This is a genomic window from Bacteroides zhangwenhongii (assembly GCF_009193325.2).
Taxonomy (GTDB): domain Bacteria; phylum Bacteroidota; class Bacteroidia; order Bacteroidales; family Bacteroidaceae; genus Bacteroides; species Bacteroides zhangwenhongii.
This window is the reverse complement of sequence record NZ_CP059856.1, coordinates 978,486-1,036,156: the sequence shown is the minus strand read 5'-3', so window position 1 is coordinate 1,036,156 and position 57,671 is coordinate 978,486. Positions and strand designations below refer to the sequence as shown.

The window sequence follows — 57,671 nt, the reverse complement described above, 5'->3', positions numbered from 1 at the left end:
TGGGTGAGCAAAGAAAAATAAGTTTGGTATGTTCATCGGTAGCCGCCAATAACTTATCAGCAGAGAACTGAAAGTTATTATCCAACAATACTTTCCGGTATTCGACATCATTCACATCGGCACACACCTGATACATTCCATAGGTAGGATCGATAGCCACTACATTATCTTTACCCGGTTCGCAGAATGCACGAAAAACCAAGTCGATGGCCTCATCGCTACCGTTTCCAAGAAAAATATGCTCGGGTGATACTTTCTTTATCTTCGACAACATTGCTTTCAATTCACACTGCATCGGATCCGGATAGCGATTGTGGGGCGTATTGTACGGATTCTCGTTAGCATCCAGAAAGACAGAAGCTGTAACTCCTTTATATTCATCACGAGCCGAAGAGTAGGGTTTCAGTTTCCAGATATTCGGCCGGGTTAGCTCTTGTAAGCGTTTCATATTCATTATTAAATTAGGGTTTTCAGACGGACAGTAACCGCATTTTTATGTGCATCCAAGTGCTCGTTAGCTGCCATTTCTTCAATAGCCGGACCAATTGTTCTTATTCCTTCAGGAAGAATCTCCTGAAATGTAATCTTTCGAATAAAACTGTCCAAACTTACACCGCTATATGCTTTGGCATATCCGTTGGTAGGCAACGTATGATTCGTTCCCGAAGCATAATCACCGGCACTTTCAGGAGTTAAGGAACCCAAGAATACAGAACCGGCATTCGTCACCCGCTCAGCCACTTCCATATAGTTTTCCGTTTCAATGATCAAATGTTCCGGTGCATAAGCATTGGTCAACTCTAATGCTTCATCAAGGTCCTTCATCAAAATAAGCTTACTGTTTTCCAATGATTTGGCTGCTATCTCACGACGGGGAAGTTTTGCCAACTGGCGTTCTACTTCCGCCATTACTTCCGTCTGAAGTTGCTCGGATGTTGTGATCAGCATAGACTGACTATCCACTCCATGTTCCGCCTGCGACAATAAGTCCGCTGCAACAAAAGTCGGATTGGCCGATGCATCAGCCAATACCTCCACTTCGGAAGGACCTGCAGGCATATCAATCGCTACATCACGCAGACTCACCAATTGTTTGGCAGCTGTCACATATTGATTGCCGGGACCGAAAATTTTATAAACCTTAGGCACGCTTTCCGTTCCGTACGCCATAGCGGCGATAGCCTGTACGCCTCCCGCCTTGAATATTTTGCTGACTCCTGCCAGTTGGGCTGCAAAAAGGATGGCGGGATGAATATTTCCATTCTTATCCGGAGGCGTACAAAGTACAATCTCCTTGCATCCTGCTATTTTAGCGGGAACGGCAAGCATTAGGACTGTTGAGAAAAGAGGCGCCGTTCCTCCCGGAATATAGAGACCTACCTTCTCGATACCTACTGACTTTTGCCAACAAGTTACTCCCTTCATTGTTTCTACCTTCTTGCCGACAAAACGTTGGGAAGAATGGAACGTTTCAATATTTTGTTTAGCTAAAGAGATGGCTGCTTTCAAGTCATCACTTACCAATGCTCCGGCTGCCTGTATCTCTTTCGGACTTACAGCAAGGGCAGACAAAGTAACTTTATCAAAAGCGGCTTCATACTCCAACACAGCTTTATCACCTTCCACCTTTACCTTATCTATAATAGAACGGACGGTATCAAAAAGGCTCTCGGTATTGAGCGCCGGACGTTTCAGAAGTTCCGCCCACTGCTCTTTTGAGGGATATTTAATCAATTTCATGGTTCACCACAGATTACACTGATTTACACAGATTATTTATTTCAATCACGTTATACGGTTTATCTTGATATATTACAGAATCATCTTTTCAATCGGTAACACCAAGATACCTTCAGCTCCCAGTCCTTTCAACTTTCCGATGATTTCCCAGAAACGTTTTTCATCAAGTACCGTATGCACAGAACACCAACCTTCTTGTGCCAACGGCATTACGGTAGGACTTTTCATACCGGGTAATACGGCAATAATTTCTTCCAATTTATCTTTGGGGGCATTCATCAACACGTATTTCTTGTCTTCAGCCGTTTTCACTGCGTTCATACGGAACAGAAGTTCTTTGAGTACTGCTTTTTTCTCGTCGCTCATGTTCTTATTGCCAATCAACAAGGCTTCCGATTTCATCACTACTTCCACTTCTTTCAGCCGGTTGCTAACCAAAGTAGAACCTGAACTTACAATATCAAAAATTGCATCGGCCAATCCAATACCCGGAGATACTTCAACCGAACCGGTAATCACGTGAATCTCAGCATTCACCCCACTCTTTTTCAAAAAGTTGCGAAGGATTACCGGATAAGAGGTGGCAATTTTCTTTCCTTCGAACCATGATAATCCCGGATATTCAATATCTTTCGGCATGGCCAATGACAAACGGCACTTGCTGAATCCCAGACGTTTAATGATTTCAGCATCTTCTTCTTTTTCCATAAACTCGTTCTCACCGACAATTCCCAAATCAGCTACACCCGTAGCCACTGTTTGCGGGATATCGTCATCACGGAGGAAAAGTACCTCGATAGGGAAATTGGAAGACTGCACCAATAAGGTACGTTTCGTTGTGCTCAACTTGATATCCGATTCTTCTAAAAGTGCCATTGTCTCTTCAAAAAGACGTCCTTTGGCTTGTACTGCAATTCTTAACATGACTTTATCAATTATTATTTTATTAATTACAATTCGTTTTAAGTAAAATAAAAAAGGCTTACCGTATTCGGCAAGCCTTCGTTATCGTTATATAGAGACATATACAATATCATCCACGCCCACCGAGTTATTCGTTAGGAAAATGATGATGATGATGTATAGCTGTATATTTCATATTTCTTTTATTAACTGCGACAAAAGTAAAGTATTTGTTTGATACCGCCAAACATTTATCACAAAAAAATGAATTTTCATTTCAAATTAAAGGTAATATTTCTTCCGGCTCTACATCACATTGAAGAAAATGCATCTCTTTTCTCGCTTTTTCCTGCGGGAATGTGAAATAGGTACAAACAGCTTCCGTACATACTTCGCCATCCTTATTATATAGCTTCGCTTCAATGATAACAATGTTCCGCTTTATTTCTTTGATGGATGCACGCAACACGACATGGGAGTCTTTCGTATCAATTGACTTCCGGTAACGCGTCTCCATTTTTGAAGTTACTCCTGTTGTCTGCAATTTACGGAGTACGACCCAAGCACAAATTTCATCCAGCAAAACGGCCTGAATACCACCATGCAATGTATCAATCCAACCTTGATACTCCGGACGAGGTTTCCAAATACTTACGATTTCCTCGCCGTCCTCGTAAAATTCCATTCTTACTCCGGCTTCATTATTGGGAGCACAACCGAAACAATTGTATCCCTCCAACCCTTTCCAGGGATTTATTATCTTCTTCATGGTTCTCTTTTATTAGTTTCACTTCCCAAATATAATCAAAATATGAAAAAGAAGGATGAATCTCATCTATTTACTTGCGAATACAACGGATAGCCAGCGCTTTTTTATCAGTACCTGCTTTAGAAGATTCTATTAGGTTCGTATCACTTTTCAGATAAAATACAGTTTCGGCTATCTCTGAATTTGTTTCATCCAAAGTCCAGTATGCTAAATACTTACCTTCATAGTTTGACTGAAAGGTTCCTACATACATTCCCACAGGAATTCCATCAAAACCAGACCAATTAGTCGCAGGCTCTGCTGTATCTCCGGTATTCAAGGGTAACCATGTACCGGACTTTAATAAGGAAGCATCTTCTTTCAAGTAAGTTTTTAGTATATTCCAATCCTCCCAATTCGGGACACTCCAATGATTCGGCAGAATATTACCGGATAATGCGACACTAGCAGTATAGAAATAATATGTTGCATTCGCTTCGGATTGTAGGTATCCGACTGCACCATCTGTCACTGCATCCAATTTAGGGATTTCATTACCATCTATATAGAAAGAGGCTTTCAAATTGTCACGCATCCAATATTGGGTTCCGATTTTCACCAACGGATAATTATGGATCATCCCTCCACGTACATCACGAGCGACATCCTCCAATGCCAAGACTTGTAATACATCATCCCCCATAGCTACCGATAAAGAGACTTCGCCATTCGCCATCACATAAATATTATTTCGAGCCGGTAAGGTGCCCGGTGTATAATTCAAGGAGTGGTTTTCCGTATCCCATACAACATTTCCGCCATGCACTTTACCGGTTTTTCCTAACAATTGTGCAACAAGCCCTCGAGATAAATCAGCCGTTCCATCTTCTTTCATCGGATAAACTACGATTGCTTGCGAAGAAAAATCCGGAGTTACCAGATACTCCTTACAAATCTCAGCCACTTGTTTTCCTTTATTCAGCACTTTACAAATGTTTGAGTTCTCGAAAGTTAACTTTGACACATCTATATATTTATGAAGAGTCTCTGATCCTGTATGATCTACTTCAGTTCCCTCCCAATCATTGATTTCTCCATTGAGCTTGCTCATGAGGATATCTTCTGCTGCTACAAAAGTTATTTCCAGTTCTCTTTGTTTGCCTTCCTGAAGTTTCAAAGTAGAGGGCAACAAGCAAGTGTATGGTTTTCCGTTAGCCTCCAATGTTATATATTGGTATCCTACTGTCGCTTCCTGAGGTATCAAAATCAGGTCTTTACCTACTAGCCTTTCATCGACTATCTCCCACTCACCGGTAGGAATGATATCTTTCTCATCTGTAAAGGAGGAATAAGATTTCTTCTGAAAGTCATAAATGCTTTTTGTGTAAAAGCCGGAAACAGAAAGTTTAGGATTGGCCGTCAACATACTTTCCACGTCTTCTCCCTCTCCAGGTACTAAAGCTATCTTTAAGCGGAAAAATTTATGATTGTAAGTCAAGGCTACAGCCTCTTGAGTCGCCAGTACATCTTCTTTAGTAGCAACCAAAAAATCAGAATGAGAATAGTTCACCGGAATATTTTGCTCTGTTTCAATAGATACCGGCATCTTGCTTTCTCCCATAGCTACTCCTTCTTCCCGATATGGATAATAACTGATTAAATTCAGCGTCACACCATCATCCGGATAATACACCGATTCATCAGCTATAAACTCTCCATCGGCCGAACGAACAAAATGAAGATTGTCCGCATAACGTTCTTCCTGTATGGTAGTAGAACCGGCTAATGCGAACAGTCCCACTTCATCTCCTTTCTCAAAGGTGTTATTTGCCACACGCGTATTGGCAATTTCATGAATATCAGCTATAATTTTCAATGGAATATTTCCATCATTAACTACCACACCAGCTTCTTCCTCCTCCGAAATGTGATTTACACAAGCTGCAAGCAAAATAGAGAAAAGAACGAGAAAACCTACACATCTCTGCAGGTTATAAAATACTTTCATCTTAATATCTTTATTTATTTCCCAATAGAAATCTTTGATTGGACAGAAGAATAGCATAAAAGGAAGTGTTCGCTTTCAGTTATGGGATACCAAACAACACGTCTGTTGCACTGAGGAATCATCAATTTCAACACACCATTTTGATGTATTGGCGGCAAATGTATATAATAAAAAGGACGTGAAGTATTGTTTTACTAGTATTTTTTCACATTTATATGTAATACACCAATAATCAAGCTGTTATAAATCAGTTGTTAAAATCATAGAAATCCATCCCCACATTATTATATTAGAGACTCACTAGTTTATGATAGTAGAGCTAGCAATTTCAGAAAGAATAGCCTACTTCTATTCCGGCAATAACCTATCATTTTATAAATTTCAATAGAAAAATAAGTAACTTACGCTATATTTCAGTGATTTTGATTATTTTTGTTTTCAAGACCAATTAAAATGACAGGTATGAATAAAGATAAAGTAGATTTCATCTCCTACAGTATAGGAAATTTGGCGAGACGGCTGCACCTTAGTCAGAAAGAAGTATACAACAAACTAAAATCATCGGGAATCTTGTATGATTATATCATACCTTCATACGATGTACTCCACACATTCAGTAAAGAGTATCTAATAGAAGACCTTACCTCGTACATGAAAGAGAAAGGAGTGCTTGACACATGAAAGTATATCATTCATCAACAGTAAAAGTAGAATACCCAGATACCGCTCACTCGCGTTCATACCTTGATTTTGGTCGTGGTTTCTATCTGACGACTATCAGGGAACAGGCTGTGAAATATGCGGAGCGTTTTCTGCGTAGAGGTAGCGAGGCATGGCTTAATACGTATGAAATGACCGATGATTTACAATCATGGAAAGTATTGCGTTTTGACCATTATGATGGGGCATGGCTTGATTTTGTGGTAAGTTGCAGAAGAGGAGAAAATATCGGCAACTACGACTTGATCATAGGAGGTATTGCTAATGATAAGGTATTTCGTACCATCGACTTATATTTTGCAGGTGATATTACAAAGCAACAGGCACTGAACAAATTGGTTTATGAAAAGCCTAACATTCAATTGTGCATTCGTTCTGAGCAGATGTTGCGCCAATGTTTAACCCTTATAAATAGTGAAAAGCTATGACGGATGAAGCAAGACAGAATATACTTGATGAAAAATTCTCACACATCATTGTAGCACTAAGCGAACAACATAATATTTCCATTGAACAAGCTATGGATATATTCTATAATTCTACTACTTCCCAACTTATTGAAGAGGGAGTTGCCGACCTGCATTGCCGTAGCAGCAAATATCTTGCTGATGTGATTTGGGATGAGTATATGGCAAATGAAACCAATCAAAACAAAAATAATAAAGAATTTTGATTGGATAGATTTTAAAAAGAATAGCCTACTTCTATTCCGGCAATATGTTTTCCTTTTGAAGATTCATACTGATAACAATAAAAAGCATCCAACGACCAGCGTTTAGCCAAATTTAGTTCTATTCCCGGACGATAACGCATACGAGCCGCTCTCCAAAAAGGTGCATCATCCAGACTTTGGTAAAGTTCAACAGAAAAGTAAGGGGAAACAATTCCTTTTGTAGGTGCATAAGATAACTTCAAACGAGAGCGTAAACGAGTTTCTGCATCACCACTATCAAAAGTCTGTTGAAATCTTTCCCGTAAAGAAACTTTCAACCACTGATAGCGAAAACTTGCCGTAGCACTTAAATGATAGCGATGTCTGAATTTCCAGCCCGAATCCCCTAAATCACAAAGATGAGTTTCATAAGCAACTCCCAATTTCAAAAAGGAATATGCCCGATAGTCGCCTCCAACAGTAAGCCCCCAACGATCCCACTTATTCATATCATCCTTTGTACGCAGTTCCACATCACCGGAAACAGAAAACCGGGAATCAATCTTATGATTTACTTTAAATTTCGTCCAAGTTGTGAAATCATCATCTTGTGCATAAACAGAAGAAACGATACCAAACAATAGCATTAATAGCCAAATCCTTGTATTTAATAATATTCTACTCATTGATTATCGGGTTAAAGTAGCAAAGATAGTAATTTATTCTACGCAAAGAAAAAACATGATACTGAAAACATTCTGAAAAGACACGGCTTTTTCATTTAAGAAATATTGTTCATCGCTTGTTATTGCAGTAAAATTCCTTATATTCGTGCGCAGCGATGCGGAAGCACCGCCTTAGGTGTTTCTTCTTATCGTTCATTTTTATTTTTTTTGTAGGCGGAATTCAATAAGATATGGTGTTAATATTGTCTTCCGCCTTTGTTTTTGCGATAGCAAAAATACGATTTATTTTATTGATATACAAGTTTTTATGTACAATACTACTAAAGAAGAAACACCTTGACTGTCTTCGTGGCAGCATCATGACTCATTTGAGAAAATTTGTATCCTCAGTCCCTGAATACCGCAGAACAAGCAGGGGAAACTTCAAACACAAACTTGAAGACATACTCATGCTTGTCATATTGGGGAGGCTCAGCAAGTGTATTACCAGAGCTGAAATACTTCAATTTGGCAAACGCCACTTGAAACGCCTGCAGGCGAAAGGGCTATTTCCATATGGTTTGCCGTCAGAATCTACGCTTTGCCGTGTGTTTCAAAGCATAGACGATGAAAAGATGGCTGACCGAATGTCTGCTTTTGCAGACGTTTTCCGCAAGGAAATATCCTCTTCGGCAACTAATATCATTTGTATTGATGGCAAGGCCATGCGAGGTACCTTGTACGAGAACGGACGTAACCCTGATATCGTATCTGCATACTCACTTGGTTCGGGCTTTACTCTGGCTACTGATGTTTGCAAGGAGAAAAGTAATGAAATCAAATCCGTGCCCCGGTTATTGGACAAACTAGACGTGTCAGGATGTGTAGTCACAGCAGATGCCATGTCATTCCAAAAGGTAATAATAGACAAGATTAGAGATAAAGGAGCAGACTTCGTGATCGAACTCAAGGCGAATCAAAGATCTTTGCGTTATGGCCTTGAAGACTCTATAAAGACCGCCACCTCCACTGATGTCTACAAGGAAGGTCCATACTTGGAACATGGTAGGATTGAGTCAAGGATATGCCGTATATACCGTGGGGAAGAACTTATTGTCAACAGAGAAAAATGGAATGGCAATTTGACAGTTATAGAAATACTCACATCTACCGAGAAAAAGTCTGATGGCAAGACTACATCTGAACAGCGACTGTACATTTCAAGCCTGGATAGCAGTGCAGAGCGGCTTAGTCAGATAACCAAACAGCATTGGGCTATTGAAAGCATGCACTGGGATCTTGACCGAAACCTTCGGCAGGACAGTATAAAGCGTAAGGCTGAACGGGCGGCTAGAAACCTCGACACAGTTCAAAGGATGGTATTGGCACTGATTGCTGTTTGGAAGAACAGAAGGAAAAAAATATCAGATAAGCGAAAAGGTACAGCTGAGATAACAAGGGAATTATCGGTAAGCTTCACTAAGGTGTTACATTTTCTGGCTCAAAAATGAGAAAAATTTAGATTTGATATATTTGTAAATTATTGATTATCAACAACAAGATTACCTTCCATGCCGCACTGGCATGGGTAGGGAGATTATATCCCTAAATCAAAGCTTAAATGAAAAAGCCGTGCTGAAAAGATTATCCTTGTTCCGTTTTACACTCCAATGAAGAACAACGATCAGGGATTTTATATCGGAAAGAATGACCAGACCGAACGTCACTATCAGGTTATTTTCTATCTTGTATTCAAACTGATGGAACGCCAAAATCGGTGTGGAATTTAGTGCGGAAACTCGCAATATCAATCGTTGGTTGGTAGAGACGAGGTAAATAGGATAAAACATTTCGGGAAGAATCGTAGCTACAAACTTCCCGAAATAAAAACCGATACCATTGAAAAAACACTTGTTATCCTCTTCGGGAAACAAGTGTTTTTCAATCTAACCTAATATACCTGAAACTAATCTGCCTCTTTTGACTTTGCATTCCAAACCAATAAGGCAAAGAGTACGGACAACAAAGCCGCCCCAATCCAGAACCAATTGATATAGGTAAAGTCGTAAACCTCCACTCCATTCTGAACTGTCTTCTGCCCCTCTATCAGAACACCACTCATTACATCCTGTAATCCGGCTCCAACATAACTGGCAATGCCGACTACCCCCAATGCTGCTCCCGACGCATTGCGGGGAGCAATATCGACTGCCATCAGACCACCCAAAAAACAAATGAGAACTCCGATACCCAGCCCGAAAAGAACCATGGCAAGCACATCTACCCAGAAGTGTACACCAGGAACCAACAGGAACAGGCAAAGTGCAAGAACATTCATCAATCCGAAAATCAGGGCGGGAACATTTCGACGACCGCCAAACAGTTTATCAGAAATGACTCCCGAAAACATGGTACCGATAATTCCACAGACCGGACAGATGGAAATAATGAAGCTGGCATCCAACGTGGAATATCCCTTTTGCGCTTCCAGATAAAAAACACCCCAGCTATTGATAGCATAGCGACTGATATACATAAAAGCACTCGAAAGAGCCAGTATCCAGATGGCAGGCATCATCAATACCTGGCGTTGGGCTTTATTAAAGTCCGTCGTTTCCGCCATACTCATCTCCTCTTTCTGTTTGGGAGCATTCACAGGAGGAAAGCCCTGACTCTCGGGAGTGTCATGGAAGAACTTCCACACAATTAAAGCACCAAGCAAACCAACAATACCGGCACCAAAGAAACCGTATCTCCACCCCAATACACTAACGATAGACGCAACAATTAGGAAGGTCAACGCCTCACCGATATTGTGGCTGGCAGACCAAAATCCGTAATAGGAACCCCGTTCTTTGTCCGTGAACCAACGGGAAAGTCCCACTACACAAGAAGCAGCACCCATAGACTGAAACCAGCCGCTAATCCCCCAAAGGAGAGCGAACAGTATAAAAGAATGGGTAAAGCCCAGACATAGGTTCACTAAAGCAGTTACCAGTAAACCAGTAGTCATAAAGCGGTTGATATTGCTACGGTCAGCCAGAAAACCATTCGTAAATTTTCCAAGGGCGTAAGTAAAGAACAATACCGAACCGATAATTCCCAGTTCCGTTTCGGAGAAAATTCCTTCATCTACGATGGGCTTCTTCACGACATTCAGGCTAAGACGACAAACATAGTACATGCCGTAACCGAAAGTGGCTGAAAGGAAAGTAGACCATTTCAGGTATTTCAGACGACGGGCATCGGAATGAAGATGTTGTGAGCCGGATGAAGACAAAGCTTCCCCGTTACAAGGTCTCGGTGAAGAGACCTTGTAAAAGTTTATAAGTTGTTTCAACATGAAAAAGTCTATTTAGTCGTGAAGTTTCTTTTTGCGCAGATACTCCAATAAGAGGGCAGGACGGTCAGTTTGAATTAATTTGGCTCCCTGATTAATGATCCATCCCCAGCTTTCATCCGGTTGATGAAGTTCTACTGCACGGTCGTCATCATGACCACCGCATAATTCGGGCCAAAGAGAGTTTATAAACAACTTAGAACCTGTATCACGCACTTTTTTTATCAGGTTAAGCACCTCCGGACTATCATTATCAAACACTAACTCATAAGCAGCAGGCTTCATGTGAGTCTGATAACTGTCAATAATAGCTTCGGCTCCTTTTTTATGCAACTGTACAATAGGCATAAAAATCACTTTATCCAATACAGCACCGTTTTCGGCTTTCACTTGTTCATAAGGAAGACCGGCTTTGATAACACACTGGTCAACCGTTCCCGTCTTTTCGAGTACAATATAAGCTTCCTGAAAATAATCATACCCCTTATCAATATTTACCATAATCTTACCTTTGCAGAGCAACATCACTTCTTCCAATGTAGGAATCTGATGTCGTGTCTTACAAGCTACTCCATTTTTAAGACGCATTGCTTTCAATTCGGCCAATGTATAATCTTCCACCAGTCCTTTTCCGGACATGGTACGATTGATTGTTTTATCATGCATCACTACTAAATGTCCGTCTTTGGTTCGTTTCAAATCGATCTCCACCATATCGACACCCATATCAATGCAATTCTGTATACCTTGCAATGAGTTTTCCGGGGCATTACGCCAGTCAGCCCGGTGGGATACAACCAATATTTTATCCGGATGATTTCCCAGCAGATTTTCTCTGATTTCAGCTATTCTATTTTGGGCAACAGCCAGTTGCACCAAACACAGAAGAAGTATGAAGTTACATATCCGTTTCATAAGTTCAAGCATTAAGAATTTTAATTCAGTTTATTGTTTTTCCAGACTAGTTTTTCTCCCCACATTGGTACATAAGTCTGTTCACAGTTAATCTTCGAAGCCCGTTCGAGTGCCATATCCAATGACCATCTTGATTCATCAACACCTGCATGAGCCAGTTCCAAGATATGTGATAACAAGACATAATCGGGCTCCACCTGTCCCGCACCTGAACCCAGAATATTATTTTCGGTCAGAGCATTGGGAGCATAACGCGGTATCAAGACATTCACATGAGAAGCCAAATTCGTATATTGTTCCGGTTTATAGTTGGAGTCTCCTACATGCATAAAGACGAAATTACCGGTATCTTCCCCACAATCGATCGAAAACACAGTCACAAAATTAGATAACCCGGCATTGTTATGGTCAGTGATACAGGTTTTAATCTTGAATTTTCCAATTTCATAATCTTTATCCCCCTTTGCAGTATAAGGATATGTCGTATCTTTCAAATAGTTGGATAACACCGGTTTACCTAAATCAAACATAGCCTGGATAAGATCATTATCATAATGATCGGAGTGCTTGTGTGTAACACAGAGAAAATCAATATAAGGTGCCAGCTCTTTCGCCCAACGATGAGAAATGTCAATAGCAAAACATCCTGACGGAGTTTTTACCACATACCCCATATTATAGAGTAACCAGATCGCTGCCGTACCATTTTCTACTTTTGAGTTTTTAATTCCATCCATCACACGATCAAATGCACTCCGATAAAAATAGATAATCGGATCACACTTTTCCATACTCGTACTTGCCTGATCGAAGCCATTCAGATAACTGATGAAATAATCATCTTTACACTTATCCGCATATCCCTGGATCTTGGTCAAAGTAGTGGTACGTCCGGTATTGACAATCAAAGGAGAAGAACTCCACAACTGTTGTGCAGTGGCATCTACTTCCTCTGCCAATTGCGTAAGAATTCCTTCATGACCTGTTTCGGTACTGTTGTTGTCATCATCATCACAAGCAACAAAACCTATTGCCAAAAGACAAAACAGTAAATATTGTATTTTTCTTATTATATCCATCTTATTTCTGATTTTTATAGTCATTAATTATTTTATTGAAAGTCTCAACCACCCGTTCCGGTGTCGGACGTGTGTTGTCGTTTTCATGGTCTTTGGTAGCTTCATACATGAAAACCCCTTCATAGCCGATTCCTTCGAGTGCATGCATTAACTTTCCCCATTGAATGTCACCTTGTGTAGGAAGCCAGTGACACTCGTTGACAAAGTCAAAGTCCGAGGCATGTATAGTACCTATACGTTCACCAACAGTTTCTACAAAATGCTCTGTCGTCCCTTTAGTATAATGATTGGTATCAAAACAAACCTTCACACCCGGAATATCTTTGATTATCTCCAAAAGCTCTTCAGGAGTATTACCCAGACAAGTTCTCGGCAGATTTTCGATGCACAACTGTGCTCCTATTTGATCTGCATATTTTTTCAGATAAGCGATAGACCTGGAAGCGTTAGTTATTCTTTGTGCCCGAATACTGTCAGCAATAGGCTCGGAACTAGGATGCAGCACTAAACATTTCGGCTGAAATTGAGCGCACTGTTCAATCATCTCCGCCATAAAATCTACATTTTCTTTCCTTTTCTTTTCATCCAGCACCGATATGTCCAACGTGCGTGAGAAAGGAAGATGTATAGACCAGACCTTGATACCAGCACTATCAATTTTTGCTTTCATATCCCGGATACGAGGAACAACTTCATCTGCCGGAACTCCTCTATAACACTGGTTAAATGCTACTTCCACATACTCTACCCCCACAGACCGGGCTTGAGAAAAGTCTGTGGAAGCAGGTACTTTCCACAAAGCTGTAGTCGTACCTACTTTATATTTCTGTGCATATAAACCCATTGTCATCGCCATAAATAAGATAAAAACAGGAACTCTCATTATCGCTTACTTTTGACGGTTTGTACCTTGAACATCACCACCACGAATACTCCAGGAGTCCGACTCCAACGTCTTATTGATAGCAAATGCCTTTATCGAACCGATATTATCAGATCCGATCGTTCCGCAATAAAGCCGTTTATCGGGGCCAATAGTAACAGCTGCCATTACTTGTTGTCCCACAGTTTCTTCAAAAACAATGTTACCATTAGTAATATCAAGTCCCAGCACTTTGTTATTCGATTGGGTACCTATATAAAGAATACCATCCGTACTCAAAGCACCTCCACTGTAGTTCAAATTGTTACCCACATTTTTCTCCCAGATTTTAGATCCGCCGGCATTTACTGCATGAACAGTCTGTGATCCTTTTTCAGTAAAATAGACATTGCCATTTTTATCAACAATCGGAAAATAAGCATCTCCTTTCGTGGTCGGATACGTCCATTTCTTCATTCCGTTTGTCATATCCACAGCCACAAGTCCACCTCCCTTCAATGTTGCATAAAGCATATTACCATTCAACGCAAAAGCTCCTCGTTCTGTCACTTTATTATCTCCTTCCAATGTCCAAAGCGATTCACCTTTTGAGTTGAAGGCATAAATTGTTGCATTCGTACCGGCATAGACATTGCCTTTCTTATCAAGGACAACAGCACCTCCCGTGTCACCATCTAACTTTTTCTGCCACTTGATACTACCCTGATTAACTACATCAAGTGCATACAATATGCTTTTATTAGTCAAACAATAAAGGACACCATCTTCAGACAATGCAGGGAAAGCTCCTATTGCACCATCCAATTTAACCGCCCATTTCTGTTTACCATTAGTAGGAGCTATTGCATATACATTATTTACAGAAGCATCACTCACACACTGATAAATAGTGCCATCAGAACCGACTAACGCTCCCCCGCCATAAGTCACCTTATCAATAGCAAACACCCACTTGAATTCACCGCTCACTACGTCAATAGCAAACAAATGACCCGCAGGAGTAGATGTCGGGATATACATTGTTTTTCCATCCGGAGAGAACACCGGATTGGAGGTCTTTACATATCCGGTAAGTCCACCGAAGTTCAAATCGACAGAATTCCATTTATAATTGCCGACCGTGACAGTCAGACTGCCCGACTCGGTGGTATTATTAACATAAGTCACCGTTACGGCCACTGTATAAGTACCGGTAGTAGCAAAAGCATGCACCGGATTGTTTTCTCCCGATGTCGTACCATCACCAAAATCCCAACTTACCGATTTCACTTCACCAGCCATGAAATACATATCGTTATAAGCAAAGGTAGAAGGCTCCCACACAACCAGTTCCGTACTAGCAAGAATAGGATAGATCAATCCGGGAGTAGCAGAAGTTTCCACCGCAATAGAATTGCCTGTAGGATAAACACAGACTACATTAAATGTATATTCCTGATCGTTAGTCAAACCATCGACGATGTATTCTTCCAATGAAGTATCATCCAGATTGATAATCTGATTACCGGGATTCACGGTAACCTGATAGCGAGTGAAACGTTCACTTGCAGGTTTCGTCCATCTCAAACGCACTCTTTCATTGCCGGCTGCTGCCGTCAGATCAGAAATCGGATATCTTGCATTCTTCGGTGTACAGGCAGCAGTAGTTTTACTGGCCAATCCTCCCCCATAACGAGGTTGCACAGAAAAAGTGTAAGCAACATCATTCACCAGATTATTGATAGTGGTAGTCATTGTTTTTGCATCCACAGTCATCTCGCCTCCTTCCGCTTCTGATGATCCGGAAGTCCAAAGAATCAAATATTCATTCGGACGGGCGTTCTCGTATGCTTCCCAGGAAAGAGTCACATTCATATCTCCGGCTGTTGCCGTTAGTGACTTCAGTTCATATAAATCGAAACTTGCCTTTGGCAGATCTTCTTCACAAGCAGTAAAGACTACCGTGAAAATGAACAACAAGCTATATATTATTTTTTTCATCGTTTGATTTCTTTTAGTTTAATCCTATTAATATCCCGTATTCTGCCACAGCAGTTCTGTGTTGTTTATTCTTTCCAACTCCGTTTTAGGAATAGGATACAGGAATTGATAGTCCTGAATAATATGTCCTTCTGCTTTCATAGCCTCCTTAGCACCTCCCATACGTACCAAATCGAACCAACGCTGTCCCTCATAAGGAAACTCCTGTTGACGTTCCAACATAATCGCTTTACGGAAGCTATCCTGGTCGGGAAGTTCTGTTATCTGAAGCGGAGACAATCCGGCACGAGTATGCACAGCATTCAAAGCAACCATAGCTTCTGAATTCTGCAAATTACTATAACTGATTTCATTCAAAGCTTCGGCGTACATCAACAGCACATCGGCATAACGGAGAATAATCTGGTCATTACCGACTGTATTATAGGTCGCACTTTTGACATCTTTAAATTTATTCATCACGCATACTTTATCTTCCACCTTTACATAGGTAATCAGATTCTTGCGCTTATCCCCATCTTTGTAGCACTCTTTCAGAGACTTTGTCTGATTGGTATCATCAGTCAGATTAATAATAGAGAACCAATATCCATGTCCTTCTCCTTCGACATCTTTATTAAAGCGAACAGCAAAAATAATCTCATCGTTCATTTTATTGTTCACGTCAAACACCTGTTCGGGAGTAGTCATTAAAGAATACCGACCCACTAGTTGAGATAGCACATTGCGAGCCTCCGTCCATTTATGGAAAGTCAGGTAAATCTTGCCGAGCAATGCCATTGCAGCACCGGAAGTCACTCGTCCCATATCGGCACTTGTATAAGAAGACGGCAACATATTTTCATTAACAACCTGATTCAAATCACCGACAAGAAAATCATAAACCTGTTGATCGGAACTGCGCCCGATTTTAAGAGCTTCAGCCACCGTCACCACTTTATTAGTCATCGGTATCCCTCCCCATAAACGATACATATTAAAATAAGTAAGGGCACGGATGAAAAGAGCTTCGCCTTTATATTGTTTTTTCAGAGTCGCATCGAAGTTGGCCTCATCAATTCTATCTAATACAAGATTGCAACGATAGACTCCATTATTAAAGTTCGCCCAGGCGGCTTCCAAAATTCCGTTAGAAGCTTTATCTGCAAACTGATCGATATCATAACGGTCTTGTGTTCCGGCAGTGGGCGCACTCAATGTCAAATTATCACTCCGATATTCGCAACACTCTGTAAAATAGGAAACTTGTGTCTGCAATTTGGAGTAACATCCTATCACGGCTACATTAAAATCTTCCGCTGTCTTATATACCTTGTCGGTAGGCACACTGCTACTCGGTTCCAAATCGAAGAAACTATCTGTACAAGCAACTGATAACAAGGCAGTTGATAGGAATAGTATTAGTTTATATTTTTTCATATAACGTGTATTTTAAAGGATGATTAAAGTGTTATGTTTAGCCCAAACAAGAATGTTTTAGCCAATGGATAAGTTCCATAATCCTCACCCGGTGAAAGAGAATTACTCGGACGTGCATTTACTTCCGGATTATATCCGCTATAATTAGTCGAAGTCCATAAGTTTTGTCCGGAAACGTAAACTCTTAATTTTTCCACGAAAAAGCGTTGAGTCAGGTTCTTCGGCAAGGTATATCCTAGTGTCACATTCTGCAATCGCAGATAAGAGCCATCTTCCAGATGCCAGGTTGAAGTACGACCATTATACCCCTTTGACTTACGGTTGGCACGGTTCACCTGACCGTTTCCCGGATCTTCCGGACTTTTCCAACGATTCAAGGCTATAGTGGTGCCATTGGTATTACCTTCCAGATTATCAATGTAACGACGATTCAGATTCAGAATCTCATTACCATATACTCCTTGAAAATTAAAATCAAGGTCAAATCCCTTAAACCAGACTTTACCACCAAACCCATAGGTAAAATCGGGCATATAGTTACCCACGATTGTACGATCTTTATCCAAGTCCATCACTCCATCCCCGTCTACATCCACAAAGCGGAAATCTCCCGGCTGGGTATTGCTGAAATGAGGATACTTTTTTAATTCTTCTTCATTAGAGAAAATTCCATCCTGCACCAACAGATAATAACATCCGATAGGTTCACCGACTTTCGTTATGTAATAAGCATGATCTACGCTACCGGTAGATATGATAGGAGCATTACCTGGACCAAGTGCCTTCACCTCGTTCGTATTAGTGGCATAATTAGCATTGAACGAATAACCGAAATCTTTAGTTACATTCTTCTGTGAGGTCAAGGCAACTTCCCATCCCCTATTATTCACTTTACCGATATTCATCAATGCAGTGCTATATCCGGTCAGGTGGGGAACTGGTACATTCAACAACATATTAGAGGTATTGGTATTATAATAATCCACAGTCAATCCCAGCAATCCTTTGAACATCTGCAAATCAACACCCACATTCACCATCGCATTCTTTTCCCAACTCAAATCTTCATTCTTTATGGTACTTGGCTTATAACCATTCACCAATTGTCCGTTACCTGTGCCAAGCACATAATTATCCAAAGCCATCAGAGACAAATGATCATAATTGCCAATCTGGAAGTTACCGGTCACTCCATAACTCGCTCTTAACTTCAAATCATCAACAAACGACAGACACTTAGCCTTCATAAAGAAGTCTTCTCCGCTTATTCTCCACGCCAAAGAAGCTGAAGGAAAATATCCCCACCGGTTATTCTTGCCAAAACGGGAAGAACCGTCTGCACGAATAGCTGCCGAAGCCATATATTTACCTTTATAACTGTACTGCATACGTGCCAGATAAGAAGCAATCGTCCATTGGGTTTTATCAGATGCACCTTTCGTCACCGTACCTCCGGAAATTGTTTGTATATAGTCGTTCGGGAAATCGGTTGCCGTCACATTATCTCCTTTATATGTCTCTTTTTGAGCCGACTGTACTAAGACCACATTGATAGAATGAGCATCCTTAATCGTTGTGTTATAATTGATTTTATTCTCCACCAACCAGTTGAAATAAAAACCTGATGAACTGTAGGCTGTCGGATTTGACTTTACATCATAATACTTCTGTCCCAATAAAGGAAGTTCCGAAGAACGATATTGGTCATTATGCGAACCATAATAATCGCCACCAAAAGAAATGTTATAAGTAAGCCCCTTATACAACTCCAATTCAGCAAAAACTTTTCCGACAATCGCCATACGGTCTACGACATCCGATTGTAAGTTTGCCATGGCTACCGGGTTCAATACGGCATTATGCTGATAGTCATTTCCAATTCTCCAATAGCCGTTTCCCTGATAATTATAGCTGCCATCCGCATTATACACCGGCCATACCGGAGGCATCATCAATGCCGATTGCACAATACCATTAGATCCGGAAGCATCTACCCGATTGGAAGTAGAATAGGAAGGAGAGAAATTCAAACCGAATTTCAGTCTTTTATATTTCCCGTCCAAATTCATACGCATACTATATTTCTTAAAGTCGGAATTAATTATAATACCCTCTTTATCATAATAGTTGGCAGAAATGAAATAGCCGACTGTTTTTCCTCTGCCGGAAATAGAAACATTGTGGCTGGTAGTAGCAGCAGTACGAAAAATAGCATCTTGCCAATCCGTATCCGTCAACCCCTTATCACCATTCAGATAGGGAAAGAGTTCCGTAGGAATACGCTCCCATGAATTCGGACGCATTCCGTTCGGGTCATCCGGTGAACCTCCGGGATTAGCATCCAGATAAGCGTTGTCATGACCATCCTTTGCAAATTCGGCAAACTGATATGCATTCATCATTGAAAGTTTCTTCGAAACACTCTGGATACCATAATATCCATCATACTGCACTTTCATCTTTTCCGACTGTCCCTGCTTGGTCGTGATAATAATTACACCGTTGGAACCGCGACTACCATAAATAGCTGCCGACGAAGCATCTTTCAAAACCTCCACAGATTCGACATCATTATTATTCAGATTGGCAAATCCACGTTCCACCGGCACGCCATCAATAATATAAAGAGGATCACTACCAGCATTAACCGTACTGATACCACGAACACGGATACTTACACTTCCCTCCGGATCACCACTTGGTTGTGTAACCTGTACCCCCGGCATCTTACCTGCCAACGCCTGACGAAAGTCTGAAGCAGAAACATCCGCAATTTGTTCAGCTTTCACGGAAGAAATAGAAGTAGAGACGTCTCTTTTTCTCTGAACTCCATATCCCACCACTACTACCTCATCAATCATCTTACTATCTTCTACCAACGTGATTTTCGCCGTATTTTTATCCTTTGCAGAGATATTTACCGTTTTATATCCAATATAAGAGATGGTCAACGTTGCAGACTCCGGTACATTCATTAATGAATAACGTCCGTCGATATCGGTAATCGTACCACTGCCTTCTCCCTTAATCTGCACACTGGCACCAATCACCGGTTCTCCTTTATCATCGGCAACTATTCCCTGGATAGTGCGTGCACGTTGAGCAGTTTCTTCTTTCTTAAGCGGCTGTTTGCTGACAGCAATTGTATGATCGGTCCTATTGAAATAAAGCTTGGCCTGGGAAGTAATTTCTCCCAGAATCTGTTTTAATGAAGCATTTTTAATGTCGAAAGAAACTCTCGGAGCCTTGTTCACCGTCTCCTGATCATAGAGAAACTTAAAATTAGTCTGTTTGCTGATTTTATTGAAAACACTCTCTACCGGCTCGTTTTGCACACGAAGCGTAATATCATGCTCTTTCAATGTCTGAGCAGCAGCCGGAGCTATTAAAATGAAGGTGAATAGTAAAAAAGCTAAAAACGAACAGCTATTTTTACTTATCCCTTTACAAATAAGAAGATTATTCATAAATTTGTGCGTTTTAGTAATTGACTAAAGTTATTAAAAACAAGCAATGCGCGATACGTTATTCATTTGGGTCGAAGCTTATGAATATCCGTCCGGATTGCGGATAGAGGCATTCCTTTGGAGTGCTTCTATCATTTTGGGGAGGTTCATGAAGGAGCTGTTTTCATCTATTATTTTTTAAAAGGTTGAACATTATCTATTATTCATCTCATTCTTTGTAAAGAAGTACATTGATGCCCTCTTTCTTATATTTGATATCACCGCTGATAAATTCAATGGATTTAAGTACCGCTTCCAGACTCTTGTTATCATGTTCGCCGGTAATCAAGTTGTTGAAATCCTGACCGGGAGCAAAAGTAATCCGGCAATTATATACCCGTTCCAGTTCCTTTGCCACATCGCGGATAGGTGTACTGTAAAAGCGTAACCCACCTTTCATCCAGACAGCCACTCCCCTATCCTCTGTTTTCTTACTATATTCTCCGGAAACAGTATTGATAAGCACCTGTTCCTTAGCAGTCAACCTCATCATCGCTTCCGGCAAATCGACCTGTACCTTACCACTCTCCACACTCACAGACACTATTTCATCTGTTGAATAGGATTTTACATCAAACCGGGTACCTAACACCTGAACATCCAGTCGCTTCGTCCTCACAACAAATGGCATCTTTTCATTACGGGCAACACGGAAATATCCCTCTCCTTCAAGTTCCACTTCACGGAGATCTCCAACAAAACGATCCGGATAACGCACTTGCGAACAAGAGTTCAGAACCAAAAGAGTCCCGTCCGGCAAAGTCACTTGTCTTTTCTCACCAAAGGAAGTGGTGATTTCAGCCAGTGTGACCTGTTGTGCATTCATATACCGGAAAAAGTTGACACTCCCTATGATAATGGCTATTACAGCCGCTGTACTGACTGCCACCACAGAAGCCCGGCGGAACCATGTACGTTTTTTGTGTTCAATACGCTTCAGTAATTGGCGTGCCTCTCTCTTATATTTTTCCCGCTCCAAATCATTACCAGGTTGCAGATTCCCGGATTCTTCCCAAACCTCTGCTGCCAGTTCGTCCAATATATCTTGGTTTTCTGAATCCTTAATACTTTGCAACAACTGTGAAGCATCATCCCGGGTATAAAGATCATCCAGGTAGCGATGCAATTTATCTTTTTCTGTTTTAGTATCTTTCATCATATATTCAAAATAAGGATATTACTTTCCTTCCCTTTGTATAAGTAATACACAAAAGTAAGAAAGAGCTAGGGTATGATTAACATTTATTATAAATTCAAGCACAATAGAATCAAAAGTACATCGGCTGATGTACTTGAATATTTAGTCAAATAAGAACGAATCACTTTTAGAGAAAGAGAAATATGTTCTTGCACCGTATGAACAGAAACACCCAATGCTTCGGCTATTTCTTTATGAGACATCTGTAGTTCACGGCTCATTTTGAATACCTCACGCTGGCGGGGCGTTAATTGCTCCAACGCATGAGCAATAATCTCTTTCAAATCATTGAGCAGAATATGATTATTCGTTTCGTTCGTTGAATCGATCGCTTGAGAAAGAATCTGCTCTTTCAGCTGATCTTCATTAGCCATATCCCGCAACTGATTCAAAATACGATTACGCACAATAGTATAAAGATAGGAAGAGAAAGAGGCTTCGGGATTGATGAAACGACGAGTTTGCCAAACTACCGTAAACGCATCCTGGAATATATCCTCCGCAAATTCACGCGACTTGACGAATTTCAGGGCGAAGTAGAGCAAACGATTCTTATAAGCGGCATAAAGTTCGCAAAAGGCCTCTTCATCTCCGTCTATCAGACGGAGAACCAGTTCCCGTTCATCCATTAGAGTGTCTGTTGCGTACATACTTTCTTTATTTTTGGCCACAAAGGTATTGTTATGATGTTACAAACGTATGTATTTTTTCTGAAATAAAAAAATAAAAGGCGACTTCATCCAAGAATGAAGCCGCCTTTTCTCAATCCATCGCCAGAGAAGTCATTACTTCTCCTTCCTATAATTTTCCAGTCCTACTTGCAGGAAGTCAATATATTTAGCTATATCTTCATCATAAGCATACGACTTGTTCAACGGTTTTCCCTGACCATCCAGCAATACATAGAAAGGCTGGGCGTTGGCACCGAATTTCACACGTTGCAGATAACTCCATTTGTCGCCTACAGTACGCAATGTACGTTCTGTGCCATTCTCTACTACTTTCACCGGTTCCGAAAGCGGAGTTTTATCATCTACATATAAAGAGATGAGCACATAATCCTTATTAATAATATCACTCACCTTTGAATCTGTCCACACAGCAGCTTCCATCTTACGGCAATTCACACAACCATGTCCGGTAAAGTCAATCATAACCGGCTTACCTTGCTGGCGGGCATACTCCATTCCCAGCTCGTAATCCTTGAATTTTGGATGCACCTCATTCTCATACAAGTTAAAATCCTGCGTATGCATAGGCGGAGCGAATGCACTTACCGCCTTCAACGGTGCTCCCCACAAACCGGGAACCATATATACCGCAAACGCCAAAGAAATAAGCGCCATAAAGAAACGGGTAACTCCTACCTTATTATCATCATCGTCGTGCGGGAATTTAACCTTACCCAACAAATAGAATCCAAGCAAAGCAAAAATCACGATCCACAAAGCAAGGAACGTTTCACGGTCGAGCAGTCTCCATCCGTATGCCAAATCGGCTACCGACAAGAACTTAAGTGCGAATGCCAATTCAAGAAAGCCCAACGTCACCTTTATCACATTCATCCATCCACCGGACTTCGGCATAGATTTCAGCCATGACGGGAACAGAGCGAACAGAGTAAACGGCAGAGCCAATGCAATGGCAAATCCTAACATACCAATTGCCGGAGCAACCACACTTCCCGTAGTAGACACCTGTACCAGCAAAAATCCGATAATCGGACCTGTGCAAGAGAAAGACACCAAAGATAGAGTGAAAGCCATCAGGAAGATACTCAACAGACCGGTCGTTGATTCAGCCTTACTATCTACCGCATTTCCCCACTTCGACGGAAGTCTGATCTCGAAAGCTCCAAAGAATGAAGCTGCAAAAACCACCAACATCAGGAAGAAGAGAATATTAAAGATAGCATTGGTAGACAAAGCATTCAGCGCACTGGCACCGAAAATCAGTGTAATAGCCAAGCCCAACGCAACATAAATCACTACGATAGACGCACCGTACGTCCATGCGTCACGAATACCTTTCTTCTTATCCTTGCTGCGTTTCAGAAAGAAACTGACGGTCATCGGAATAATCGGCCATACACAAGGAGTAAACAATGCCAATAATCCACCCAGAAAACCTGTTATGAATATATATATCCAAGACATATCTTTCTGTCCATGCTCCTCTCCCAGCGCTTGCAGTTCACTAATGACCGGCTTCCAAAGCTCACTGGATGCAACAGCAGGCTGGATACCTGTAGACGCATCCACCGGAGTAGCGGAAAGCAGTTCGGTCATGGCAACCGTATCTTTTGAAACAGCTAAATCTGTCTCCGTCTTGTCTGCGTTATCTTTCTTCTCTGCTTTATCCTCTTTAGCCGATTTGTCCTCTTTAGCCGCCACCGTATTACCCTTAGCTTCTCCGGCAAACTTGAACGGAACCTGTGTCGGAGGCAGGCAACTTTCATCATTACAAGCTCCATATTCCAGATACCCTTCTATCGCATAAGCCCCTCCTGTGAACTTCACCTTTTGGATAAACTTAGCCGTGTTCTCGAAATAGCGTACTTTCATCTCGAACAACTTGTCGAAAGTAGCTATCTCCTTACCTACCGGTTTCAACTTTCCTACCGGTTCAATCCCCGATTTGCTATCGACGTTGAATGTGGCGGAAATAGGTCCTCCGTCTCCAAGCTCAGTAGAATATACATGCCACCCCTTATCAATGGTTGCAGTAAATACAATCTCCGCTTCCGTATCGGAAAGAGATTTCAACTCCGTTTTAAATTTCACAGGATCCTGTATCTGCGCTTGCAACACATAGGCCACAAAGCTTAAGAGCAGAAAAGAAAATAGTTTTTTCATTCTTTTATTATTGGGGGTTATAACTCATAATCCACGCACGCACGGCTCTCCTTTGTCTCAGCCAGAATCTTACCGGCCGCAACATGTTCCGGATGCGTTGCATAGTATCTCACATCTTCTAAAGTATCAAACTCACTGTAAAGCGCGATGTTCCAAGTCTCACCCGGATTTATATTCAATCCGACCTCTACCTTACGGATTACAGAGATTTTAGCGGGAAGTGCTTCTATCGCTTCCTTAAATTTAGTCATGACTGCCAGCTTCTCTTCAGCAGGAACATCGTCTTTTAACTTAAATAATACAATGTGTTTTACCATTACCGTTGCTATTTTAATGAATTGTTTCTATATTTGTCTTCTTATATACTGTATAAACAATGCAAATTTACTCCATTTAGTTTAAATATATACTTAAAGAGATGTTAATAATAGGCATAGCAGGCGGAACAGGTTCCGGAAAGACCACCGTTGTACGGAAAATCATAGAAAGTCTCCCCGTAGGAGAAGTGGTGTTACTACCTCAGGACTCATACTACAAAGACAGTAGCCACGTCCCGGTGGAAGAACGTCAAAATATCAATTTCGACCATCCGGACGCTTTCGAATGGAGTTTGCTATCCAAGCATGTCATGCAGTTGAAAGAAGGGAAAAGCATTGAACAGCCTACCTATTCTTATCTTACCTGTACACGGCAGCCCGAAACGATTCACATTGAACCTCGCGAAGTGGTTATCATTGAGGGAATCCTTGCTTTATGTGATAAAAAATTGCGCAACATGATGGACCTCAAAATATTTGTAGACGCTGATCCTGACGAACGACTGATACGCGTTATCCAAAGAGACGTGATTGAACGCGGACGTACTGCCGAAGCGGTCATGGAACGTTATACGCGGGTTCTGAAACCAATGCATCTGCAATTCATCGAACCTTGCAAGCGTTATGCCGATCTTATTGTACCGGAAGGTGGAAACAATAAGGTAGCTATTGATATTCTGACAATGTATATCAAGAAGCACCTCAAGAATTAAAAATTGAAAATTAAAAATTAAAGAATGGGCGTTAGGACACTGATTATTCCTTTATTCCTTGTATTATTCTGTTGCGTGTTCGGATGTAAGAACACGCGACCCAATCCTGTAAGCGAGAACGCATACGACCTTCCGCAGATAAAAGACAGCGGCGAACTGGTCGTATTGACACTATACAGTTCTACTTCCTACTTCATTTATCGGGGACAGGAAATGGGATTTCAATACGAACTTAGCGATCAGTTCGCCAAAAGTCTGGGATTAAAACTTAGGATCGAAGTAGCTAACAGTGTCGACGAACTGATCCGGAAATTACTGGCAGGCGAAGGAGACATGATTGCCTACAATCTGCCCGTAACAAAGGAATGGAAAGACAGCCTTATCTATTGCGGTGAGGATATCATCACCCATCAGGTTATTGTGCAACAGGGAAAAGGAAAACAGAAACCCTTGAAAGATGTAACGGAGCTGATTGGGAAAGATATCTATGTAAAGCCCGGAAAGTATTACGACCGTCTTGTCAACCTGAACGACGAATTGGGAGGCGGCATTCAAATCCATGAGGTAACCAATGACAGTATTACTACCGAAGACCTGATCACACAAGTAGCGCAAGGCAAGATTCCATACACGGTAGCCGACAACGATTTGGCCAAGCTTAATAAAACGTATTATCCCAACTTAAATATTGATTTGTCCATCAGTTTTGACCAACGTTCATCATGGGCTGTGAGAAAAGACTGTCCCGAGCTGGCGGCAGCAGCCACCAAATGGCATGAGGAAAATATGACCTCTCCTGCCTATACAGCCAGTATGAAACGCTACTTCGAGAATAGCAAAATGATGCCCCATTCTCCTATCCTTTCACTAAGAGAGGGGAAGATATCGCACTATGATGATTTATTCAAGAAGTACTCCAAAGATATCGGTTGGGATTGGCGTATGCTTGCTTCATTGGCTTACACGGAATCCAATTTCGATACCACAGCCGTGTCTTGGGCCGGAGCAAAAGGGCTGATGCAATTAATGCCCGCTACTGCACGGGCTATGGGAGTTCCGCCCGGAAAGGAACAGAATCCGGAAGAAAGCGTCAAAGCGGCAGTCAAATATATCGCAGCTACCGACCGTAGTCTCAGCATGATTCCCGATAAGCAGGAACGTCTCAGTTTTATCCTGGCTTCCTACAATGCCGGATTAGGACATATTTATGATGCGATGGCACTGGCCGAGAAATACGGTAAGAACAAACTGGTATGGAAAGACAATGTAGAAAACTTCATCTTGCTCAAAAGCAATGAAGAGTACTTCACCGACCCGGTCTGTAAAAACGGATATTTTCGTGGCATAGAAACTTATAATTTTGTCCGTGACATCCTGTCACGCTATGAATCCTACAAAAAGAAAATCAAAGTGTAATACTTATTTCTTATAGGTCATCATGCTGACTCCGATAATAGCCAACACAGACAGAGGCAACGCAAACAATATCGGATCTATGACCGGAAAAGGGTAGGTGGAGATCAGCACATCCCTGCCAAACAACGCCTTACAGATACCCAATGCGGCAGATTCTTTCTGATGAAGGAATACGAGAGCGAACAAACTGCCGATGGTTCCTACCCACAGACTTGCCATCACTCCCTGCTTGGTGGCTTTCTTCCAATACAACGCACAGAAATAGGCGGGCAGGAAAGCAGCGGCACAGATTCCCATGAAGATAGAAGTGCCACGTGCTATGATGTCATGCGGAAGCATATAACAAATAATATAACTGACCAAGATAGAAAACAGTACCCCAAGACGAATAACGTTAGTCAACTTGTCACGCGAACGGGGTTTGTACGTTCCATAAATATCGGAACCGACGGAAGCCCCCATCGTATGGAATTGTGAACTGAGCGTAGACATACTTGCCGAAAGGATGCACAGCATAAAGAGTGCCGCAAACCAATCGGGCATTGCCTTATTTATAAAATAGGGAATAATCTTATCAATATCCTGTACTACCTCCGTTGCTACCGCACCCTCTGTCTTCAAAAAGAAAAGATTGCTCAATGCACCGGCATGATAGATAGCTCCTACGGTTATTATCAAGAAAAAACAACCGATGAACACCCCGCGATTCAACTGCTTGCTGCTCTCCACAGTCATAAAACGAACCACCAGCTGGGGTTGTGCAAGACAGCCGATTCCCACTCCCAGAATAAGGGAAGTGACCAATGAATACCATTGCGGAGAACCGGTCACTGGCATTGCCGTCCACCCTTGATGTCCCAATGCCTTGAATTTTTCCGGAACTAACGGAGCAATTGCCGTCAATTCCTTATTGGCTTCGGTAAAATTCATATCAAGCACCTGATACAAAGAGAACAGCAGGAAAAGCATACAGCCGAACATGATAACCGCCTGCAACGCATCCGTATACATCACTCCTTTCATTCCTCCCGCTATCACATAAGCGGCAATCACTAAAGTGAATATCAACAAAGAGATATTGAAGTCTATCTGAAAAATCTGTTCGATAAAGACCGCACCGCCTTTCATTACGACTGCCGCATATAGTGGCATTCCGATAAAAATGACGGCAGCAATGAATACTTGTATATTGCGCGAACGGAAATGACGTCCTAATAATTGCGGGAAAGTACTCACGTTCAGTTTTGCCCCCATACGTCGGGTACGCAAACCGAAAAAGATAAAAGCAATGACAACTCCGATAAACATATTGAGGAAACACAGCCATTGGATTCCCATTCCGAAAGCGGCAGCCACTCCCCCGAAACCAACGATAGCGGACGCCGAAATGAAAGTAGCCCCATAGGAAAGTGCCATAACGATAGGGTTCATCTGACGGCCACCTACCAGATAATCGCTGGCGGACGTCGTTTTCTTATATCCCAGAAAGCCTAAATAAGCGAGTGACAGCAGATAGGCTACCACAATCAGTCCAAGTGTAAATGTATTCATCGTGTTTCGTCTTTTTCGTCGTCCTTATTCCAATATTTCAGCCCGAACCAGGCCGCAAACACCACGCATACCACTGAAAGCAGGTATGGCAAAATGATAAAAGGGTCGTCTATTCCAAACATTTGCGTATTAGATATGAATTAATTAGAACGCAAATGTAAGGAATTTATTGAAAAGACAAAACTTTTGCTTACTAATACTGATTATAACGTATCTTTTTTCTTATATAGAATGCTAAAACAGATTCAACCGGTTCTTCTGGGCTTCTTCCAATGACACGGTTTCACGACGCAGCAAACCACTCTTTTCACGAAGCGCTCTATATTCCGTTTCCAACTCATTTACCAGTTCGGCTTTCGCCTGCGGATTCAACAATCTGGCGGCAACGCCCGCATTCTGGGAAGCGTCTTTCAAATGCACTACCGGAGCATGATAGACAGGAGCTATTTTTAATGCCGTATGCATCTTCGACGTGGTGGCTCCACCAATCAAAAGAGGAATATCCAATCCCGCTTTCTCTAGTTCACCTGCCACATGAGCCATTTCTTCGAGAGACGGTGTAATCAGCCCACTCAATCCGATCATATCCACTTTCTCTTCAATAGCCCGCTGCACAATGGTTTCGGCAGGGACCATCACTCCTAAATCAACAATATCGTAACCGTTGCAAGCCATTACTACGGCAACGATATTCTTTCCAATATCATGCACGTCACCTTTCACGGTTGCCAATAATATCTTTCCGGCAGAGGTCGTTCCCTCCGTCTTTTCCGATTCGATGATGGGTTGCAAGATGGCAACGGCTTTTTTCATGGTACGCGCAGTCTTTACAACCTGAGGAAGAAACATTTTACCCGCCCCGAAAAGTTCACCGACATAATTCATTCCATCCATCAACGGACCTTCAATCACATCGACCGCTTTATTATAGAGTGGCAAAGCCTCCGCCAGATCCTGTTCGAGATAATCACCGATACCTTTCATCAAAGCATACTTCAAACGTTCTTGAACAGAATCTTCCCTCCATGCATCCTGCTTGACAGCCGTCTGTCCGTTTGTTCCGTTCATGGTCGCTTTCAAAGATTCCGCCAACTCAATAAGACGTTCGGCTGCATCCGGACGACGGTTCAACACGACATCCTCAATCTTCTCCAATACGTCCGTTGGAATGTCGCTATACAGAACAGAGGTTCCCGGATTCACGATACCCATATCCATTCCCTGCTGAATGGCATGATAAAGGAATACGGCGTGCATCGCTTCACGAATATAATTATTGCCGCGAAACGAGAAAGAAAGATTACTTACTCCCCCGCTGATATGGGCACCGGGAAGATTCCGTTTTATCCACCCGGTAGCTTCGATAAAATCTACCGCGTAATTATTGTGCTCTTCAATCCCTGTAGCTACGGCAAGCACGTTGGGGTCAAAGATAATATCATGCGGATTGAACCCCACTTTATCTACTAAAAGGTGGTAAGCACGTTGGCAAACCTCTATCTTACGGGCGGCAGTATCCGCCTGTCCTTTCTCATCGAAAGCCATTACTACGGCAGCAGCGCCATACTGTTTGACAATCCGGGCATGTTCAAGAAAGACTTCTTCCCCTTCTTTCAAAGAAATAGAGTTGACAACCGATTTACCTTGAAGGCATTTCAATCCGGCTTCTATTACCTCCCACTTAGAAGAGTCGATCATCACCGGAACACGGGCTATCTCCGGTTCGGACATGATGAGATTCAAAAAAGTTGTCATTTCCGACTTTGCGTCCAACAGTCCGTCGTCCATATTCACATCAATCACCAAAGCTCCGTCCTCCACTTGTTGGCGGGCTATGGAAAGGGCCTCATCATATTTCTTCTCATTAATGAGCCGGAGGAATTTGCGTGAGCCTGCCACGTTACAACGCTCGCCGACGTTCACAAAATTGATTTCCGGTTTCACTTCCAGCAGTTCAAGTCCGGAGAGCCACATACAATCCGGCTTGGCAACAGGAATATGAGGTTTCGCACCTTCCACCAGAGCCGGATACTCGGCTATGTAAGCATCGGTTGTTCCACAACAGCCACCGATAATATTGACCAATCCTTCGTGAATATATTCTTTCACCTCATGGGCCATGTCCGCAGGAGTCTGATCATACTTGCCCAGACTATTCGGCAGACCGGCATTCGGATAAGCACTTATATAATAAGGTGCACGTGCCGCCAATTGTTCCAGAAAAGGTTTCAGCTGGCGGGCACCGAACGAACAGTTCAAACCTACGGAAAAGATGTCGGCATGTTGAACGGAAGCAAGAAACGCATCCAACGTCTGTCCGGATAAGGTTCTTCCACCGATATCGGATACGGTCACCGACAACATAACGGGTACTTTGACACCTGTTGTTTTCATTGCTTGTCCGGCAGCAAAAATAGCCGCTTTAGCATTCAACGTATCAAATATGGTTTCAATCAGGATAGCGTCTACTCCACCCTCAAGCATAGCCTCCATCTGTTGCTGATAGGATGCAGCCAATTCGTCATAGCTTAAAGCGCGATAAGCCGGATTGTTGACATCCGGACTCATGGAACAGGTTTTATTCGTAGGTCCGACAGAGCCCGCTACAAAACGCGGTTTTCCGGGATTCTTCGCTGTATACTCGTCGGCTAGTTCACGGGCAAGTTTTACTGCGGCAAGGTTCATTTCACGCACGTATTCCTCCACGTGATAATCAGCCATAGAAACAGTGGTCGAACTGAATGTATTCGTTTCGATGATATCCGCACCGGCTTCAAGATATTTACGGTGAATATCCTGAACCACATCCGGGCGTGTCAGACACAACAGGTCATTGTTTCCTTTCAATTGTCCGGGAATATGTGCAAACCGCTCACCACGAAAATCTTCTTCCTTGAGGTTATATTGTTGAATCATTGTCCCCATTGCTCCATCCAGGATAAGGATGCGTTCGGATACAATCTGAGAAATTGTCTTTTTCATTTATCCTATCATGTCATCGTTTGAACATTCTTGCCATATCCCTGCGGTCGTCTTTCTCTTTGATCGATTCCCGTTTATCGTATTCTTTCTTACCCTTCGCTAAGGCAACTACGAGTTTCGCCAACCCTTTCTCATTGATAAACAAACGCACGGGAACAATCGTAAAGCCGGGATTCTTCATTTCCCTTTGGAGTTTCTCCAATTCTTTTTTGTTGAGCAACAACTTCCTCTCTCTACGTGCCGTATGATTATTATACGAACCGTAGAAGTACTCGGCGACGTGCATATTCTTCACCCATAATTCGCCTTTCGCAAAATAACAAAACGTATCTACCAGGCTTGCCTTTCCCAGACGAATGGATTTGATTTCCGTACCTGTCAACACAATACCTGCCGTATAGGTATCTATCAGTTCGTAATCAAACGTAGCCCGTTTATTTTTTATATTTACAGAGGGTTGTTTCATCTTCACATATTTAATTAAGTATGGCTGTCAGTTTATTGAAAACAATCTGAATCACCGTCGGACATAGTATTAACAACGCAGATGAGAAAAGGGTGTATCTCAATCTCAGTTTTTCTTCTACGCCCATCAATACGGGAACCCCTTCCCATACCACATATACGATGTAGAATTGCAGCAGCCAAGCAATAATTCTAAAATCAGGTAATAGTCCGGTTACAATCTGGAGCAGGAATGGTACAACAAGCGCATATCCTGCAAACTGTTGCGCCAATGGTATATCACTGCGCATACCAAACATTCGCGTCCCCATCTCATTTATGGCGTATGCTGCCAGAAAATAGCCTCCGAACAGGGCTACAGCTACGGCACAACAATTGGTCATAGCTATCTGGAAACTTTGCGGACCTCCCCATCCATTGGTCAGTAACGAACCAATGAATACGGACAAACCGCATAAACCAATCATAGGATAGACAAAAGCCATATATACTTTTCGCCTATCCTCTTCCATAGAAATTTCCTCCCAAGCCTTAGCCGGAGAGGAAATCAATTTCATTGCTATGTTAAATAGTTCTTTGTAGTTCAATGTTATTCAGTAGTATAAGTTACCTCGTTCGTACCATCTATCGCCCCTTCCAAAGAGCCGCCAGTAGATGTATTAAGTTTCGTCTTTATTTTTATAGTAGTAGGTACTGTTCCCGATTTTTCACTAAAAGCTGTTATAGCTGTAGTCAAATCGTACACTTTATAGCCTTCCGCCCACCTGTCACGAGTAACTTTCTCACCTTCTGCGTCACTAATTTTATGATTAAGTGTCAATTCAAGTGTTTTCGCACCACTTGCTATGTTAGTAACATCATACGTTAAAACAAAAGAGTGCTTATTCAATTCTTCTTTTTGCTTATCAGTATTTTCTTCTACTTTTACCCAATAACCAAAGGGAACCAGCAATTTTTTATTATAAAGTAAAAAAGAAGATGGAAATAAAGATGTACCCAAAGAATACAATGCTGCATCAGCCTCGTAATCCGCAGAGTTTGCCACCGGCCCCTCGTCATCATCAGCATCAATTGCTACTGGAGCACTTCCTTGATAGAGTGTCACAGTTATTGAAGCTGCAGAAGCAGATTGCTCCTCTGTATTAAATTGATAATAAAACATATACGTTGTCCCATACCTTAAATCAAGCAAGGTCGCATCTTTTACAACTAATTTCTGATTGTTTGAGACTGAGAAAGTAGCAGGATATGTACCAACACATTCAGCTACAGCCAACCCTGTATAAATTGGATTATTTTCTCCATTCATACAAGAAGTCACCGATACACTCATCACCACAGCCATCAAAGCTACCAATAAAAATTTCATCTGTTTCATAAACATATTTTTTAGATTTTGCAAAGATATAAATTCTGATTCACACTTACTAAATGCAAAGACTTAAAAAATACTGCATTCATCTTTTTATTATTTTTGCAAAAAGGTCTAAATGGTCATCCACATAACTTGCGACCAATGCCGTAACCTGTTCCTCCATCTCCAAATAAGCCTCTTCCAACTCATCAAAAGCCTCATACTGCTCGTACATAGCCATAAATTCATCATCCGTCCGTTCCTTCTCCAGGTCTTTCCGGTTGACATCATATATTTTTTTTGCTTTATAGACCAATTTCGACAATTCATCCGCTCCCCATGAACGCATCACCTTAGCAAACGGATTATCAAAAATATATCCGCCATAGCCATTCTGAATCAACTGACAAAATCCGCCAACCATTATCTCGTCACGAAAAATCTGATAAGCGAGTAAAGAATGTTGCTCCCCCGTTAACAAAGGCATAGTTTCGGCAGTCAGTTCACCACCAATCACCTCCTTATATTTATCGGTAAACACTTGGATGAATTCATCCATTCCCTCACCCGCAGCTTTTTGCAAAGCGGACTCCATTACTTCTATCATAGTTCTTTCCAAATAAATGATGTGCAAAGCTACGAATTTCATCCTATATCCAAGTACGAAACACATAAATAAATTTGCAGCCCTACGAATTACAAGCTAACATCTACATAAGGTTTTAAAACGCCAGTTTTATTGTCACTTGTCACTTTTACGAGTTAATCAACTGATAATAAGAAAGATAAGAATGACAATAGACAGTGACAATAGGATGATAATAAAGTGACAAGCGAACTATATTATCACTTTCAACGTTCACCACATCAAACTATCATATTGAAAATCAATCAATTCAGCAAAAAATCATCTTTTATCCGTTTATTCTAAGAATTGCACTTTTCTCCACCAAAACTTCAATTTCGACTCATAAATGATCATACTTAGACCATTTAACGAATATATCCTGCTATTCTCTTCCGAAAATCAACACGTTCATCACCCTTATTTACTACCAGATAAGTCTCACTCCAGCATAGACAAAGTTGCTTTCAACTGATAATTAATTTACTTCTATTGCACACAAACTATAAATGAAAGTTGCGTTTATAAAAACAAAGGCTTTGATTATACAAATGAAGATTGCGTTTATAAAAACGAAGCCTTCGTTTATAGTTTAGCAGTAGTCTAAAGCAACTTAGAGATTAGGTGAAAAGAACTTTACGATAAGAAGAAAACAAGTTTACCATTAATAGACAATACCAATAATAGCAGTAGTTTCTCAAACGTTGTAAGCACATTTACAATCCACTTGTCAGTCTTTAAACTTCGGCAAATGCAATCCCGACTTTACAAACTGAGAAAAACATAAAGGGATTTATCTCTTTTCACAAAAAAGTAATAAAAGGCGGTTTGCAGAAACAAATAAATCGACTACCTTTGTGGGCGATTTAGAGAATCGTGACTACGTATTTTTAATTATATCACTTAAAAAAGAGCTAATTATGACTTATTCACACGAAGTGGAACACATGTGTGTTGTAAAGAAGGGTCCTAATCACGGACCGGCTCCCATACCCGAAGAAGGCAAATGGGTAAAATCTAAAGAAATTGTTGATATTTCAGGTTTGACACACGGTATTGGTTGGTGCGCTCCTCAACAAGGTGCTTGTAAACTGACACTGAACGTTAAAGAAGGTATTATCCAGGAAGCTTTGGTTGAGACTATCGGATGTTCCGGTATGACTCACTCTGCTGCTATGGCTGCTGAAATCCTTCCGGGAAAAACAATTCTCGAAGCATTGAACACCGACCTTGTTTGCGACGCTATCAACACTGCTATGCGCGAACTGTTCCTGCAAATCGTTTACGGACGTACCCAATCAGCTTTCTCAGAAGGTGGTTTGATCATCGGTGCAGGTCTGGAAGACTTGGGTAAAGGTCTGCGTAGCCAGGTAGGTACTCTTTACGGTACTTTGGCTAAAGGTCCTCGTTACCTCGAAATGGCAGAAGGTTATATCAAACAAATTTTCTTGGACAAGAACGACGAAATCTGCGGATACGAATTCGTACACATGGGTAAGTTCATGGACGAAATCAAGAAAGGTACCGATGCAAACGAAGCTTTGAAAAAAGTTACAGGTACTTATGGACGCGTAACAGCAGAACAGGGAGCAGTTAAATCTATTGATCCACGTCACGAATAATATAAGGAGGAAAGAAACTATGATTAGAGAAGTAAAATTCGAAAGCCAAGACCGTCGTATGAAAGGCATTATCGAAGCCTTGAACGCTAACGGCATCAAAGATATCGAAGAAGCTAACGCAATCTGCGAAGCTGCCGGACTTGATCCTTATAAAACGTGTGAAGAAACTCAGCCTATCTGTTTTGAAAACGCAAAATGGGCTTATGTAGTAGGTACTGCTATCGCTCTAAAGAAGAACTGCACAAATGCTGCTGAAGCTGCTGAAGCTATCGGTATCGGTCTGCAAGCATTCTGTATTCCGGGTTCTGTAGCTGACGACCGTAAGGTTGGTATCGGTCATGGTAACCTGGCTGCTATGTTGCTGCGCGAAGAAACTAAATGTTTCGCTTTCCTGGCAGGTCACGAATCTTTCGCTGCTGCTGAAGGTGCTATCAAAATCGCTGCAAAAGCAGACAAAGTACGTAAAGAACCGTTGCGTTGCATCCTGAACGGTCTTGGAAAAGACGCTGCTCAGATCATCTCTCGTATCAATGGCTTTACTTATGTTCAGACTCAATTCGATTACTTTACAGGTGAACTGAAAGTTGTTCGCGAAATCGCTTACTCTGACGGTCCTCGTGCAAAAGTAAAATGCTATGGTGCTGACGACGTTCGCGAAGGTGTAGCTATCATGTGGAAAGAAGGTGTAGACGTATCTATCACAGGTAACTCTACTAACCCGACTCGCTTCCAACACCCGGTTGCTGGTACTTACAAGAAAGAACGTGTTCTTGCAGGCAAACCTTATTTCTCAGTAGCTTCCGGTGGTGGTACAGGTCGTACTCTTCACCCGGATAACATGGCTGCCGGGCCAGCTTCATACGGCATGACTGACACGATGGGTCGTATGCACAGTGACGCTCAATTCGCTGGTTCTTCATCAGTTCCTGCTCACGTAGAAATGATGGGATTCCTGGGAATTGGTAACAACCCGATGGTAGGTTGTACAGTAGCTTGTGCGGTTGACGTAGCTACTGCTTTGAGCAAGTAATATAATACATCGCTAATATATAAATCCCTGTAACTGTAATGGTTATGGGGATTTTTATTTTAATTATACTGCAATACTTATCCCCTATCCAATACTCATTTCTTCTTGCTATTCTTCTTATAATTAATTGCAATTAGGTGATGGAATTGGAGTAAATTATAGCTTAAATAGAGTTTGAATCTCTAAGGTTAGGCGTGGCTGATCATCCTTAAAATAGAGCTGTAGCGAACTGGAAGACTGTTGACAAGATTACTATATATCCATATAAAAGTGGGAAGACTTATGAAACAGCAGCTAAGATTATCAAGCAATATCAAGATATAGGTTACTTTATCTTAGATGGAATGAAGAGTGAAGAGGCTTACTTCTTTGTTAATAGCGTAAGGGAGATTAAGAAGATTCTGGATAAGACTAATCTAACGAATGATGATTGTAAAATAATCCGTGCTGATGGTGAGCAGAACCATTACAAATTAGAAGGCTTTGAAATCTCTAACTCCGCATCTAAGCCCAAACGCTTTACATTTGTAACCTGTAAAGCATTTGAAGATGTGGATTTTCATACTGAACCCAGATTGCAGGACGCATAAGAACGAAGTCTAGTCCATTTAGGAATAAGATAATCCATATATTTAACCCTAAGAAGGTTAGTTACTATATCCCGTTAGAAATCAAGAAACAAGAATTGGAGAAAGAATTAGCTACTGCACATAAGAGAGTCCTAAGATATAACAGTGAACCTGTTGAAAAAGACGAAAGAGAACAGGAAGACGCTGAACGTAACAGGTTAGGTCCTGATACATACATTATCAAGAGAGTTTGTACGAGGCATACAACGTGCCAAATTGGGAGATAGTGAATACGCTTGGTTCTTGGGCTAAGTGGATTGTTGATTGAGAGAGGAAAGGGCATCATTAAGTTGGTGTCCTTTCTTTATATCTAATAATTAACTAATTAAATTTGCAAGTACGCATATAAGTACATATATTTGCATTAAATAGAAGGAGGATATATGAGAACAGCTAACTATACAGATTTGAGAGCGAACCTTAAAGGTTACATTGATTCAGTGATTGATGACTATGATACTGTAATTGTTAATCGTGGTAATGGTAAAGGAGTAGTGATGATTTCCCTTGATGAATACAACTCATTAAAGGAAACGGAATATATAATGTCGTCACCTGAAACGATGGAAGCCATACGTCAAGGTGAGGAAGATATAAAAAACGGCAATTATATAGCACAGAAAGATGGAGAGAGCATAGAAGACTTCTTAAAGCGAGCATCATGTACAGAATAATATTATCTGACCAAGCACGGAAGGAATATCTATACTTCTCACAGAGTGGCAATAAGATTATTCTGAATAAGATTACAGTTTTACTGAACGATATTGCAGAGCATCCTTATACTGGGATTGGGAAGCCAGAACCGCTAAAATATGAATTGACTGGTAAATGGTCAAGGAGAATCACCTCAGAACATCGTCTCGTTTACTCTGTAAACGATGACAGGGTAGAGGTTGATATACTCTCCATGAAGTACCATTACTCCAAGAAGTAAACCAACTTCTTTTTTGCTTCTTCCACTACTTCCTTCATTAAAGTTGCAAGCATCTGATCAGTAGGCTCTTCCATACTAGTCAGACGATATGAGTTCATTTCTTTTTCAGGCATAGTTATCAATATTTAGTTCTACAAATATAATCATTCTATAGACAGATATAACAATCCGATGAGTATTTTTACGCATTGAGTACTGATTATTAGTATATTTATCATCAGATTAAAGAATTGGCAGAAAACGACTCCTCTAAAGAAATTATAATATATCAAGGTATAACTTCACAAGAACTCTATGCTTTTTTCTGTTGTCTGATATGGCTAAATTACTTATCTTTGCTTCGCTACTTTTCGACTAAATATATAAGAAATGCGTCATAAACATGGGAATACTACATTTATCAATTGAACTAGCACTTGATTTGATAGCCCTGATATCGGGGATTATTCTTATCATTCGTGCCAAAGACAATTATCCTCAATTATATTGGGGAATCATAGCAGTCGGTATAGGGTTCATGTTTTCATGGGAAAACATCGGGTGGCTGACGATTGTCACGGACACTCCGGAATATGACTTCACAGAATTGCTCAATATTGATAAAATGCTTAAATGGTACGCTTTGGCCAATATCGTAGCACTATTTCCTATCGCATCCTTATCTCCGGGATATTTCAACCATTTCAGAATATTCACCTTCTTATTGCCTCCTATCATTACCATAACGGTAGGAATCTGCTATCTGTGCTTCAATGGCAACATAACGGCTATCCATTCACTAAATGAGATAATGCCCAATATCAGTAATATGGATGTCAAACTCAGAATCAGCATATTTCTGCTTTCTGTCATCACTCCTCTCTTTATTCTCGTTTATGTCACCAGCCGTGTTAAGACACATCGTAAGATGAATAGAAACATGTATCTATTCATGGGATTCTTATTCCTATTTCTTGGTATATACATCCTATTCACATTAAGCATTAATGAGTTTATCTTCAATTTATTCGGTATTACAGCAATCGTTTTTACCGTTTTATTCTCAATGCTATATTTACGATATGAGAATCCGTTTTCAGACCATATCAGTATGGTGTATGATACAGAAGAAGAAAATCCTGAAGAAATGAGAAACTCATTTCAGCCACTCACACTCTTCACCACAATCGAGAGTTATTTAAAGAAAGAACATCCTTACACAGATCAGAAATACAGTATAAAAGATTTGGCAGAAGCCTTAAATGACAAAGAACGCAATATTTCGGATGCAATCAAAAGTCAGGGATTTACAGGTTTCCGTGAATATATTAATTATATCCGACTAGAGCATTTCAAACAACTAATCGCCCAAAATCCGGAAAAAAATGTGAAAGAGTTGATGTTTGCATGCGGATTCAACTCACGGGCAACCTTCTACCGGAACTTTTCTGAAAGATATGGTATTTCTCCCAGTAAGTTCATTGAATATCAACAAAGTAAATAGAATTATTCTATTTTGTAACGTACAAATCTTAATAATAAAAGTGTCTCATTGTAGAAATGAGACACTTTTCATTTTTGTAATTAAGAGTAATCTGCTACTTTTGACAGAAAATAAAAACTACGACATGGGAAATTAATAAATTAATATTATGAATAATCAAAACATAAACATTGAGCATTGCGACCAGACACAAATTACGCAAAATCAAGAAAGCATATTCTTATATACCACTATTACCGGAAGTTTGCAACTGATTCACTTGGAAGAAATCGGTTATTTTCGCTATAACTCAAAAAGCAAATTGTGGGAAGTCATGCTATCCAACAAACATACTCTGATATTAAAAAGAAACACGAATTCGCAAAAGATATTGAGTTTACACCCTTATTTGCTTCAGATCAGTCAATCCTACATTATTAATATCAGCTATCTGGCATCAATTGAAGACAATAATTGTGTATTACTCCCCCCTTTTAATGACGCCGAGCTCCTACAAGTAAGCAAGTCCTTCATGAAAAAGTTGAAGGAAAAATACCCCTGTCTATAAAAAAATCTATTATAAAAACAGTATATTTGTCCACTGAACCAATAAAAACTCTTTGCTATGGGACAAATAAAAACTGGACGTAGCAGCCTCGCTACCAAACTATTCTTTTTCATAATGTGGATTGTGACCTTTTCCGCATGTACGCACAGTCCGAAAGACATCATCCCCTCTGCAGAATATGCCCCCTATGTAAATGCCTACACAGGAGGAGTCATCTCCCAAAGTTCGACTATACGCATCGAGCTGACACACGATCAACCTATGGTTGACGTAAATAATGAGTTAAAAGATAATCCGTTCAGCTTTTCACCGTCTTTGAAAGGAAAAGCATATTGGATTAGCAATAACACCATCGAATTTGTTCCGGAAGAAGGTACTTTAAAACCGGGAGCATTCTACGAAGGAACTTTCCAGCTTGGAGATTTTATCGAGGTAGATAAAAAACTAAAGGAATTTAACTTCTCATTCCGGGTGCAGGAACGTAACTTCACAATTCATGCAGAACCTATAACGATTACAGCTACTCAACCCGACGAAGTGAACATAAAAGGAGAAATACGCTTTAGTGACGTTGTGAAGAAAGAAGAAGTTGAGAAAATGCTGATAGCCGGCAATGGTAAAAGTAAAAATTATCCGGTCGATATTACCTCCACCAACAATCCGACTCGTTATGAATTCAGTATTAACCGGATCTTGCGGGAAGCGGAAGATTACCAAATCCAACTGACAGCAAACGGAAATCCCGCAGGAATTGACCATACGCAAATCGAAGAAATCATGATTCCGGCAAAAGACAGTTTCTGCTTTCTGACCGCCAAACGCATCGACCAACCGGAAAACGGGATCGAAGTCGTATTCTCTGCTCCCGTATCCAATACGCAAGATCTGAAAGGACTGATCGAGATACCGGAAGTATCTTCTTACATCACCCAAATTAAGGATAACCAGGTTCTTATCTATTTTGAAACCAACAAAATAAATAAACTGACTTTGAATATCCATGAAGGAATAAAAAGCAGTCAAGACCGTAGTCTGGGGACTTCCCACTCTATCTCATTCAGCGAATTGAATCTGAAACCGCAAGTAGAGATGGCTACCTCAGCCGCCATTCTTCCCGATTCGAAAAGCCTGATTATTCCATTCCGCGCTGTCAATCTGTATGCAGTAGATTTAAAGGTTATCCGCATCTTTGAGAATAATATCTTGATGTTCATGCAAAACAACTCTCTGGCCTCCGCCAATGAGTTGCGCCGTTCGGGACGCCTGGTTTATAAGAAAACATTGTGGCTAAGCAAGGATTCATCAAAAGATATTCATCAATGGGAAGATTACTCTATCGACCTTGCCGGACTGATTCATCAAGAACCGGGTGCCATCTATCGGGTTATCCTGTCTTTCCGCCAAGAATATTCCGCTTATCCTTGCGGTGGAAGTGAAGAAAACAAAGAAATGAAGTTTTCCGACACGACTTCCGACGGCCTGACAAAAGTTAGCGGTAGTATTTTGTCAGAGGCAGACGAAGCTGTATGGGACACTCCTGAGGCTTATTATTATTACAACGGCGACACTATGGACTGGAGTTTGTATCGGTGGAAAGAACAGGATAATCCGTGCCACCCGTCCTACTATATGGGAGCAGACCGGACAGCTACCTGCAATGTCTTTGCCTCTAATCTGGGAATGATCGTAAAGAAGAACTCCTTGAACAATCTGTGGATTGCAGTAAACAACATTTTGGACACAAAACCTGTCGGAAAGGCGCAAGTTACTGTTTACAATTTCCAGTTACAAACCATCGGTAAGGGAGAAACAAACGGAGAAGGCTTGGCGGAAATCGCTCCGAAAGGAGTTCCCTTCATTATCGTAGCAGAGGCAGACGGACAAAAAGCCTACGTACGTGTTGCAGACGGTGAAGAGCAATCGGTCAGCCGCTTCGATGTGGGTGGAAAGGATATTCAAAAAGGCTTAAAAGGATTTATATATGGTGAAAGAGGAGTATGGAGACCGGGAGACACCTTACATATATCTTTCATTCTGGAAGACCGGGAAAAAAGAATACCGGACAAACATCCGGTAGCACTGGAAATCTACAATCCGAAAGGCCAATTCTATACCAAAATGATCTCAACACAAGGGATGAATGGCTTTTACACATTTACTGTCCCTACTCAGGCAGATGCTCCTACCGGTCTGTGGAACGCATACGTAAAAGTAGGCGGTTCGACTTTCCATAAAGGGATACGCATCGAAACAATAAAACCCAACCGACTTAAAATAACGTTGGCATTGCCTAGAATTCTTCAAGCAACAGACAAAGAAGTCTATGCTCCACTCACTTCTGCCTGGCTGACAGGGGCTACGGCTTCACATCTGAAAACCAAAGTAGAGATGTCTCTGTCTAAAGTAAATACACAATTTAAAAACTACGGACAGTATATTTTCAATAATCCGGCTACAGATTTCACTACCATCAAGACAAATGTGTTTGACGGAATGCTCAGCGCAGAAGGAAGAGCGGGAGTCACTTTAAAACTCCCTGCAGCAACCAATGCGCCGGGTATGCTAAACGCATCTTTCACCACCCGTGTATTCGAACCGGGAGGAGATGCCAGTATCTATACCCAAAGCGTTCCTTTCTCTCCGTTCACATCGTATGTGGGCATTAACTTGAATCAGCCGAAAGGCAAATACATAGAAACGGACAAAGATCATGTATTTGACATTGTTACGGTGAATCCGGAAGGACAGGCGGTGAGCCGTTCAAATCTGGAATATAAGATCTACCGTATCAGTTGGAGCTGGTGGTGGGAAAACAATGAAGAATCTTTCAGTTCCTATATAAACGGGACTTCCATCACTCCGGTAGCCAGTGGGAGTCTGCAAACCAACAATGGAAAGGCTTCTTTCAAATTCCGCGTCGATTATCCCAATTGGGGACGTTATCTGGTCTATGTGAAAGACAAAGAAAGCGGACATGCCACCGGAGGTACTATCTACGTAGACTGGCCCGAATGGAGGGGACGTTCAAGTAAATCGGACCCCAGTGGTATTAAAATGCTTGCTTTCTCATTGAACAAAGATTCCTATGAGATAGGAGAAACAGCTATGGCTATTATCCCCGCAGCAGCCAACGGACGTGCATTGGTATCCATCGAGAACGGATCGACAGTACTCAAACAGGAATGGATCGAAGTTTCCAGCAAAGGAGACACAAAATATACGTTCAAGATCACAGAAGAAATGGCTCCGAATGTATATCTGCACATCAGCTTGTTGCAGCCTCATGCGCAGACAGTGAATGACTTGCCTATCCGTATGTATGGTGTTGTCCCGGTATTCGTAACCAACAGTCAAACGATATTAAGACCGCAAATACAAATGCCGGAAGTGCTACGACCGGAAACGAACTTCAATGTGACCGTCAGCGAAAAGAGCGGGAAGCCGATGACTTACACATTGGCTATCGTAGACGACGGTCTGCTGGACCTTACGAACTTCAAGACACCCGATCCTTGGAATGACTTCTATTCACGAGAAGCGCTCGGTATCCGGACATGGGATATGTACGACAATGTATTGGGAGCTTCCGCCGGAAGTTACGGTTCTCTTTTCAGTACAGGTGGGGACGCAGCTTTGAAACCGGCAGATGCAAAAGCAAACCGGTTCAAACCGGTCGTTAAATTCATAGGTCCTTTCTATCTGGGAAAAGGCAAACATCAGACACATACATTGAAACTTCCGATGTATGTAGGTTCCGTACGCGCTATGGTAGTGGCAGGACAGGACGGTGCTTATGGAAATGCAGAAAAGACGGCCTATGTACGGACACCGTTAATGCTGCTTTCCACCTTGCCGCGCGTACTTAGTATTCAAGAGGAAATCACTGTTCCGGTAAATATCTTTGCAATGGAAAATCAGGTAAAGAATGTCACCGTATCTATTCAAGTTTCCGGTGGAGGAGTACAAATTGCCGGGCCTTCGCAACAGTCGCTAACCTTCAATCAACCGGGCGACCAGCTTACATTCTTTACATTGAAGACCGGAAACAAAACAGGTAAAGCAACTATCCATCTGACGGCAAACGGGGGTGGGCAGCAAACTAAAGAAACCATCGAAATAGACGTGCGCAATCCGAATCCGGTCGTGACATTGCGCAACAGCCAATGGGTGGAAGCCGGACAAAGTGGAGAGGTATCGTATAGCCTAAGCGGTTTTTCCGACAACAATCATATTCAGTTGGAAGTATCCCGTATCCCATCCGTAGATATCACACGTCGATTCGACTTCTTATACGATTACCAACATCAGTGTACGGAGCAGTTGACTTCCAAAGCATTGCCGCTTCTGTTTATCTCTCAATTTAAAACGGTAAACGAACAGGAAGCAGAGAAAATAAAAACAAATGTACAGGAGGCTATCCGTCAGATTTATGCCCGGCAACTTCCCAATGGCGGTTTTGTCTATTGGCCGGGGAATGCCGTCGCAGACGAATGGATCAGTTCATATACCGGAATGTTCCTGACATTGGCACAAGAAAAGGGATATGCCGTCCATTCAAACGTATTGAATAAGTGGAAACACTTCCAACGTGCAGCAGCCCAGAACTGGCGTATGCCACAGGATGCAAACAGCTGGCAACTATGGCAGTCGGAGCTGATGCAAGCCTTCCGTCTATACACGCTGGCATTGGCCGGTGTGCCGGAATACGGAGCTATGAACAGAATGAAGGAACAGCAAGGATTATCCATTCAAGCCAAATGGAGATTGGCAGCCGCCTACGCATTGACAGGAAAAATGAAACCAGCCGAGGAATTGGTATATAAGACAGAAACCAGTGTCACTCCCTATTCTTCAATGAACTTTATTTACGGTTCGTCCGACCGGGATGAAGCGATGATTCTGGAAACATTAATCCTGATGAACCGGGAACGGGATGCACTTCAACAAGCAAAGAAAGTCTCGCAGAATCTGTCACAAGAGGAGTATTTCAGTACTCAGTCTACCGCATTTGCCCTCATGGCAATGGGACGCTTGGCAGAAAAGCTATCAGGTACACTTGATTTCACATGGACATGGAACGGCAAGCAACAACCTGCCGTGAAATCTGCCAAAGCGGTATTTGCCAAAGAGATTCCTACTTCATCGAAATCCGGAACAGTCTCTGTAAAGAATCAAGGCAAGGGAGCATTGGGAGTAGATATTATCACGCGCACACAATTGCTGAACGATACGCTGCCCGCCATCTCAGACAATCTTCGGATGGATATAAGATATGCAACTCTGAACGGCACGCCCATATCCGCAGAAGAAATTAAACAAGGAACTGACTTTACCGCTGTCGTTTCCATATCCAATATTAGCGAAACATCGGATTATACCAATCTGGCATTGACACATATTATACCATCCGGGTGGGAAATATATAATGAACGAATGGCGACTGCCGATACAGCTATCAATTACTCCTATCAGGATATCCGCGACGATCGTGTATTGACCTATTTCAATTTGCACCGTGGTGAGACAAAGGTTTTCACTATCAGATTGCAAGCGGCATACGCCGGTAACTTCATTCTTCCGGCTGTTCAGTGCGAAGCCATGTATGATACAACCGTGCAGGCACGAAGCAAAGCAGGAAGAACAACGGTGAGTCGCTAATACGAATTCTGTTAGTAAGAACAAACGCAGTTCATGAAAGTTAAGATATCGGAGGTATTCAGAAATCTATCCGTCACCCGGAAAGTAATACTTGGCAGTATTGCTCTCTTGGTGATGGGATATATGTTTTGTCTTCCCCAACAACTCTTTCATGTCCCCTACTCGACTGTCGTCACTGATAGGAACGAAGAACTGTTGGGAGCACGTATCGCTTCCGACGGGCAGTGGCGTTTCCCTCCGAGGAATACGACACCGGAGAAAATAAAACACTGCCTTATCACTTTTGAGGACAAACATTTCTATCATCATTGGGGTGTTAATCCGCTTGCCATCGGAAGAGCCGTTTATCAAAACATCAAGAACAAACGTATTGTAAGCGGAGGAAGCACGCTGACCATGCAAACTATCCGGCTTGCACGAAACAAACCCAGAACTTTCGGAGAGAAAATAATCGAAATGATCTGGGCTACACGTTTGGAATTCAGGGCTTCTAAAGAAGAAATCCTATCCATGTATATATCTCATGCCCCTTTCGGAGGAAATGTGGTAGGACTGGATGCGGCCGCCTGGCGTTATTTCGGTCATTCAGCCGAAGAGTTGTCATGGGCGGAATCGGCCATGCTCGCCGTATTACCCAATGCTCCAGCCATGATTCATCTATCCAAAGGACGGGAGACATTACTTGCCAAACGTAACCGGGTCCTTAAACTGCTCCATGAGAAAGGAATCATAGATTCGTCTACTTATGAGCTGGCTGTCAGCGAACCTCTTCCCGAAGAGCCACATCTTCTTCCGCAAACAGCTCCCCACTTAGTCAGCCGTTTCTACAAAGAAAGAAATGGACAGTACTCACATTCCACCATTGACCGGGGAATTCAAATGCATATAGAAGACATCGCTGAACGTTGGAGCAATGAATTTAACCGAAGCGATATCCGCAATCTGGCCATTTTAGTAATCGACCTCCCTACCAATCAAGTGATAGCCTATTGCGGGAATGTACATTTCGACCATCGGCAAGGAGGTAATCAGGTGGATGTAATTCAAGCTCCCAGAAGCACAGGAAGTATTTTGAAACCTTTTTTATATTATGCGATGTTGCAGGAGGGGGCATTATTGCCACATACGCTACTTCCTGACATCCCCATTAACATAAACGGATTCAGTCCGCAGAATTTCAGCAGGCAGTATGAGGGGGCTGTGCCCGCTTCGGAAGCACTTGCCCGTTCACTGAATATTCCAGCCGTGACAATGTTACAAAAATATGGCGTTCCCAAATTTCATAATTTCCTGCAACAGACAGGATTCAAAACAATCACCCGTCCATCGTCCCACTACGGTTTATCCCTGATTCTGGGAGGAGCAGAAGCCACTTTATGGGATGTAACAAATGCGTACGCACAAATGGGACGAAGTCTGATTCCGAATCAGCATAGTGATGCAGTCCCTCAAAAAGAAGCCGACATCTTAATGGGAGAAGAGAGTAAAAACGAAGCGATACAACAAAAATTCACTTGGGACAAGGGTGCAGTGTGGCAAACTTTCGACGCGCTAAAAGAAGTCAACCGCCCCGAAGAGATCGATTGGAAGTCCATCCCTTCCATGCAGACCATCGCCTGGAAAACAGGAACGAGTTATGGATTCCGGGATGCTTGGGCGGTAGGCGTCACTCCTCGTTACGCAGTCGGCGTATGGGTAGGAAACGCAACCGGTGAAGGAAAACCGGGATTAGTGGGCGCACAAACGGCAGGTCCCGTATTATTCGATGTATTCAACTATCTTCCCTCTTCATCGTGGTTTGAACGTCCGACCGGTGTTTTTATTGATGCGGAAGTATGCCGTCAATCCGGTCATTTGAAAGGACGCTTCTGCGAGGAAACGGACACAGTGCTTATACTTCCCTCCGGACTACGAACGGAATCTTGCCCATATCATCACTTCATTACTTTATCTGCCGACGAGAAATATCGTATTTATGAGAATTGTGCCAATACGGAGCCTACTTTCCAAAGGTCATGGTTCGCACTGCCTCCTGTATGGGAATGGTATTATAAACAGCATCATCCGGAATACAAGCCTCTTCCTCCGTTCAAATCAGGTTGCGGAGAAGATAGTTTCCAACCCATGCAATTCATTTATCCTCCGATGAATGCACGAATCAAGCTACCGAAACAATTGGATGGCAACAAAGGATTCATCACTGTCGAACTGGCTCACAACAATCCCGAAGCAATCGTTTTCTGGCATCTCGATGATATATATCTGATGCAAACACAGGATTTTCATAAAATATCCTTGCAACCTGAACCGGGAAAACACTCTCTGACAGCCGTTGATGGGGAAGGAAATACGGTTTCCACCACTTTTTTCATAGAATGAACTATAAATCATAAGAAATGACTCAACAAAATAAGCAGTAAAACCGTTTATAGCAAAAAATAAAGCGAATGAAATACGGAGTTAACAAACAAATCTTACTCATTACAGCCGGCGCAGTATGGATTACAGCCGGCATCAATATATTACGAATAGGAATCATTACCTGGTTAAACAACTCCCAAGACTGGATGTTCAAAATTGGAGAAGCAACTGTAGTTTTCTTGTTATTCTTCGTACTCATCTTTAAAAGACTTTATTATAAACACACCCGACGAATTGAAGAGAAAAAGAAGACCCGTAACTGCCCTTTTTCTTTTTTTGATGTAAAGAGTTGGATCATCATGATATTCATGATCTCTCTAGGCATTACCATCCGGAGCTTCCATCTATTACCCGACAGTTTTATTTCCGTTTTCTACACCGGACTATCTATCGCTCTGATTCTGACCGGAATACTTTTTATACGATATTGGTGGCTAAAACGTAAGGTAAACTGGGGCTGATTCTATGTACCAAGAATATATAAACTTATACTAATTTTTATTGCTCCGTTCCATAACGCTAAAAATTTCGATCATTTTGTTGTATCTTTGCAAACCAAAATAATTTAGAGCATTAAAGAACTTAATATGAAAAAAGCCCCCTCCCCTTTTGTATCCCTGATACCAATTATCGTACTTATACTATTATTATTCGGTACTATCCATACTTTCGGTAGTGATGCTTTAAGTGGAGGAAGTCAAGTATCATTACTCACCACTACCGCTATTTGTATTCTTATCGGTATGGCATTCTACAAAATCCCTTGGAAAGATTATGAGATTGCCATCACAAACAATGTGGCCGGAGTGGCAACGGCTATTATCATCCTATTGATTATCGGTGCATTAAGTGGAATGTGGATGATCAGCGGAGTAGTACCTACTTTGATTTATTATGGAATGCAAATCATACATCCCAGTTTCTTCTTAGCATCCACCTGTATCATTTGTGTACTTATTTCCGTTATGACCGGTAGTTCGTGGACCACCATCGCTACCATTGGAATCGCACTGATGGGTATCGGCAGGGCACAAGGATTTGAAGAGGGATGGATTGCAGGAGCCATTATTTCCGGAGCTTATTTTGGAGATAAGGTCTCGCCTCTATCGGAAACAACCATATTGGCAGCTTCCGTAACTGATACTCCACTATTCCGGCATATCCGATACATGATGATAACGACAGTTCCTTCCCTCATAATCACTTTGATTATTTTTACTGTGGCAGGATTCTCACACGATGCCAGCAATACACAACATATCACCGAAGTGGCAGCAGCCTTGAATGAAAAGTTCCACATTACTCCCTGGCTCTTGATCGTACCTATTGTAACAGGCATATTAATCGCCCGTAAGATTCCTTCCATCATTACCCTGTTTTTATCGACACTGCTGGCAGGAGTCTTCGCTTTGATTTTCCAGCCGGAGTTATTACAGGAGGTTTCCGGAATGGCAACTTCCGGCTTCGATTCATTGTTCAAAGGATTAATGATAACGATATATGGAAGCACAAGTCTGCACACAGACAATGCCGTTCTGGCAGATTTGATTGCCACACGCGGCATGTCCGGAATGCTGAATACGATTTGGCTCATTCTGTGTGCCATGTGTTTTGGTGGAGCAATGACGGCCAGCGGTATGTTGGGTAGTATCACTTCAATCTTTGTTCGATTTATGAAAAAGACGGTCAGTGTGGTAGGAGGTACGGTTTGCTCAGGCTTGTTTCTTAATCTGGCAACAGCCGACCAATATATCAGTATCATTCTGACGGGAAATATGTTTCGTGACATATATGCCAAGAAAGGATATGAAAGTTGCTTACTAAGCCGCACGACGGAAGATGCAGTAACCGTTACATCCGTACTGATCCCATGGAACAGTTGCGGGATGACTCAGGCCACCATTTTAAGTGTACCCACACTTGTATATCTTCCCTATTGCTTTTTCAACATTATCAGCCCTTTAATGAGTATTGCCGCCGCAGCTATCGGATACAAAATTGCACGACGTTCGTGAACAATCTGGCATACTCTTTGTTTTTGCAATAAACGGACAACGTATTAAACCTAAACAAAAAAAAGTTATGAAAAAGTTTATTGCATTATTAGCATTAGTATTAGTGAGTGCAAGCACGATGATGTATGCACAGGAAAGTAACGCAGCAGCCCGCCGCGCAGAACGAAAAGCTCAAAGAGACGCAGAAAGAGCAAAACTCCGTGCCGAAGAACAAGTACAGGACATGGCAGCCTATCAACAAGCTGTACAGGCTTTAAAGAACAAGCAATTTGTACTGGAAGCCAATCAAGTAATCTTCCGTAATGGAATGAGTGCTTTCGTGACTTCAAACACCAACTTCGTTTTGATGAATGGCAACAGAGCCACTGTGCAGACTGCTTTCAATACAGCTTATCCAGGTCCTAACGGGATCGGTGGTGTCACTGTAGATGGGAATTCTTCTGATATGAAAATGAACATTGACAAGAAAGGAAATGTGAACTGTTCATTCAGCGTTCAAGGTATTGGTATTTCCGCTCAGGTCTTCATCAACATGAGCAGTGGAAATAATACAGCTTCGGTTACAATCAGCCCGAACTTCAATAACAACAATCTGACATTGAACGGAAATATCGTTCCGCTTGACCAATCCAACATCTTCAAAGGACGTTCCTGGTAATCGGAATTCAAGAATCTAATTAAAACTCCGCTACAAATCGCACAAAATATGTACATTTGTAGCGGAGTTTTTATTTAGCTATTCCTATTATGAGAGAATTTATCATTGCAGACAATCAAGATATCAGCAAAGCGGGAATGATGTTCCTACTGACCAAGCAAAAAGATGTATCCGCGCTTTTAGAAGCTGATAATAAAGCAGAGCTGATTCAGTTGCTGCGATTGTACCCGCAAGCAGTGGTTATTCTTGATTACACACTATTCAATTTTGCCGGGGCAGATGAACTGATCGTTCTACAGGAAAGGTTTAAAAAGGCCGATTGGATCCTATTCTCCGATGAGCTAAGTCTCAACTTCCTTCGACAAATATTATTTAGCAGCATGGCTTTTGGAGTAGTAATGAAAGATAATTCCAAAGAAGAAATTATCACTGCGATTCAATGCGCTATCCGCAAACAGAGATATATCTGCAATCATGTCAGCAACCTATTGCTTTCGGGAACTGGCTCTCCGTCTGTTACCTCATCCACAGACAATCATTTGCTAACGCAAACAGAAAAGAATATTCTAAAAGAAATCGCACTGGGCAAAACGACAAAAGAGATTGCAGCAGAGAAAAAACTTAGTTTTCATACGATTAACAGCCACCGTAAAAATATCTTCCGCAAGTTAGGCGTAAATAATGTGCATGAAGCCACCAAATATGCCATGCGGGCGGGAATTGTTGATTTAGCGGAATACTATATCTGATGTGGTTTCAAACCATTCTGTTTCAGAAGTTGTTCAATCTCTTTCTCTGATATAGAAGCCTTATCCGCCTCATCATAGATATAAAGAAGGTTTAACACCGCATCTTGTTGGGAAATCACCACAGTAAAGGTTATAACTCTTGCACCTCCACTTTTACCTTTTCCTTTTGCAGTAATTTTCATACGTACCTTACGCAAACCATGTCCCAAATCTGTTCCAAGTTGAGGATTCCGAGATAATTCATCAAGAAGTTTCAGATAATCTTCTTTAAATGAAACGTAACGCTTCCCTAAACGTTTTGCCTCTTTATCAAATGAGGCAGAACTTTCTATACTATAGTTCATTAATGAGTTCATAAGCAGATCTTGTTCTCCCGGCTTTTACATCTTTCAGCCCGGCATTAATCCCTGCAAGAATCTCTTCCTTACTGATTTCGTCCTCTTCTTTTTCAGCTTCCATCTTCTTAAGTCGTTTCAAATAGGTTTTTACCCGATTGAGCATCTCTTTGTCATTCAAACTCAGGAGTTCCTCTACCAAGTCCATTTTCAGGCTTTTCAATTCCATCGTTGTCATAATCAAACCTCCTTTATTTATAATTCTACGAAACAAAAGTAATGAAAATAATCTTGTTTATTCAATCTTCGCCACTCAAAAAGAACTATTTAACAGATAATCTCTCCACTTCCCACACAAATCCGCGCTTCTTTATCATAAATCACTCCAAACTGTCCCGGAGCAATGCCCTGTAACTTTTCAGAAGATAGGATATGAAACTGATTATCTCCCTTCATAATGAGCTTCCCTTTAGTAAATTCAGGAGTATGACGAATTTTAAAGGTTATATCCACTTCCTTACCCTGACCCTTCCAAATATTATCTGTTATAAAATGAAAATCACGCATTTGGAATTCATTCCCATATTGGGTCTCTACACCGTAGCCGCGAGATACATAAATGATATTTTCCTGAATATCCTTTTTAACAACAAACCAAGGACCTCCACTCAAACCAAGCCCCTTCCGCTGCCCGATAGTATGAAACCAATAACCATGATGTGTACCTAGTTTCTTTCCGGTTTCCAATTCTACAATCGCTCCTTCCCACTCGCCAAGAAAACGACGGACAAAATCATTATAGTTTATCTTTCCCAAAAAGCAAATGCCCTGACTGTCTTTTCTTTTGGCACTGGGTAATCCAGCCGCGTCTGCAATTTCACGCACCTCATGTTTCGTCAATCCTCCAATGGGAAACATTAGTTTGGAAATTTGCAGATAATCAATCTGTGCAAGAAAATCCGTCTGGTCTTTTACGGGATCTTTTGCCGTACCCAGCCACACTTTTCCATCACGCTGTATCGTAGTAGCATAATGACCGGTAGCCGTAAAATCAAACTCTTTCCCGATGCGTTGTTCAAAGCAACCAAACTTTATTAGTTTATTGCACATCACATCCGGATTCGGTGTCAATCCCTGCCGGATCTTACCAATGGCGTAAGTCGCTACATTTTCCCAGTATTCTTTATGCAAATCAACTATTTCGAGAGATAAACCGTACTTTCGGGCAGTAGCAGCCGATAATTCAATATCCTCCTCTGCCGAACAATCCATATACTCCGCTCCTTCCATACCGATCTTTATATAAAAAAGAGTCGGTTTGTACCCCTGCTCACAAAGCAAGTGAACAACCACCGAACTATCAACACCTCCCGATAACAATGCAGCTATATTCATGAAATTACCGTTTATTAATCACTTATTCTATTTTACTAATGCCTATTGATCATTTTGGAAGCACAAAGATAACGCAGGATTCTCTAACAGCCAATCACACATTAAAGGCATTTTTATACCATAAATGTGGTAGATAAGCAAAGTATTTCCTACATTTGCAACGTGAAAAGCTTTTTATGATGACGAAATTAAGAAAGATAATCCTTATACCCGCCCTGACCATCGTATCTCTCAGTGGCTTCTTCTCCTGTGGTGTTGACCGCTGGCCGGAGTATGCCCACCAAACAGCATTGGATACATGGATATTAGACATCATGCAACAGAACTATCTGTGGTATCAGGAGCTACCTTCCTATGATGATGTAAACTTATTTGTAGAACCTGCCTCTTTCCTATCTAAAGTGAAATCGAAGCAGGATAGTTATTCGTTTGTAGATTCTGTTATGGCAACTCCATTGCCCACATATGGATTTGATTATTCATTAGTTAGAAATCCGGATATTGACACTGCCTACAACGCATTGATTACTTACGTTATTCCAGGTTCCCCTGCCGCACAGGCGGGTTTAGAACGCGGTGATTGGATCATGAAAGTAGACACTTCCTACATTAGTAAGAAATATGAGACATATTTATTGCAAGGAACCAAAGCGGTAGAACTGACTTTGGGCGAGTGGAAAGAGGTGGAAATAGAAGATGAAGAAGATGGAAATGAGGGAGGTGACGGAGAAGATGAAGGACCGACGATGGAATATAGAGTTGTTCCAATAGATGAACCCGTTGAAATGCCTGCAGCACGGATAGTAGAAGACAATCCCGTACATAAATATGAGATTATTGAGTCACCGGTCAAAAATATAAAGGTAGGCTATCTCATGTACAATAGCTTCACAGCCGGTACAAAAGCCGAGCCGGAAAAATACAACAATGAATTACGCAGTGTCTCGCAAAAGTTCAAGGAAGCAGGCGTACAAGCTGTTATTCTTGACCTTCGTTACAATGAGGGAGGTTCAATGGATTGTGTTCAGTTGTTAGGTACTATTCTGACCTCAGCCGAGCGTTTAGGAGAGCCAATGGCTTATCTTGAATATAATGATAAAAATACGGATAAAGACGCCACTATTCTGTTCGGTACAGATAGAGAGATTAATTTAGACTTACACAGTTTAATCGCCATTACCAGCGGAACGACAATGGGAGCACCGGAAATGCTCATTAGAAGTCTTTTTTTAGAGGATACATATCCTATTGCTACTGTAGGCAGTTCGACAAAAGGACAAAATGTAGCAACAGAACAGTTTATTAATGAAGAATTTCTATGGTCGGTCAACCCGGTAGTATGTACAGTTTACAATTCCCAACACGATACTTATGGTACCATTTCTCCAGCTACCGATTTAAAAGTCAGTGAAACCACAATAGATGGGAGTACAAATTACAGTGAATTCCTACCATTCGGTACATTCGACAAGGATGGTAAAAGTGAAAGATTGCTGAAGATCGCCATAGGAGTATTGGACGGTACATATCCGCCTAAAGATGACGAAACTCCAGAAGAAAGTACAACACAGACTCGCTTCAAGGTTGAAAAGAGTGTAAGCAGTCCAGCCAGCCGACGTTTTAGCAGTAAAGGACTAAGGCTTTAATAACATTCAAAATGAAAAAAGTAGTTCTACTATTTATCACCACTATTCTACTTCTCAGTTGTTCCGACGATGATGAGAAAGAGAAGACGTGGAATGAGATTAATATACCTGTTCCGACAATGTCTAAAATGGTAATGACCGAAGTTGAAGAGACATATATGACCACCTCTTCCACTGCTATCAACACTATAAAGAATGAGTATGCATATACGGATAATAAGCTCACATCCTATACCAATACACAGTCAGTCAGCATTGGTGATGAAATTGTACAGAAACTTTTTCATCAGGTAACTTTACAATATGAGAACAACCTTGTCACCGTGATAGACAGTGAAGATAACAAATGGATATATACATTGAATGAACAAGGTTATGCAACTCAATGTACATACACGACCATTTCCCAAGTACGCCAATATAACTTTACATACACGGACGGATACTTAACTCAACTGCATGAAAATATTACATCCATAAATGGTACACTACAGCCCGAAAACGCTTCCCATACCCTGTCGCTCGTTTATCAATACGGAGAGCTGATCAGTGTTACTTCCCCGTCACTGACAAATGAATCTTTCACTGATTACGGAGAAAATAAAATAATGTATGAAGCCGGAGAAACAATCAATTATTATCGTCTGCCCTGTTTGGATTTATTAGAAACTTATCCGCTTTCATTCCACCAATGCGCCCTATTTGCCGGAATCTTAGGCAAGCCGACGCAACATCTGGTAGCCCGCTCTACTCCTGAAAACAACAATAATGAATATACTACTTATTCTTATACATTCGACAATAAAGGAAAACCCACGAGCATTTATAGACGCACACATTATTCCAATAAGATCAATATTCAGAACATATTAATTGCCATTGAATAAGGAGCCCCATTTGGGGCTCCTAAAAAGATAACTGTGACAAAGAGGCGGCACAATCATGGCACTAATATAGTGCACCAATCATATCAATACAATTTATTTCTTGAAAAACTTATCGAAGAAAAGTATCTGATAGTCAATAGAGTTATTCCAATACTGTCCGTTATGTGCTCCCGGACGGGTAATAAAATCATGGTCAATCTTTTTCTCCAACAAACGATGGTGTAAATTCTGATTCACCTTCAGGAAGAAATCGCTCTCACCACAATCGATTATAATGGCTAAATCTCCATTTTCAAGACCATCTATCTGATTGATAACAGTATGATTATCCCACACTTCTTTATTTGAATCATAATCTCCTAACTGCTTGGACATTTCCCAGTTCTTCGGAAAAGGACGGATATCCATTCCACCACTTGTCGTTCCAGCACCGCCAAATATATCTTTATGACGGATCGCATTCCACATTGCTCCATGTCCACCCATACTCAATCCGGTAATAGCACGTCCTTTCCGATCAGCAATCGTTTTATAATGCTCGTCAATATACTTAACCAACTCCGATGAAATGAACGTCTCGTAACGATATGACGGATTGAGCGGACTATCCCAGTACCAGCTATTTTTCCCATCCGGACAAACAAAAATCATTCCCTTTTCATCCGCTATTTGTGGAAGATTCGGTTTTATTCCAATCCATGTTTTGGCATTTCCTCCGTAGCCGTGTAACAGATAAAGAACGGGGCAAGCTATCGCTTTTTTTCCCAATGCTACATCCGGAGTTACTACTACCACCTTCACATCCTTATTCATGGAAGGACTTTTAATCAATAAGGTATCTACTTTGGCAGCAAAAGAGAGAGCTGCCCAACCAAGAAAAAGAGTAATTAACAGAAGTTTTTTCATTGTGTATTATTCTATTTTAATATATAATTCTTTCATGTCTTCTGAACAATGTGCGCCTTCATCGCATCATCGCCAGTAATCAAATTTACATTTTCGTCAAAGAATCTGTTTAATAGGTCTCACAAAAATAGAACTTATAAATGAGAAATAAAACAATTTATGTATTTTTGCACCACTAAACTCTAATTGTATGAAGCGACTTCTTACCTTTTTCTTTTTTTGCAGTTTTCTGCTTCTCCTGATTCAGGCTCAGCCTGTGCATCAGATAAAGGGAACAGTAATAGACAAAAACAGCCGTCAACCATTAGAGTTTATCAATGTAACGGTCTTCGGACTGAATAAAGGTGGCGTAACCAATGCAGAAGGGCACTTTACAATAGAGCAGGTGCCTCCCGGCATCTATCGTTTACAAGCAACTGCTATCGGCTACAAAAGTGTCACTACGCCTGAATATATCTTATCCACCAGGAATTTGAATATCTCGATAGAGATGGAAGAGAACCTGACGGAGCTCGAAGGAATTACTGTCACAGCTTCCCCTTTCCGGCGTGATTTGGAAAGTCCTGTCAGCCTGCGTATTATAGGACTACAAGAAATAGAAAAGAGTCCGGGAGCCAACCGGGACATCTCACGAATCGTACAGTCTTATCCCGGAGTTGCCTTTTCACCAATAGGCTACCGCAACGACTTGATCGTACGTGGCGGTTCCCCTTCTGAAA

The 57,671-nt window shown here is 41.5% G+C and carries 50 protein-coding genes and 1 pseudogene (2 of these 51 cut by a window edge); 23 read left to right on the top strand and 28 right to left on the bottom strand.

Annotated elements, in window-relative coordinates:
- From hisC to GD630_RS04090, 5 genes are all read right to left on the bottom strand, one after another.
- Window positions 1-448, bottom strand: the beginning of a protein-coding gene (hisC, locus tag GD630_RS04110) for a histidinol-phosphate transaminase (protein WP_143864728.1). The gene continues 593 nt to the left of window position 1, outside the view; 448 of the gene's 1,041 nt are visible here — the first part of the coding sequence; it begins with the start codon at window positions 446-448; its stop codon lies off the left edge, out of view.
- Window positions 449-456: 8 nt separating this feature from the next.
- Entirely contained in the window at window positions 457-1,740 is a 1,284-nt protein-coding gene (hisD, locus tag GD630_RS04105) for a histidinol dehydrogenase (protein ID WP_143864729.1), read from the bottom strand.
- A gap of 72 nt (window positions 1,741-1,812) precedes the next feature.
- On the bottom strand, window positions 1,813-2,664 hold the full coding sequence (gene hisG, locus GD630_RS04100; protein WP_007754444.1) for an ATP phosphoribosyltransferase: 852 nt from the start codon (window positions 2,662-2,664) through the stop codon (window positions 1,813-1,815).
- Between the two features lie 256 nt (window positions 2,665-2,920).
- Window positions 2,921-3,412 (bottom strand): PaaI family thioesterase, encoded by a 492-nt coding sequence (locus GD630_RS04095; RefSeq protein WP_007759140.1) that lies wholly within the window; start codon window positions 3,410-3,412, stop codon window positions 2,921-2,923.
- Window positions 3,413-3,482: 70 nt separating this feature from the next.
- On the bottom strand, window positions 3,483-5,399 hold the full coding sequence (locus tag GD630_RS04090) for a fimbrillin family protein (RefSeq protein ID WP_182505702.1): 1,917 nt from the start codon (window positions 5,397-5,399) through the stop codon (window positions 3,483-3,485).
- Window positions 5,400-5,861: 462 nt separating this feature from the next.
- On the opposite strand from GD630_RS04090, the gene GD630_RS04085 reads away from it, so the two are divergent.
- The 3 genes from GD630_RS04085 to GD630_RS04075 are packed head-to-tail and all read left to right on the top strand — an operon-like array spanning window position 5,862 to window position 6,792.
- On the top strand, window positions 5,862-6,080 hold the full coding sequence (locus GD630_RS04085; RefSeq protein WP_143864731.1) for a DUF3791 domain-containing protein: 219 nt from the start codon (window positions 5,862-5,864) through the stop codon (window positions 6,078-6,080).
- The gene (locus tag GD630_RS04080; RefSeq protein WP_143864732.1) at window positions 6,077-6,547 is read left to right on the top strand and encodes a DUF3990 domain-containing protein; all 471 of its coding nucleotides are present in this window, start codon (window positions 6,077-6,079) and stop codon (window positions 6,545-6,547) included. Before GD630_RS04085 ends, GD630_RS04080 begins: the two co-directional genes overlap by 4 nt.
- The gene (locus GD630_RS04075; RefSeq protein WP_182505701.1) at window positions 6,544-6,792 is read left to right on the top strand and encodes a DUF3791 domain-containing protein; all 249 of its coding nucleotides are present in this window, start codon (window positions 6,544-6,546) and stop codon (window positions 6,790-6,792) included. The genes GD630_RS04080 and GD630_RS04075 overlap by 4 nt, the downstream gene beginning before the upstream one ends.
- An 11-nt stretch (window positions 6,793-6,803) precedes the next feature.
- On the opposite strand, the gene GD630_RS04070 is transcribed toward GD630_RS04075, so the two are convergent.
- Window positions 6,804-7,457 (bottom strand): DUF2490 domain-containing protein, encoded by a 654-nt coding sequence (locus GD630_RS04070; protein ID WP_143864733.1) that lies wholly within the window; start codon window positions 7,455-7,457, stop codon window positions 6,804-6,806.
- Window positions 7,458-7,687: 230 nt separating this feature from the next.
- Between GD630_RS04070 and GD630_RS04065 the strand changes: the two genes are divergently transcribed.
- Both GD630_RS04065 and GD630_RS21305 read left to right on the top strand, forming a co-directional pair.
- Window positions 7,688-8,947, top strand: a complete 1,260-nt coding sequence (locus GD630_RS04065; RefSeq protein WP_238482962.1) for an ISAs1 family transposase — start codon at window positions 7,688-7,690, stop codon at window positions 8,945-8,947.
- A 138-nt stretch (window positions 8,948-9,085) separates the two neighbouring features.
- Window positions 9,086-9,272 (top strand): annotated as a pseudogene (locus GD630_RS21305) (hypothetical protein); the annotation flags it as partial.
- 130 nt (window positions 9,273-9,402) lie between these two features.
- On the opposite strand, the gene GD630_RS04055 reads toward GD630_RS21305, so the two are convergent.
- The 11 genes from GD630_RS04055 to GD630_RS04005 form a co-directional block, all read right to left on the bottom strand.
- Window positions 9,403-10,779: an MFS transporter gene (locus tag GD630_RS04055; RefSeq protein ID WP_143864735.1), complete on the bottom strand. Its 1,377-nt coding sequence runs from the start codon at window positions 10,777-10,779 to the stop codon at window positions 9,403-9,405.
- Window positions 10,780-10,791: 12 nt separating this feature from the next.
- Window positions 10,792-11,691: a glycerophosphodiester phosphodiesterase family protein gene (locus GD630_RS04050; protein WP_029425751.1), complete on the bottom strand. Its 900-nt coding sequence runs from the start codon at window positions 11,689-11,691 to the stop codon at window positions 10,792-10,794.
- A 20-nt stretch (window positions 11,692-11,711) separates the two neighbouring features.
- The gene (locus tag GD630_RS04045; RefSeq protein ID WP_143864736.1) at window positions 11,712-12,770 is read right to left on the bottom strand and encodes an MBL fold metallo-hydrolase; all 1,059 of its coding nucleotides are present in this window, start codon (window positions 12,768-12,770) and stop codon (window positions 11,712-11,714) included.
- Between the two features lies 1 nt (window position 12,771).
- Window positions 12,772-13,653: a sugar phosphate isomerase/epimerase family protein gene (locus GD630_RS04040; protein ID WP_143864737.1), complete on the bottom strand. Its 882-nt coding sequence runs from the start codon at window positions 13,651-13,653 to the stop codon at window positions 12,772-12,774.
- Window positions 13,654-13,659: 6 nt separating this feature from the next.
- The gene (locus GD630_RS04035; RefSeq protein WP_143864738.1) at window positions 13,660-15,633 is read right to left on the bottom strand and encodes an outer membrane protein assembly factor BamB family protein; all 1,974 of its coding nucleotides are present in this window, start codon (window positions 15,631-15,633) and stop codon (window positions 13,660-13,662) included.
- 27 nt (window positions 15,634-15,660) lie between these two features.
- On the bottom strand, window positions 15,661-17,052 hold the full coding sequence (locus GD630_RS04030; protein WP_143864739.1) for a RagB/SusD family nutrient uptake outer membrane protein: 1,392 nt from the start codon (window positions 17,050-17,052) through the stop codon (window positions 15,661-15,663).
- A 23-nt stretch (window positions 17,053-17,075) separates the two neighbouring features.
- Window positions 17,076-20,519 (bottom strand): TonB-dependent receptor, encoded by a 3,444-nt coding sequence (locus GD630_RS04025; RefSeq protein WP_143864740.1) that lies wholly within the window; start codon window positions 20,517-20,519, stop codon window positions 17,076-17,078.
- 208 nt (window positions 20,520-20,727) lie between these two features.
- A complete protein-coding gene (locus GD630_RS04020; protein WP_182505699.1) occupies window positions 20,728-21,717 on the bottom strand; it encodes a FecR family protein in 990 nt (329 codons plus the stop codon).
- Between the two features lie 86 nt (window positions 21,718-21,803).
- Window positions 21,804-22,406 carry an RNA polymerase sigma-70 factor gene (locus tag GD630_RS04015; protein ID WP_143864741.1) on the bottom strand — a complete coding sequence of 201 codons (603 nt, stop codon included), beginning with the start codon at window positions 22,404-22,406 and terminating at the stop codon, window positions 21,804-21,806.
- Window positions 22,407-22,541: 135 nt separating this feature from the next.
- Window positions 22,542-24,611: a protein-disulfide reductase DsbD family protein gene (locus tag GD630_RS04010; RefSeq protein WP_143864742.1), complete on the bottom strand. Its 2,070-nt coding sequence runs from the start codon at window positions 24,609-24,611 to the stop codon at window positions 22,542-22,544.
- Window positions 24,612-24,628: 17 nt separating this feature from the next.
- The gene (locus tag GD630_RS04005) at window positions 24,629-24,928 is read right to left on the bottom strand and encodes a Dabb family protein (protein WP_007754429.1); all 300 of its coding nucleotides are present in this window, start codon (window positions 24,926-24,928) and stop codon (window positions 24,629-24,631) included.
- Between the two features lie 101 nt (window positions 24,929-25,029).
- On the opposite strand from GD630_RS04005, the gene udk reads away from it, so the two are divergent.
- Together udk and GD630_RS03995 are read left to right on the top strand one after the other, a co-directional pair.
- Window positions 25,030-25,641: a uridine kinase gene (udk, locus tag GD630_RS04000; RefSeq protein ID WP_143864743.1), complete on the top strand. Its 612-nt coding sequence runs from the start codon at window positions 25,030-25,032 to the stop codon at window positions 25,639-25,641.
- Between the two features lie 24 nt (window positions 25,642-25,665).
- On the top strand, window positions 25,666-27,057 hold the full coding sequence (locus GD630_RS03995) for an MltF family protein (protein WP_143864744.1): 1,392 nt from the start codon (window positions 25,666-25,668) through the stop codon (window positions 27,055-27,057).
- A 3-nt stretch (window positions 27,058-27,060) separates the two neighbouring features.
- Here GD630_RS03995 and GD630_RS03990 read toward each other — a convergent pair whose 3' ends face one another.
- From GD630_RS03990 to GD630_RS03965, 7 genes are all read right to left on the bottom strand, one after another.
- Window positions 27,061-28,608 carry a sodium:solute symporter family protein gene (locus GD630_RS03990; protein WP_143864745.1) on the bottom strand — a complete coding sequence of 516 codons (1,548 nt, stop codon included), beginning with the start codon at window positions 28,606-28,608 and terminating at the stop codon, window positions 27,061-27,063.
- The gene (locus GD630_RS21300) at window positions 28,605-28,730 is read right to left on the bottom strand and encodes a symporter small accessory protein (RefSeq protein ID WP_007759122.1); all 126 of its coding nucleotides are present in this window, start codon (window positions 28,728-28,730) and stop codon (window positions 28,605-28,607) included. Before GD630_RS21300 ends, GD630_RS03990 begins: the two co-directional genes overlap by 4 nt.
- A gap of 112 nt (window positions 28,731-28,842) precedes the next feature.
- On the bottom strand, window positions 28,843-31,590 hold the full coding sequence (metH, locus tag GD630_RS03985) for a methionine synthase (protein ID WP_143864746.1): 2,748 nt from the start codon (window positions 31,588-31,590) through the stop codon (window positions 28,843-28,845).
- A gap of 13 nt (window positions 31,591-31,603) precedes the next feature.
- Window positions 31,604-32,056: an SsrA-binding protein gene (gene smpB, locus GD630_RS03980; protein WP_007759119.1), complete on the bottom strand. Its 453-nt coding sequence runs from the start codon at window positions 32,054-32,056 to the stop codon at window positions 31,604-31,606.
- A gap of 10 nt (window positions 32,057-32,066) precedes the next feature.
- Complete coding sequence (locus GD630_RS03975) at window positions 32,067-32,612, bottom strand: Yip1 family protein (protein ID WP_143864747.1); 546 nt, start codon at window positions 32,610-32,612, stop codon at window positions 32,067-32,069.
- A gap of 32 nt (window positions 32,613-32,644) precedes the next feature.
- Entirely contained in the window at window positions 32,645-33,433 is a 789-nt protein-coding gene (locus GD630_RS03970; RefSeq protein ID WP_182505698.1) for a hypothetical protein, read from the bottom strand.
- 79 nt (window positions 33,434-33,512) lie between these two features.
- A complete protein-coding gene (locus tag GD630_RS03965; RefSeq protein WP_143864749.1) occupies window positions 33,513-34,016 on the bottom strand; it encodes a DMP19 family protein in 504 nt (167 codons plus the stop codon).
- Between the two features lie 938 nt (window positions 34,017-34,954).
- Between GD630_RS03965 and GD630_RS03960 the strand changes: the two genes are divergently transcribed.
- From GD630_RS03960 to GD630_RS03900, 13 genes are all read left to right on the top strand, one after another.
- Window positions 34,955-35,656 carry an iron-sulfur cluster assembly scaffold protein gene (locus GD630_RS03960; RefSeq protein WP_007759112.1) on the top strand — a complete coding sequence of 234 codons (702 nt, stop codon included), beginning with the start codon at window positions 34,955-34,957 and terminating at the stop codon, window positions 35,654-35,656.
- A gap of 19 nt (window positions 35,657-35,675) precedes the next feature.
- Window positions 35,676-36,686 carry a GGGtGRT protein gene (locus GD630_RS03955; RefSeq protein WP_143864750.1) on the top strand — a complete coding sequence of 337 codons (1,011 nt, stop codon included), beginning with the start codon at window positions 35,676-35,678 and terminating at the stop codon, window positions 36,684-36,686.
- A 344-nt stretch (window positions 36,687-37,030) separates the two neighbouring features.
- Window positions 37,031-37,276 carry a hypothetical protein gene (locus tag GD630_RS03950; RefSeq protein ID WP_182505697.1) on the top strand — a complete coding sequence of 82 codons (246 nt, stop codon included), beginning with the start codon at window positions 37,031-37,033 and terminating at the stop codon, window positions 37,274-37,276.
- A 422-nt stretch (window positions 37,277-37,698) separates the two neighbouring features.
- Window positions 37,699-37,989: a type II toxin-antitoxin system Phd/YefM family antitoxin gene (locus GD630_RS03945; protein ID WP_007759108.1), complete on the top strand. Its 291-nt coding sequence runs from the start codon at window positions 37,699-37,701 to the stop codon at window positions 37,987-37,989.
- Window positions 37,977-38,252, top strand: coding sequence for a Txe/YoeB family addiction module toxin (locus tag GD630_RS03940; protein WP_143864751.1), 276 nt, complete (start codon window positions 37,977-37,979; stop codon window positions 38,250-38,252). Before GD630_RS03945 ends, GD630_RS03940 begins: the two co-directional genes overlap by 13 nt.
- Window positions 38,253-38,634: 382 nt before the next feature.
- Entirely contained in the window at window positions 38,635-39,735 is a 1,101-nt protein-coding gene (locus GD630_RS03935) for a helix-turn-helix transcriptional regulator (RefSeq protein WP_143864752.1), read from the top strand.
- 148 nt (window positions 39,736-39,883) lie between these two features.
- Complete coding sequence (locus GD630_RS03930) at window positions 39,884-40,282, top strand: LytTR family DNA-binding domain-containing protein (RefSeq protein ID WP_143864753.1); 399 nt, start codon at window positions 39,884-39,886, stop codon at window positions 40,280-40,282.
- 57 nt (window positions 40,283-40,339) lie between these two features.
- A complete protein-coding gene (locus tag GD630_RS03925) occupies window positions 40,340-45,940 on the top strand; it encodes an alpha-2-macroglobulin family protein (protein ID WP_143864754.1) in 5,601 nt (1,866 codons plus the stop codon).
- A 33-nt stretch (window positions 45,941-45,973) separates the two neighbouring features.
- Complete coding sequence (gene pbpC / locus GD630_RS03920; protein ID WP_143864755.1) at window positions 45,974-48,319, top strand: penicillin-binding protein 1C; 2,346 nt, start codon at window positions 45,974-45,976, stop codon at window positions 48,317-48,319.
- A 68-nt stretch (window positions 48,320-48,387) separates the two neighbouring features.
- A complete protein-coding gene (locus tag GD630_RS03915) occupies window positions 48,388-48,822 on the top strand; it encodes a hypothetical protein (protein ID WP_007759076.1) in 435 nt (144 codons plus the stop codon).
- A gap of 126 nt (window positions 48,823-48,948) precedes the next feature.
- Entirely contained in the window at window positions 48,949-50,376 is a 1,428-nt protein-coding gene (locus GD630_RS03910) for a Na+/H+ antiporter NhaC family protein (RefSeq protein WP_143864756.1), read from the top strand.
- A gap of 67 nt (window positions 50,377-50,443) precedes the next feature.
- Window positions 50,444-51,034, top strand: coding sequence for a DUF4251 domain-containing protein (locus GD630_RS03905; protein WP_143864757.1), 591 nt, complete (start codon window positions 50,444-50,446; stop codon window positions 51,032-51,034).
- An 89-nt stretch (window positions 51,035-51,123) separates the two neighbouring features.
- Window positions 51,124-51,783: a response regulator transcription factor gene (locus GD630_RS03900; protein ID WP_143864758.1), complete on the top strand. Its 660-nt coding sequence runs from the start codon at window positions 51,124-51,126 to the stop codon at window positions 51,781-51,783.
- Here the strand turns inward: GD630_RS03900 and GD630_RS03895 are convergent.
- From GD630_RS03895 to mnmA, 3 genes are all read right to left on the bottom strand, one after another.
- Entirely contained in the window at window positions 51,774-52,127 is a 354-nt protein-coding gene (locus tag GD630_RS03895; RefSeq protein ID WP_143864783.1) for a type II toxin-antitoxin system RelE/ParE family toxin, read from the bottom strand. The genes GD630_RS03900 and GD630_RS03895 overlap by 10 nt on opposite strands.
- Window positions 52,117-52,356, bottom strand: coding sequence for a hypothetical protein (locus GD630_RS03890; RefSeq protein ID WP_143864759.1), 240 nt, complete (start codon window positions 52,354-52,356; stop codon window positions 52,117-52,119). Before GD630_RS03890 ends, GD630_RS03895 begins: the two co-directional genes overlap by 11 nt.
- Window positions 52,357-52,445: 89 nt before the next feature.
- Complete coding sequence (gene mnmA, locus GD630_RS03885; RefSeq protein ID WP_143864760.1) at window positions 52,446-53,513, bottom strand: tRNA 2-thiouridine(34) synthase MnmA; 1,068 nt, start codon at window positions 53,511-53,513, stop codon at window positions 52,446-52,448.
- Between the two features lie 176 nt (window positions 53,514-53,689).
- On the opposite strand from mnmA, the gene GD630_RS03880 reads away from it, so the two are divergent.
- Window positions 53,690-55,159, top strand: coding sequence for a S41 family peptidase (locus GD630_RS03880; RefSeq protein ID WP_143864761.1), 1,470 nt, complete (start codon window positions 53,690-53,692; stop codon window positions 55,157-55,159).
- Between the two features lie 11 nt (window positions 55,160-55,170).
- Window positions 55,171-56,046 (top strand): DUF4595 domain-containing protein, encoded by an 876-nt coding sequence (locus tag GD630_RS03875; RefSeq protein WP_143864762.1) that lies wholly within the window; start codon window positions 55,171-55,173, stop codon window positions 56,044-56,046.
- A 93-nt stretch (window positions 56,047-56,139) separates the two neighbouring features.
- Here GD630_RS03875 and GD630_RS03870 read toward each other — a convergent pair whose 3' ends face one another.
- Window positions 56,140-56,952 (bottom strand): alpha/beta hydrolase, encoded by an 813-nt coding sequence (locus GD630_RS03870; protein ID WP_143864763.1) that lies wholly within the window; start codon window positions 56,950-56,952, stop codon window positions 56,140-56,142.
- Window positions 56,953-57,142: 190 nt separating this feature from the next.
- Between GD630_RS03870 and GD630_RS03865 the strand changes: the two genes are divergently transcribed.
- Window positions 57,143-57,671, top strand: the 5' portion of a protein-coding gene (locus GD630_RS03865; protein ID WP_143864764.1) for a TonB-dependent receptor. Its footprint extends 1,850 nt past the window's final position; only the first 529 of its 2,379 coding nucleotides appear in the window; its start codon is at window positions 57,143-57,145; its stop codon lies beyond the right edge, outside the window.

Bases quoted from the DNA above. Each gene is read 5' to 3' on its own strand.
- hisD (WP_143864729.1), bottom strand. From the start codon at position 1,740: ATGAAATTGATTAAATATCCCTCAAAAGAGCAGTGGGCGGAACTTCTG.
- hisG (WP_007754444.1), bottom strand. From the start codon at position 2,664: ATGTTAAGAATTGCAGTACAAGCCAAAGGACGTCTTTTTGAAGAGACA.
- GD630_RS04095 (WP_007759140.1), bottom strand. From the start codon at position 3,412: ATGAAGAAGATAATAAATCCCTGGAAAGGGTTGGAGGGATACAATTGT.
- GD630_RS04090 (WP_182505702.1), bottom strand. From the start codon at position 5,399: ATGAAAGTATTTTATAACCTGCAGAGATGTGTAGGTTTTCTCGTTCTT.
- GD630_RS04085 (WP_143864731.1), top strand. From the start codon at position 5,862: ATGAATAAAGATAAAGTAGATTTCATCTCCTACAGTATAGGAAATTTG.
- GD630_RS04080 (WP_143864732.1), top strand. From the start codon at position 6,077: ATGAAAGTATATCATTCATCAACAGTAAAAGTAGAATACCCAGATACC.
- GD630_RS04075 (WP_182505701.1), top strand. From the start codon at position 6,544: ATGACGGATGAAGCAAGACAGAATATACTTGATGAAAAATTCTCACAC.
- GD630_RS04070 (WP_143864733.1), bottom strand. From the start codon at position 7,457: ATGAGTAGAATATTATTAAATACAAGGATTTGGCTATTAATGCTATTG.
- GD630_RS04065 (WP_238482962.1), top strand. From the start codon at position 7,688: ATGGTGTTAATATTGTCTTCCGCCTTTGTTTTTGCGATAGCAAAAATA.
- GD630_RS04055 (WP_143864735.1), bottom strand. From the start codon at position 10,779: ATGTTGAAACAACTTATAAACTTTTACAAGGTCTCTTCACCGAGACCT.
- GD630_RS04050 (WP_029425751.1), bottom strand. From the start codon at position 11,691: ATGAAACGGATATGTAACTTCATACTTCTTCTGTGTTTGGTGCAACTG.
- GD630_RS04045 (WP_143864736.1), bottom strand. From the start codon at position 12,770: ATGGATATAATAAGAAAAATACAATATTTACTGTTTTGTCTTTTGGCA.
- GD630_RS04040 (WP_143864737.1), bottom strand. From the start codon at position 13,653: ATGAGAGTTCCTGTTTTTATCTTATTTATGGCGATGACAATGGGTTTA.
- GD630_RS04035 (WP_143864738.1), bottom strand. From the start codon at position 15,633: ATGAAAAAAATAATATATAGCTTGTTGTTCATTTTCACGGTAGTCTTT.
- GD630_RS04030 (WP_143864739.1), bottom strand. From the start codon at position 17,052: ATGAAAAAATATAAACTAATACTATTCCTATCAACTGCCTTGTTATCA.
- GD630_RS04025 (WP_143864740.1), bottom strand. From the start codon at position 20,519: ATGAATAATCTTCTTATTTGTAAAGGGATAAGTAAAAATAGCTGTTCG.
- GD630_RS04020 (WP_182505699.1), bottom strand. From the start codon at position 21,717: ATGATGAAAGATACTAAAACAGAAAAAGATAAATTGCATCGCTACCTG.
- GD630_RS04015 (WP_143864741.1), bottom strand. From the start codon at position 22,406: ATGTACGCAACAGACACTCTAATGGATGAACGGGAACTGGTTCTCCGT.
- GD630_RS04010 (WP_143864742.1), bottom strand. From the start codon at position 24,611: ATGAAAAAACTATTTTCTTTTCTGCTCTTAAGCTTTGTGGCCTATGTG.
- GD630_RS04005 (WP_007754429.1), bottom strand. From the start codon at position 24,928: ATGGTAAAACACATTGTATTATTTAAGTTAAAAGACGATGTTCCTGCT.
- udk (WP_143864743.1), top strand. From the start codon at position 25,030: ATGTTAATAATAGGCATAGCAGGCGGAACAGGTTCCGGAAAGACCACC.
- GD630_RS03995 (WP_143864744.1), top strand. From the start codon at position 25,666: ATGGGCGTTAGGACACTGATTATTCCTTTATTCCTTGTATTATTCTGT.
- GD630_RS03990 (WP_143864745.1), bottom strand. From the start codon at position 28,608: ATGAATACATTTACACTTGGACTGATTGTGGTAGCCTATCTGCTGTCA.
- GD630_RS21300 (WP_007759122.1), bottom strand. From the start codon at position 28,730: ATGTTTGGAATAGACGACCCTTTTATCATTTTGCCATACCTGCTTTCA.
- metH (WP_143864746.1), bottom strand. From the start codon at position 31,590: ATGAAAAAGACAATTTCTCAGATTGTATCCGAACGCATCCTTATCCTG.
- smpB (WP_007759119.1), bottom strand. From the start codon at position 32,056: ATGAAACAACCCTCTGTAAATATAAAAAATAAACGGGCTACGTTTGAT.
- GD630_RS03975 (WP_143864747.1), bottom strand. From the start codon at position 32,612: ATGAAATTGATTTCCTCTCCGGCTAAGGCTTGGGAGGAAATTTCTATG.
- GD630_RS03970 (WP_182505698.1), bottom strand. From the start codon at position 33,433: ATGAAACAGATGAAATTTTTATTGGTAGCTTTGATGGCTGTGGTGATG.
- GD630_RS03965 (WP_143864749.1), bottom strand. From the start codon at position 34,016: ATGATAGAAGTAATGGAGTCCGCTTTGCAAAAAGCTGCGGGTGAGGGA.
- GD630_RS03960 (WP_007759112.1), top strand. From the start codon at position 34,955: ATGACTTATTCACACGAAGTGGAACACATGTGTGTTGTAAAGAAGGGT.
- GD630_RS03955 (WP_143864750.1), top strand. From the start codon at position 35,676: ATGATTAGAGAAGTAAAATTCGAAAGCCAAGACCGTCGTATGAAAGGC.
- GD630_RS03950 (WP_182505697.1), top strand. From the start codon at position 37,031: ATGAAGAGTGAAGAGGCTTACTTCTTTGTTAATAGCGTAAGGGAGATT.
- GD630_RS03945 (WP_007759108.1), top strand. From the start codon at position 37,699: ATGAGAACAGCTAACTATACAGATTTGAGAGCGAACCTTAAAGGTTAC.
- GD630_RS03940 (WP_143864751.1), top strand. From the start codon at position 37,977: ATGTACAGAATAATATTATCTGACCAAGCACGGAAGGAATATCTATAC.
- GD630_RS03935 (WP_143864752.1), top strand. From the start codon at position 38,635: ATGGGAATACTACATTTATCAATTGAACTAGCACTTGATTTGATAGCC.
- GD630_RS03930 (WP_143864753.1), top strand. From the start codon at position 39,884: ATGAATAATCAAAACATAAACATTGAGCATTGCGACCAGACACAAATT.
- GD630_RS03925 (WP_143864754.1), top strand. From the start codon at position 40,340: ATGGGACAAATAAAAACTGGACGTAGCAGCCTCGCTACCAAACTATTC.
- pbpC (WP_143864755.1), top strand. From the start codon at position 45,974: ATGAAAGTTAAGATATCGGAGGTATTCAGAAATCTATCCGTCACCCGG.
- GD630_RS03915 (WP_007759076.1), top strand. From the start codon at position 48,388: ATGAAATACGGAGTTAACAAACAAATCTTACTCATTACAGCCGGCGCA.
- GD630_RS03910 (WP_143864756.1), top strand. From the start codon at position 48,949: ATGAAAAAAGCCCCCTCCCCTTTTGTATCCCTGATACCAATTATCGTA.
- GD630_RS03905 (WP_143864757.1), top strand. From the start codon at position 50,444: ATGAAAAAGTTTATTGCATTATTAGCATTAGTATTAGTGAGTGCAAGC.
- GD630_RS03900 (WP_143864758.1), top strand. From the start codon at position 51,124: ATGAGAGAATTTATCATTGCAGACAATCAAGATATCAGCAAAGCGGGA.
- GD630_RS03895 (WP_143864783.1), bottom strand. From the start codon at position 52,127: ATGAACTATAGTATAGAAAGTTCTGCCTCATTTGATAAAGAGGCAAAA.
- GD630_RS03890 (WP_143864759.1), bottom strand. From the start codon at position 52,356: ATGACAACGATGGAATTGAAAAGCCTGAAAATGGACTTGGTAGAGGAA.
- mnmA (WP_143864760.1), bottom strand. From the start codon at position 53,513: ATGAATATAGCTGCATTGTTATCGGGAGGTGTTGATAGTTCGGTGGTT.
- GD630_RS03880 (WP_143864761.1), top strand. From the start codon at position 53,690: ATGATGACGAAATTAAGAAAGATAATCCTTATACCCGCCCTGACCATC.
- GD630_RS03875 (WP_143864762.1), top strand. From the start codon at position 55,171: ATGAAAAAAGTAGTTCTACTATTTATCACCACTATTCTACTTCTCAGT.
- GD630_RS03870 (WP_143864763.1), bottom strand. From the start codon at position 56,952: ATGAAAAAACTTCTGTTAATTACTCTTTTTCTTGGTTGGGCAGCTCTC.